The 57,671-nt window shown below is 54.0% G+C and carries 43 protein-coding genes and 1 tRNA gene (2 of these 44 only partly in view); 21 read left to right on the top strand and 23 right to left on the bottom strand.

The window, feature by feature from the left end; genetic code table 11:
- Together ACR3ZL_RS13620 and ACR3ZL_RS13615 are read right to left on the bottom strand one after the other, a co-directional pair.
- On the bottom strand, window positions 1–519 hold the 5' portion of the coding sequence (locus tag ACR3ZL_RS13620; RefSeq protein ID WP_473652589.1) for a tetratricopeptide repeat protein. 444 nt of this gene lie to the left of the window's left edge; only the first 519 of its 963 coding nucleotides appear in the window; its start codon is at window positions 517–519; the stop codon falls past the left edge of the window.
- 121 nt (window positions 520–640) lie between these two features.
- Window positions 641–2,572 (bottom strand): hypothetical protein, encoded by a 1,932-nt coding sequence (locus ACR3ZL_RS13615; protein WP_473652590.1) that lies wholly within the window; start codon window positions 2,570–2,572, stop codon window positions 641–643.
- A 981-nt stretch (window positions 2,573–3,553) separates the two neighbouring features.
- Here ACR3ZL_RS13615 and ACR3ZL_RS13610 point away from each other — a divergent pair.
- Entirely contained in the window at window positions 3,554–4,513 is a 960-nt protein-coding gene (locus tag ACR3ZL_RS13610; protein WP_473652591.1) for a hypothetical protein, read from the top strand.
- 453 nt (window positions 4,514–4,966) lie between these two features.
- Window positions 4,967–6,058 (top strand): WD40/YVTN/BNR-like repeat-containing protein, encoded by a 1,092-nt coding sequence (locus ACR3ZL_RS13605; RefSeq protein WP_473652592.1) that lies wholly within the window; start codon window positions 4,967–4,969, stop codon window positions 6,056–6,058.
- 1,721 nt (window positions 6,059–7,779) lie between these two features.
- On the opposite strand, the gene ACR3ZL_RS13600 is transcribed toward ACR3ZL_RS13605, so the two are convergent.
- Both ACR3ZL_RS13600 and gad read right to left on the bottom strand, forming a co-directional pair.
- Window positions 7,780–8,739 (bottom strand): hypothetical protein, encoded by a 960-nt coding sequence (locus tag ACR3ZL_RS13600; RefSeq protein ID WP_486173556.1) that lies wholly within the window; start codon window positions 8,737–8,739, stop codon window positions 7,780–7,782.
- Window positions 8,740–8,763: 24 nt separating this feature from the next.
- Window positions 8,764–10,161: a glutamate decarboxylase gene (gad, locus tag ACR3ZL_RS13595; protein ID WP_473652594.1), complete on the bottom strand. Its 1,398-nt coding sequence runs from the start codon at window positions 10,159–10,161 to the stop codon at window positions 8,764–8,766.
- Between the two features lie 446 nt (window positions 10,162–10,607).
- Between gad and ACR3ZL_RS13590 the strand changes: the two genes are divergently transcribed.
- The 5 genes from ACR3ZL_RS13590 to ACR3ZL_RS13570 all read left to right on the top strand — a co-directional run bounded on the left by ACR3ZL_RS13590 (window position 10,608) and on the right by ACR3ZL_RS13570 (window position 14,013).
- Window positions 10,608–10,928 (top strand): hypothetical protein, encoded by a 321-nt coding sequence (locus tag ACR3ZL_RS13590; RefSeq protein ID WP_473652595.1) that lies wholly within the window; start codon window positions 10,608–10,610, stop codon window positions 10,926–10,928.
- 263 nt (window positions 10,929–11,191) lie between these two features.
- Window positions 11,192–11,416 carry a hypothetical protein gene (locus ACR3ZL_RS13585; protein WP_473652596.1) on the top strand — a complete coding sequence of 75 codons (225 nt, stop codon included), beginning with the start codon at window positions 11,192–11,194 and terminating at the stop codon, window positions 11,414–11,416.
- Between the two features lie 157 nt (window positions 11,417–11,573).
- The gene (locus ACR3ZL_RS13580) at window positions 11,574–12,383 is read left to right on the top strand and encodes an aKG-HExxH-type peptide beta-hydroxylase (RefSeq protein ID WP_473652598.1); all 810 of its coding nucleotides are present in this window, start codon (window positions 11,574–11,576) and stop codon (window positions 12,381–12,383) included.
- Entirely contained in the window at window positions 12,380–13,495 is a 1,116-nt protein-coding gene (locus ACR3ZL_RS13575; protein WP_473652599.1) for a hypothetical protein, read from the top strand. The genes ACR3ZL_RS13580 and ACR3ZL_RS13575 overlap by 4 nt, the downstream gene beginning before the upstream one ends.
- Complete coding sequence (locus tag ACR3ZL_RS13570; RefSeq protein ID WP_486173555.1) at window positions 13,495–14,013, top strand: GrpB family protein; 519 nt, start codon at window positions 13,495–13,497, stop codon at window positions 14,011–14,013. The genes ACR3ZL_RS13575 and ACR3ZL_RS13570 overlap by 1 nt, the downstream gene beginning before the upstream one ends.
- On the opposite strand, the gene ACR3ZL_RS13565 is transcribed toward ACR3ZL_RS13570, so the two are convergent.
- The 6 genes from ACR3ZL_RS13565 to ACR3ZL_RS13540 form a co-directional block, all read right to left on the bottom strand.
- Window positions 13,967–14,107, bottom strand: a complete 141-nt coding sequence (locus tag ACR3ZL_RS13565) for a DUF3800 domain-containing protein (protein WP_473652600.1) — start codon at window positions 14,105–14,107, stop codon at window positions 13,967–13,969. The two genes, ACR3ZL_RS13570 and ACR3ZL_RS13565, sit on opposite strands and share 47 nt — an antisense overlap.
- 71 nt (window positions 14,108–14,178) lie before the next feature.
- Window positions 14,179–14,718 (bottom strand): hypothetical protein, encoded by a 540-nt coding sequence (locus ACR3ZL_RS13560; protein WP_473652601.1) that lies wholly within the window; start codon window positions 14,716–14,718, stop codon window positions 14,179–14,181.
- 129 nt (window positions 14,719–14,847) lie between these two features.
- Complete coding sequence (locus tag ACR3ZL_RS13555) at window positions 14,848–17,892, bottom strand: HsdM family class I SAM-dependent methyltransferase (protein ID WP_486173554.1); 3,045 nt, start codon at window positions 17,890–17,892, stop codon at window positions 14,848–14,850.
- Window positions 17,893–18,147: 255 nt separating this feature from the next.
- On the bottom strand, window positions 18,148–18,333 hold the full coding sequence (locus ACR3ZL_RS13550; protein ID WP_473652603.1) for a helix-turn-helix domain-containing protein: 186 nt from the start codon (window positions 18,331–18,333) through the stop codon (window positions 18,148–18,150).
- 151 nt (window positions 18,334–18,484) lie between these two features.
- Window positions 18,485–19,480 (bottom strand): tyrosine-type recombinase/integrase, encoded by a 996-nt coding sequence (locus ACR3ZL_RS13545; protein WP_473652604.1) that lies wholly within the window; start codon window positions 19,478–19,480, stop codon window positions 18,485–18,487.
- Between the two features lie 115 nt (window positions 19,481–19,595).
- Window positions 19,596–19,669 (bottom strand) — tRNA-Val (locus tag ACR3ZL_RS13540).
- Between the two features lie 495 nt (window positions 19,670–20,164).
- On the opposite strand from ACR3ZL_RS13540, the gene infC reads away from it, so the two are divergent.
- The 4 genes from infC to ACR3ZL_RS13520 all read left to right on the top strand — a co-directional run bounded on the left by infC (window position 20,165) and on the right by ACR3ZL_RS13520 (window position 23,987).
- The gene (gene infC, locus ACR3ZL_RS13535) at window positions 20,165–20,695 is read left to right on the top strand and encodes a translation initiation factor IF-3 (RefSeq protein WP_473652605.1); all 531 of its coding nucleotides are present in this window, start codon (window positions 20,165–20,167) and stop codon (window positions 20,693–20,695) included.
- A gap of 220 nt (window positions 20,696–20,915) precedes the next feature.
- Window positions 20,916–21,308 (top strand): hypothetical protein, encoded by a 393-nt coding sequence (locus ACR3ZL_RS13530; RefSeq protein ID WP_473652606.1) that lies wholly within the window; start codon window positions 20,916–20,918, stop codon window positions 21,306–21,308.
- 300 nt (window positions 21,309–21,608) lie between these two features.
- Window positions 21,609–22,826: an FAD-dependent oxidoreductase gene (locus ACR3ZL_RS13525; protein ID WP_473652607.1), complete on the top strand. Its 1,218-nt coding sequence runs from the start codon at window positions 21,609–21,611 to the stop codon at window positions 22,824–22,826.
- A gap of 630 nt (window positions 22,827–23,456) precedes the next feature.
- Window positions 23,457–23,987 carry an IS630 family transposase gene (locus ACR3ZL_RS13520; protein ID WP_486173585.1) on the top strand — a complete coding sequence of 177 codons (531 nt, stop codon included), beginning with the start codon at window positions 23,457–23,459 and terminating at the stop codon, window positions 23,985–23,987.
- Window positions 23,988–24,188: 201 nt separating this feature from the next.
- Here the strand turns inward: ACR3ZL_RS13520 and ACR3ZL_RS13515 are convergent, their stop codons facing one another.
- Window positions 24,189–27,023 (bottom strand): HAD family hydrolase, encoded by a 2,835-nt coding sequence (locus tag ACR3ZL_RS13515; RefSeq protein ID WP_473652608.1) that lies wholly within the window; start codon window positions 27,021–27,023, stop codon window positions 24,189–24,191.
- Window positions 27,024–27,213: 190 nt separating this feature from the next.
- Here ACR3ZL_RS13515 and ACR3ZL_RS13510 point away from each other — a divergent pair, with 190 nt between their 5' ends.
- The 3 genes from ACR3ZL_RS13510 (at window position 27,214) to ACR3ZL_RS13500 (ending at window position 32,803) form a co-directional block, all read left to right on the top strand.
- Window positions 27,214–28,407, top strand: a complete 1,194-nt coding sequence (locus ACR3ZL_RS13510) for a carbohydrate kinase family protein (protein WP_486173553.1) — start codon at window positions 27,214–27,216, stop codon at window positions 28,405–28,407.
- A 12-nt stretch (window positions 28,408–28,419) separates the two neighbouring features.
- The gene (locus ACR3ZL_RS13505; RefSeq protein WP_473652610.1) at window positions 28,420–30,645 is read left to right on the top strand and encodes an HAD-IIB family hydrolase; all 2,226 of its coding nucleotides are present in this window, start codon (window positions 28,420–28,422) and stop codon (window positions 30,643–30,645) included.
- 166 nt (window positions 30,646–30,811) lie between these two features.
- Window positions 30,812–32,803 (top strand): alpha-amylase family glycosyl hydrolase, encoded by a 1,992-nt coding sequence (locus ACR3ZL_RS13500; protein ID WP_486173552.1) that lies wholly within the window; start codon window positions 30,812–30,814, stop codon window positions 32,801–32,803.
- Window positions 32,804–32,889: 86 nt separating this feature from the next.
- Here the strand turns inward: ACR3ZL_RS13500 and ACR3ZL_RS13495 are convergent, their stop codons facing one another.
- Window positions 32,890–33,582, bottom strand: a complete 693-nt coding sequence (locus ACR3ZL_RS13495; RefSeq protein ID WP_473652612.1) for a DUF2293 domain-containing protein — start codon at window positions 33,580–33,582, stop codon at window positions 32,890–32,892.
- Between the two features lie 291 nt (window positions 33,583–33,873).
- On the opposite strand from ACR3ZL_RS13495, the gene ACR3ZL_RS13490 reads away from it, so the two are divergent.
- A complete protein-coding gene (locus ACR3ZL_RS13490) occupies window positions 33,874–35,352 on the top strand; it encodes an enolase C-terminal domain-like protein (RefSeq protein ID WP_486173551.1) in 1,479 nt (492 codons plus the stop codon).
- 232 nt (window positions 35,353–35,584) lie between these two features.
- Window positions 35,585–37,132, top strand: coding sequence for a sulfatase family protein (locus tag ACR3ZL_RS13485; protein WP_473652616.1), 1,548 nt, complete (start codon window positions 35,585–35,587; stop codon window positions 37,130–37,132).
- A gap of 143 nt (window positions 37,133–37,275) precedes the next feature.
- Here the strand turns inward: ACR3ZL_RS13485 and ACR3ZL_RS13480 are convergent, their stop codons facing one another.
- Together ACR3ZL_RS13480 and ACR3ZL_RS13475 are read right to left on the bottom strand one after the other, a co-directional pair.
- Window positions 37,276–38,205 carry an Fpg/Nei family DNA glycosylase gene (locus tag ACR3ZL_RS13480; protein WP_473652617.1) on the bottom strand — a complete coding sequence of 310 codons (930 nt, stop codon included), beginning with the start codon at window positions 38,203–38,205 and terminating at the stop codon, window positions 37,276–37,278.
- A 240-nt stretch (window positions 38,206–38,445) separates the two neighbouring features.
- Entirely contained in the window at window positions 38,446–39,597 is a 1,152-nt protein-coding gene (locus ACR3ZL_RS13475; protein WP_473652619.1) for a retropepsin-like aspartic protease family protein, read from the bottom strand.
- 164 nt (window positions 39,598–39,761) lie between these two features.
- Here ACR3ZL_RS13475 and ACR3ZL_RS13470 point away from each other — a divergent pair, with 164 nt between their 5' ends.
- From ACR3ZL_RS13470 to tal, 4 genes are all read left to right on the top strand, one after another.
- On the top strand, window positions 39,762–39,956 hold the full coding sequence (locus tag ACR3ZL_RS13470) for a DNA gyrase inhibitor YacG (RefSeq protein ID WP_473653561.1): 195 nt from the start codon (window positions 39,762–39,764) through the stop codon (window positions 39,954–39,956).
- A 347-nt stretch (window positions 39,957–40,303) separates the two neighbouring features.
- Window positions 40,304–40,783 carry a transcription elongation factor GreA gene (gene greA / locus ACR3ZL_RS13465; RefSeq protein WP_473652620.1) on the top strand — a complete coding sequence of 160 codons (480 nt, stop codon included), beginning with the start codon at window positions 40,304–40,306 and terminating at the stop codon, window positions 40,781–40,783.
- A 344-nt stretch (window positions 40,784–41,127) separates the two neighbouring features.
- On the top strand, window positions 41,128–42,021 hold the full coding sequence (asd, locus tag ACR3ZL_RS13460) for an archaetidylserine decarboxylase (protein WP_473652621.1): 894 nt from the start codon (window positions 41,128–41,130) through the stop codon (window positions 42,019–42,021).
- A 324-nt stretch (window positions 42,022–42,345) separates the two neighbouring features.
- Window positions 42,346–43,317: a transaldolase gene (gene tal, locus ACR3ZL_RS13455; RefSeq protein WP_473652622.1), complete on the top strand. Its 972-nt coding sequence runs from the start codon at window positions 42,346–42,348 to the stop codon at window positions 43,315–43,317.
- Between the two features lie 233 nt (window positions 43,318–43,550).
- On the opposite strand, the gene ACR3ZL_RS13450 is transcribed toward tal, so the two are convergent.
- The 7 genes from ACR3ZL_RS13450 to ACR3ZL_RS13420 all read right to left on the bottom strand — a co-directional run bounded on the left by ACR3ZL_RS13450 (window position 43,551) and on the right by ACR3ZL_RS13420 (window position 55,040).
- Window positions 43,551–44,726, bottom strand: a complete 1,176-nt coding sequence (locus ACR3ZL_RS13450; RefSeq protein ID WP_486173550.1) for a redoxin domain-containing protein — start codon at window positions 44,724–44,726, stop codon at window positions 43,551–43,553.
- Between the two features lie 195 nt (window positions 44,727–44,921).
- Window positions 44,922–46,409, bottom strand: a complete 1,488-nt coding sequence (locus ACR3ZL_RS13445) for a xylulokinase (protein ID WP_486173549.1) — start codon at window positions 46,407–46,409, stop codon at window positions 44,922–44,924.
- Window positions 46,410–46,782: 373 nt separating this feature from the next.
- Window positions 46,783–48,174: a diguanylate cyclase gene (locus ACR3ZL_RS13440; RefSeq protein WP_486173548.1), complete on the bottom strand. Its 1,392-nt coding sequence runs from the start codon at window positions 48,172–48,174 to the stop codon at window positions 46,783–46,785.
- A 38-nt stretch (window positions 48,175–48,212) separates the two neighbouring features.
- Window positions 48,213–49,406, bottom strand: a complete 1,194-nt coding sequence (locus ACR3ZL_RS13435) for an HD domain-containing phosphohydrolase (RefSeq protein ID WP_486173547.1) — start codon at window positions 49,404–49,406, stop codon at window positions 48,213–48,215.
- Between the two features lie 105 nt (window positions 49,407–49,511).
- A complete protein-coding gene (locus tag ACR3ZL_RS13430) occupies window positions 49,512–52,058 on the bottom strand; it encodes a response regulator (protein ID WP_486173546.1) in 2,547 nt (848 codons plus the stop codon).
- A 5-nt stretch (window positions 52,059–52,063) separates the two neighbouring features.
- Entirely contained in the window at window positions 52,064–52,654 is a 591-nt protein-coding gene (locus tag ACR3ZL_RS13425; protein WP_486173545.1) for a YfiR family protein, read from the bottom strand.
- A 175-nt stretch (window positions 52,655–52,829) separates the two neighbouring features.
- The gene (locus tag ACR3ZL_RS13420; RefSeq protein WP_473652630.1) at window positions 52,830–55,040 is read right to left on the bottom strand and encodes a TonB-dependent receptor plug domain-containing protein; all 2,211 of its coding nucleotides are present in this window, start codon (window positions 55,038–55,040) and stop codon (window positions 52,830–52,832) included.
- A gap of 440 nt (window positions 55,041–55,480) precedes the next feature.
- On the opposite strand from ACR3ZL_RS13420, the gene ACR3ZL_RS13415 reads away from it, so the two are divergent.
- Window positions 55,481–56,371 (top strand): DUF6655 family protein, encoded by an 891-nt coding sequence (locus ACR3ZL_RS13415; protein WP_473652631.1) that lies wholly within the window; start codon window positions 55,481–55,483, stop codon window positions 56,369–56,371.
- 588 nt (window positions 56,372–56,959) lie between these two features.
- On the opposite strand, the gene ACR3ZL_RS13410 is transcribed toward ACR3ZL_RS13415, so the two are convergent.
- Together ACR3ZL_RS13410 and ACR3ZL_RS13405 are read right to left on the bottom strand one after the other, a co-directional pair.
- Window positions 56,960–57,397: a flagellar export chaperone FlgN gene (locus tag ACR3ZL_RS13410; protein WP_473652632.1), complete on the bottom strand. Its 438-nt coding sequence runs from the start codon at window positions 57,395–57,397 to the stop codon at window positions 56,960–56,962.
- 151 nt (window positions 57,398–57,548) lie between these two features.
- Window positions 57,549–57,671: the 3' portion of an aldo/keto reductase gene (locus ACR3ZL_RS13405; protein WP_473652633.1), read on the bottom strand. Its footprint extends 915 nt past the window's final position; 123 of the gene's 1,038 nt are visible here — the last part of the coding sequence; the start codon falls outside the window, past its right edge; the stop codon is at window positions 57,549–57,551.

Here is a 57,671-nt window from a genome sequence, read left to right as displayed (position 1 = left end):
CACCATGAATGTACAGGTCAGTGTTGGCCTGACCTGAAGTGCCAATTGATAGGCATCGAGAGCGGCAGAGTCGTTCCCTTCTAAGAGATAAAAGGCCCCACGTTCGATATGTTTTTCTCGACTAGGGGATCGATCGGATGCGGCAAAGTATTTGCGAGCCAATTGTTGTGCCGGCTGGATGTCGCCACGTCCCGTGCGTGCACACCAGAAGTACCATTCGTACCCCGCGCTCGATGGATAGTTTTCGCTTCTCTGGCGTATGAATCGTTCGGAGTCTTCCCACTCAGCGAGCCCTTCGAGGACGTAACTCGCCACGTTAAGACTTGTCGAGGACCAGGACTCTGCGGCCTCCACCGCGTACGGTTTTGCCTCTGCCCATTCACCACGAACGACTAATTTCCAGGCCAGGTCTTCGCGAATTCGAGAATGCCCAAGTCCCAGATCCTCGGTTTGGAGGTAGTCTTCCAGGGTCTGTTTCCCTTTCGCAAAGTCGTCCTGGGAAATATAGAGATTTGCCAACCTTCTCGTTGCTGAGCGAGTCGGTAGCGATGCGAGCGACTTCTCGTAGCAGCGAGTCGCATTTTCGATGTCCTTAAGGCGTTCATAGTGTTTCCCTAGCTCACTGTAGGCAATCGGATCCTCATTGAGCCTTCGCTCCCATCTCTCCAATTGCTTGCGCAGGCTCCTCCGATTTGAGAATGTCCATCCGTCTCGCAACCTCGCTGCGAGGAGCAACCTTACCAAGTTCCCAGGAAAGCATGTCTGCTTTTTTCTTAGTCGTTGGCTTCCACTCGGTACCATTGAAAAATGCTTCCTCCAGCAGGCCCTGAAATGTGAAATTGCGATACGAGTGTTGCCAAGCGACTTTGCCAATGTCTTTGCCTGAGCCGTCAACTACCCCCACCGACGTAAGAATCATTCGTGACATGTTCTTGCGTGGGTCCTCGATATCGAGCTGCTTGAGTGCATTCCGCATCTCGGTTAACTCAAAACGCTTGCCGTATCGAAACGATTCGATATAAGCGCGGTAGCGGTGATCACCGATGATCGGCAATAGGCTGTCCACCAATTCCGAGTGCGACGATTCAACAGCATCCATCGAAGCGTCGAGAAGGTTCGCCGTCTGTACGAATTGCTCTTCTTCCAGCAGATAGGCCAACGTGGACCAAGAGACCTCGGGACTTGATACGCTTCGCGAGAACTCTCGCAACACCTTCGCAACCCGACTCGCAGGGCTGGTCGCAGTGTTGTCTGCATTCACGACGTTGGCAGGCTGCTTGATTACTTCCCTGGCGACATCGGGAAAACCCGAAAGGTTGTTGAGGCTAATCGGCAGTGACTGAGCAAACGCATACGGCGCCATTGACGCTCCCGTTCGTTCAGCCCCCAAGCTACCCCCGTGGGTCACCAATTCTGCGTAAACGCCGAAGCAAGTTGGGGCCTGCTGAGCAAGATCTCTGGCGGCGTGATACATCCACGGTGAATACCGATAGGAGCTGGCGAGCTGAAACGCCAGTCGAAGTGCCCAAGCTCGCTGCTCTTTGTCTGCATCAGCAAACTGAGACATCGCGGCACGATCACACTTGAGATAGACGTCGATCAGCTTCCCCCATGCAGGCTCGTTCGTTTCGGCGTCGCCCGTTTCGGTCACTGCTTTGCGGATTTGTCTGATATCCGCAAGTGCGTGTTGGTGAGCACCAACGATTGCCCACACATACGCCCTATGCCAGAGTGCCGATGCGTTTTGATCGGTTTCGGTAACCATTCGCTGCGCGTAGAGAATTGCACGCGAGGCGAACACTTCGCTAACGGCGTTCCACTGATGCTGAGTCAACATGGAAAGATTGGCATACCCCCGAGCCAATACTCCGAGTATCGCTGCACGATCATCCTTGGAACGCATTGCTTCATGTGCGGACTGAACGACGCCGTACTGGGCGACGAAGTCAACTTTGGCAAGTTCCTCGTTCCAAGCATCAAACGTCGGCTCAGGTGCTTCGTCTTTTGGCTCGTCGCTGGTCGACTTCTTGAGACCTGCGGCCAGGAGCGCGTCGACAAATTCCTGGCGACTGGCTTGCTCGAGCATGGACGAAGTCTCTGCATACATCGTGTTTTGGACTAAAGCGTAATCGAACGTTCTTTCCCATAATGGGGACTCGATCCAAAGTCCGCGTGTTGCTCGTCGTTGCTTGCCTTCGTTCAGAGCGAATAGTTTGAGATGCCACTTGCCATCGGTGCCGAGGCGTTCCAACAGCGCCAGGTGCACCCCACTTTCATCGCCTGGCTCGCTATCGCGAAGGGTTCCGTCGCGTGTCGGAATACCAAGCTCCTCGCGTGCGGCGATTAAGAATGCCTGCCTCGCAAATTCACGCATCAGTCGAAGCTGAAGAACACGATCTGCCTCGTGTTGATAGGGAATAAATTCAGTGTGAAGGTAGAGCACCTGAGAAGTGCCCTTATTGGATCTTTTGTCAGGCAGTTCGTCCGCAGCGCCAACGATGTGAAAGCTAAGCAAGATTAGAACGGCAAACACTCGTTTTAACGCTAGCACGGTGAACTCCAGTTGGTGCATAGGCTACGATTGAGGGGGGATACCGATCCTATCTCTGGCACGGAAACGACACAACTATTGGTCGTCTATGCAGTATGGGTAGAAAAACGGTGCGGCAGATACGCCACCGATAAACCGATAAAGGGCGGTGAACGGTGCCACCCAGGATGCGTTGGTATTGGCCCGAAGAATGCGACGGCGGATGGCATCTTCACATGGCATGATTCAGCCATGCTTGCTCATTAGGACACGTTCAATCGCGGTCCCAGGTGGAAACGAAAGACGGCATTTTGAAACAACGTCTTGCCTACAGAATTGCTGTTCCCAAGATGAATTGGATGGGATCGAGGTGCGCCGTCTCTCTTTGCACGCTTGCAAGCCTCCTCGACATCACGACGGCCCTCGTCATTCGTCTCGGAAACGAGGTGAAAAGGTGGCACGAAACACCCTCGGGGGTTAACGGCATACCTCACGTTGCGCATCACGGCGAAATCGCTCAGAATGAGCGTTCTGTGGGCAGGGTTTCCAGTGACTACTGAGAGCACGTTGCTTATTCCCACTGGCGAACCAGGGCAAACAGCCGAGCGAGTTTTGAAATTTGACGTATGCGATTCTCCGTAGGAGTGTCGCCAGAGTTCCGACCGACGACGTCTGGCGACACCATCCTGCAAGACAGTCTGAGCCCGCTTGGTCAGACCGGTTGAAGTGCTGAAAACCAGTTCGGTCACAAGGGATACTGTTCGATGAGGCTCAGGACTACGCGGTTTCCTGTTTGCCTTCATCAGCGGAGCGTTCTCGGCCATTTCATTCCTGCAGATCAACCTTACTGACAATCAACAGAAGAGCACCACGGGATAGATCGAGCAAGACAAACTTGGAAAGCAGAAACCGTCCTGCGCCACCGCTCAGGCGCTCAAGGAGCGTGACAGTTTTCGCGTCGTGTTGACCGTTTTCGGATAGAGAATTGCAAATTGCCGTCCACCTCACCCAGAGAGAGTTCAAATGCGACAACTCGTTATGTTCTTGTTCGTGTTCGCTGGTGCGATCCCATTCGCCGAGGCCGACGAAACTGAAAATGTCGATGAACTTCGAGCCGCGGTTATGGCGGAAATCGAGGCGGAGAAACTGGCTTTTGATGACGCGATGAAGGGAATCCGTGCGGACGTTGTCGTGTTACTTGAGAAGAAAGTGAAACAGGCGATCTCTCGCGGGGATATCCAGGCCACCGACGCGGCCAACGAAGAACTACGGAACTTTCGTCTTCACGATCAAAAGCCCACGCTGGTTTCAACTCGAGTTTTCGAGCGTGCTCGCGAGCGGGGATACCTCCGTTTAATTCGCATGCATGAAGAGGCGAGCCGGCGTTTTGTTAAAGCCGGACTGTTGGAAGACGCGAGGATCTTGGAGGATCAAACCGAAGAGCTGAGGATGCAAAAACGGGAACCACCGTTGAAAGGGATGCTCGGTGATCAGTTGTTGGCGAATCCAGGGTGCGAAGAGCCGATGACGAAACAAGGAGTCCCCGGTTGGACCGCCATCGATGGCCAATGGAAACGATCGGTTGATAACCCCAAACCCAAAACGGGAGGAGGGTGTTTTTCTTCGGTGAGGCGTTCTAACAAATTAATCCAAGATGTCGACGTCGATGACTTTGGCATTTACATCGATTCCTCGTCGATCCAATTCGTACTCAAAGGTGAGCTGTTTCGTGGCCAGTGGGAAGATTCGGGCGTTCTCTCGGTGGGGTTTCTTGATGATCGCGGTCAACTCATCGACACCGCTACTTCAGGTGGTTCAAGCAAGTACCCAAGATGGCAGTCTCTATCGGTCCAGGTTCCTGTACCAGCCAAGACCAGGACAATGAGGGTCATGATCCATAGCTTCGTTGTTAGAGGGGGAAAAGGCGGAATGGCAAACGTCTATTTTGACGATCTCGATCTGCGGTTGAGCTTAAACCAATAGCTCGCTACTTGTTCGAGAATGAACAATTGGGTTAGCCGGAATGGCACATTGTTGACCGGTAGGAGCATCAAATCTGCGACCCTTTCAGGGGCGGTGGTTCGTTTTTTCGTCCCCGGGGGGGTGCTGGTGCGCAGCACCCTCGGGCTGATCGCTTCCATCCCTCCGGGATAGCTTTCCCAATTGCTGAACAAGAACCGGAATTGTGAAAACGTGCCGGACGGACCTTTTAGCGTCCATGCCAGCGCCACGGCAGGCAATACAATGGAAGACTCCTGCTGACACGCTTGATACCTGCTGCTGAACTTCTATCGGCGTAACACGTTTGCTGAAAAACGAGTTTCGAAGCGAAGCGGTTGCGTGTTTGGGGTTGCTCCGGTGGCTGGGTTTGGGTCGCATGGTGGGGATCGTTATCTGGGGCGATCGACGACGCATCTTTGCCGAGGACTCTCTTGTATGCTTTCTAAATCTTCCGCCGATGTGAGGCCGTTGCTGGTTTTCTTTCTTTCGGCGATGGCGCTGTCCGTCGCCGGTGGCGCTGAGCCGGTTTCGTTGGATTGGGACGTGACGGCGACGGGGACTGACGCGAGTCTTCGTGGTCTGTCCGCGGTCGATGATCGAGTCGTGTGGGCCAGTGGATCGAACTCGACGGTGATTCGCACCCGCGATGGCGGCAAGACTTGGACGCCGTGTGGTCCGAAAGGTTTTGGTGATCTCGAATTTCGCTGCGTGCACGCGTTCGGTGCGAACGTTGCCTGCATCGCCAGTGCGGGTTCACCAGCGGTGCTGCTCCGGACCGACGACGGCGGAGTGTCATGGCGAGAAACCTACCGCGCATCGTCTCCGTCGGCTTTCTTTGATGCCATGCGGTTCTGGGATTCCAAACGAGGCATCGCAGTCAGTGATCCCGTCGATGGGAAGTTGTTGGTCGTCGAAACGAGCGACGGCGGACAAACCTGGAAGCGATTGACGAATGAACTCCCGCAGTCTCGGCCTAGTGAAGCGGCGTTTGCTGCCAGTAATTCGTCGCTGCACGTTGGCGAGCAGGGGCAACTGTGGTTTGGAACCGGCGGGAGCGAATCCGAGACGAGCCGCCTCTATCTTCGTTCCACTTGGGATGCCAAATGGACAACCGTCTCGGTGCCAATCGGCAGTTCGCAAGCGTCTGGGATCTTCTCGGTTGGCGATGTTCCAACGTCGACGGCAGGAGAAGAAAGCAAAACTTTGGTGCTCGTCGGCGGAGACTATCGGGCTTCTGAAACGTCGGACATCACCGCGTGCATCAGCCACGACCACGGAGCCACGTGGCGTACCGTGAAGGCGCAGCCTGCTGCGTTCCGGAGTGCGGTCGTCGCGACTTCGCGGGGCGGTTCGTTGCCATCGGGCCTGATCACCGTCGGTCCGTTCGGCACCGACTTTTCTCGTGACGCAGACGAATGGGAACTGGTATCCCAGACGGGCTTTCACGCCTTGGCGGTTGGCCAGACGCAGGTCTTCGCATCCGGCTCGGAAGGACGCTTCGGTCGACTGATCGTTGTCGGCGATTGAGAATTGTAGGCAGAGATCGAAGCGACCTGCCGGCACTGCCTCTAGGAATCAGTACTCGGCCGCCTGGCTTGCGAACCGCGGTTTTAGTTCGCGACGAATCCTTCACTTGGGCGTCTCTTTCTCTCGGACATCGCTTTGGCCTGCGCGTTTTGGCCTGCGTGCTCTGTCTTCACGTGATGGTTGCCTGAGGAAATAGCAATCGATGTTTTGGTTCGTTTCGGTGGATACCGATGTTCTTGCCTTATGGTACCGACGCTCCTATCTACCGCTATCCGGTCACCGGCTACGTGGCACTCGCCGAGTGGCACCGACGATTTGGTGCCCCCACCAAATCTTGACTCTTCCGATACGCCGGGCAACGAGGTGATATAGCAGGATTCGCTCGCGAGGGACGCGTCTACGAATACGGAAATTTCTTGACACCGCAGAAGCCATCGAGCCATGTTCGATGTTCTGCGATTCTTCGGCTGGAGGACATCAAAGGTGTCAACCATCCGATTTCTCTTGGGTACCAACCAAACCAGACATCTCGATCTGTTTCGCGGGAGTGAAGGTTGGAACTGGCGTTCGCCGTCCGAAACAATTGCAACCAAGCGCCTGTTGTAAACAGGATCGCCCCCACAAAGTAGATCGTGTTGAGACACTGTTCGAGCTAGATGCCTTTCACCAACCACGGAAACAAACTGCCACAACTGGCAAACACGAAGCAGGCCACCCCGACCGCGAAAATGAGTCCGATCCACGTGTTCATTGAGAGCGCCGAGAGCATTCCTCGGGCGCGCGTGAAATCGGACGGACTCAGCCCCTTTCGATGCCGGCGGGAATCCCAAACGTGTCGTCTGCCATGAACGAGACTCTCGTGATAGAAGACGAACGGGAAGGCTCCCAACGCGGCAATTGGTCGAGCAGTGCTTTCTTGAAGTTGGCTTTTTGGTTCGTTGCCGATCAGAGGAAATGCCTCATCCAGCAACCGAGAGAAAAGGATACAACCTGTCATCGTTTGGGAATGGACGCAGAAAATCGGGCGGGGGTGAATGACTCGAACTTAGTATCCCCGCAGTAAAACAATCCCGCAGTGAAACAATGTTGCCGCACGCCCCCTTTTGCGTTGCCCATCTCCGGTTTTGTCCCGATCCGATTTCGGGCCATCGGCGTTACCCAAACCGCGCAAAGATTAGGAGCGATGGCCTCTGCCGCGATGCTCACGCACAACCGATCCAAATGCCCCAACGGCTCACATAATTGTCTAATCATTGCTGCCAAATGTCGGACCGAGGATGAGGGCCGGAATTTGAAGTGGCATAGGCTTCCAGCCTGTGATTGCGCTGAACACAGACTGAAAGCCCATGCCACTTGTTTTTATCTCAGTCCTTCAGCGGATCGGTAGAAGTTTTCGGGCAGATGAGTCCTTACACACAACCAGGGACAACGCCCAAACGGCTCGTATGATTATGGCAAAGCTCGAAGTCAGGATCGCAGAAGTTTGCTCGCCGGTGGCGGTTGGGTGAGGCCAACGTTCGAGTAGGTGCTGGAGTTGCATGAGTCCCGCGGTAGAACACGATCAGGACCGACGGCAGGAACGCTTCGGCAGGGACGGTGTCCGCGCGGAGGTGAGCCTCGGTGTAGCCGGATTGGTGGTTTCCCGCCGTGCGAGCAAAAAGTGAAGTGATTCACTTCTAAGCTTCGCTTTTGCCCCCGCCTACTTATAATTTCTCATTCGCTCACGACGACATATTGTCTTTACTCAATGTGGGAGCCTCAAAAGGCATCAGCAAAGCCCCAATCAAGAAGCACAGCGCCCCCAGCAGGGTCCAAGCGATTGAGACGGTGATCGCTAGCGGATTGGCGGGGCCCGGTGTGACGAATGCGAACAAGGCCGAAATTATAAAACCGATGCAGCCAATCAGATTGACCAACGCGATCCACCACGCGAGGCTGCGTGGATGAAAGCCCCAGTGGGCATGGCATGTTTCAGCGAATGCCAAGTATCCCGACGCCAAGAATAGAATCGAACCCACCAAGTCGGGAACCCAAACGACCAAGTCCTGCTGCATCCAACTCAGCGAAGAAGACATTGCGTCGAAGGTGTTGATGTTGAACAGTAGCGTGCCACCAAATTGCAACGCGCAACTCAGCCATCCGATTTCGCTTGGGTACCAACCAATCCAGACATCCTGATCCGTTTCGCGGGAGTGAAGGTTGGAGCTGGCGTTGGCTGCCTGGAACAATTGCAACCAAGCGGCGGTTGTGAACGGGATCGAACCCAAAAAGTAGATCGTGTTGAGATGCTGTTCGAGCCAGGTGCCTTTCACCAACCACGGAAACAAACTGACACAACTGGCAAGCACGAAGCAGGACGCCCCGACCGCGAAAATGAGTCCAATCCACGTGTTCATTGAGAGCGCCGAGAGCATTCCTCGGGCGCACGTGAAATCGGACGGACTCAGTTCCTTTCGATGCCGGCGGGAATCCCAAACGTGTCGTCTGCCATGAATGAGACTCTCGCGATAGGAGACGAACGGCCAGGCTCCCGTCGCGGCAATCGGTCGAGAAATGTTTTCGGGAGGTTGGCCGATTGGTTCGTTGTTGGTCAGACGCATTGACTCATCCAAAAATCGGGAGACAAGTTTCGAGCTTGTCGTCATTTGGGCATGGTCGTGATTCCGCAGTCGCGCGACCATGAACGAATTTTCCGTTGACCGATATCAATGCTTGAATCCAGAGGCTTCTTCCGACGTCATTGGATTGTCCACGGGATGCTTCTTGAAATGTTCAATGGCGCGTTTCATGTCGTCGATCAAGATCGAACTTAAATCGCGACTGACTCCGTGCCGAACCAAAATCCGCTGGATGACAAGGTCCCCGCGATTCGCGGGAAGAGCGTAGGCAGGAACCTGCCATCCTCGCGTTCGCAATCGGTCAGCGAAATCGTACAGAGTGAAACCGGGCTGGACTCCGTCTTTCATTTTCCAGCACATCGCTGGGATTCCGCAGGCCATGTCGCCGTCGTAGATGACCTCAAAAGGCCCCAGTTTCGCGATCTCGCCCGCCAAGTATTTCGCCGTGTCGTAGCAAGCGGTATGAGTGCGTCGATAGCCTTCATGTCCGAGCCGCAAAAAGTTGTAGTATTGGCAAACCACTTGGCCACCGGGGCGAGAGAAGTTGAGGGCGATGTCACGCATGTTTCCACCCAAGTAGTTGACCCAAAAGATCTCCTCTTCGGGCAAGTCCGATTCTTCTCGCCAGATCACCCACCCGACCCCTAGCGGTGACAAACCGAATTTGTGACCGGAGGTGTTGATCGATTTGACTCGTGGGAGTCGAAAGTCCCATACCAAGTCTGGTGCACAAAATGGCGCCAGGAATCCGCCGCTGGCGGCGTCGACGTGGATGCGAATGTCGATGCCCGTTTCTGTTTCGAACTGGTCCAGTGCTTCTGAGACTGCTTGAACGGGTTCGTACTGGCACGTGAATGTGACGCCCAGTGTCGGCACCACGCCAATCGTATTCTCATCGCAACGCTTGATCAGTTCTTCTGGTGTCATGATCAGACGATCGTTCTCCATCGGGATTTCGCGAAGTTCGATATCCCAGTAGCGAGCGAACTTATGCCAGCAGACTTGGACGGGACCTGTCACCAGATTGGGGCGATCGATCGGCTTGCCCGCCTCTTTCCGGCGTTTCTCCCAGGACCGTTTCATCGCCATCCCGCCCAACATCGCGGCTTCGCTCGAACCCGTCGTGGAGCAACCGATCGTGTTGGCTGACTCGGGCGAGTTCCACAGATCCGCCAGCATGTGGACGCAACGAGCTTCAATCTCGGCCGTCTGGGGATACTCGTCCTTGTCGACCATGTTTTTGTCCATGCAGTCGTCCATCAACTGCCGGACTTCCGGTTCCGCAAACGTCTGACAGAACGTTGCTAGATTTTGACGGGAGTTACCGTCGAGCATCAACTCGTCTCGAACGGCCGAGTAGACGTGTTGCGCAGCATGTTCTTGTTGCGGGAATTTGAACTTTGGCATCGAAGTTGACAAATCCGACGATGCGTAGACTTCGTCGTCGATGAAATGACGGATGTCATCTTTGCTGTGCAAAGGCATGTGATTCCCTTCGGTGGTGGTTGGAGCGATCGCGTCGATGCGTCAAACGCATCGATCTCGCGACGTGAACGGAGGTTATAGCTGACCACTACGCGCTGCGCAGATCCTACCTTCTCCGCCACCCGGCGAAGAAAAGGGAATGGTGCGAAAAGGGATCCTTTTCGAGTTCACACTTTGCGACTACCCCGTCGCCTTTGATATTTCCTAAACAGCCATGCAGGAATCTTCCAGCATGCATTCTTTGATGCCGGCGTTTTTGAGTACCAGCTGGGTTTCAGGAGATCGTGTTGGTGATTCCGAGACTGCGTGTGCGCATTTCCAATTTGAATTGCGTGGCATTTCTCAGGGTTGCTGCCAACAAAATCGGGCGTCAACGCAGACAGGTTGCTCCCAATCGGCTCTGAGGCTGCGGCGGCATGAGAGATGGGTATAGGTGAAGTAGGCATATGCGAACGCTCGCAGCAGTACTACCCGAAAGCGAAACGGCAGAGATAGCAATCGACACTGGCAAAGCACAGGAAACGGACACCGAAGTCGCCCTGCGAATGATTGCACCACTGCTTGCACCAAATTCAGTCCAGGACAGCAAATCAAGCCCTTCTGAGTCGCTTTCGGACCAAACCGACGACGACGCTGGCAACCGCACGGACACGAAAAAACCCCGCAAAACGCTAGGCTTTACGGGGTTTTCAGTGATGGGCGATACAGAACTCGAATCTGTGACCTCCACGATGTCAACGCGGCTTTGCAGCATCACGGATCCATGAAACACCGTAAATCGCGGTGTTTTATGATTCCATGCTTTCCACCTTTCGCCTCAGATCGCCCTGTTTTTGTGCTGAAAAGGGAAGGAAAAAGGGAAGACTAACTATCGAGCCTGGGCTCCATCGCTATTCGAAATCGCCGCGTCCAGCAGGCAAGGCACACGAAACTTGACAGGGGGTTTCCGAACCACTCTAATGCCCGGCCAGAAGAATGAATTGATGGTAATTCATTTATCGCCAAGAAGCGTTTCTAAAGGAGCTTTAAGATGAGCGAAAAACGACCGGTCGAATTGAGCGATGCGGAGAAGAAAGAGATTGAAAAGAGTGTTGCCGCCATTCGAAAGGTGTTCAGATCCCATGGCGCGGATATTAAGTCGCTCATTGGCACCGTAACGGATCAAGAGATCAAGGATACCGAGGCAGCTATTGAGGTGCGATTCTCTGAAGAATCAGTCCTTAACGTTCAGATGAACATGGTCGCATTTGACTAGCCGATGCCCCGTATCCGGCGATAAGCCCGGATTAATTTACGTTACGTTGCGACGACTTTGATTACGAACTAGTCAGGAGTTTCTAGTGCTTACGTTGTTTGGTCGGGATCAAGCTGTTACGAATCTTTGCAGGATCGTTAGAGCACACAATCCCAGCATGAAGTTTGATGACGTGATAGGTCTTCGTAGTGGCTATTTTGAGTTTTTGCGAGATCGGCAAGGCTTGCCAATTCAAGACGACGCGATCGGCGATGTGTTCGTCGATGATGACAGTGCGGAGTCTTTGCTTAGTTCAGCATTCAAGGAAGGCGCACTAAACGATCTAAATCAAGCGGACGTTCTAGGTGACGCATATTCGATTGGTAAACGTGATGAAAAAGTGTCTATTGCAAGAGATGCACTAAATCACTTGCTATCGCTTGATGAAGATTTTTGCTTTGTATTCGGGCTAGTTGTTCACTCTGTCTTTGTGAGACCAAGCAAACCTGCCCCGGGCATTAGAGGCTCGCATGGTGGCTCGTCAAGTGCAGCAATTGGCTCAATTTGGCTGACGGTGTCCGATGAAATAGCCCCGGTTGATTTGATGGAGATGTTTGTGCATGAGCTGGCCCATCACCTGCTCTTCATTGATGAGCTCAGCCATCCACAATTCAACTACGACAGTATTGTCAGAAAAGAAAATTTCGCTCTTTCTGCTATTTTAAAGAAAAGCCGCCCCCTAGATAAAGTCATTCACAGCATAGTTGTCGCCTCTGAAATTTTGGCAGCGAGAAATTCTTTCCTGCATGTTCATGCAGAGACCGCGATACATCCTGCAACCGACGAGCTGGTTCACGATACCGTTGCATCCATCGACAGCGTAGAAGGCCTGGAAAACATAGATAGCTTAATAACGCCCCACCTTAAAAACATATTGGTTCGATGCCGTGATATGTGCAGCAAATGCCAACGGTCAATCGCGTTATGAATCCAAAAGAGTGGCTGCAGCAGCTAAACGCTGTCTGCACTGAAATCGAGAAAAAATGGGCAGCCAAGGATAACTCGCTCGAGTCTTTCGTCGATATCGTCTGGGATAAAACGGAGGATATATCTTTCACCGAGATCGGTGATTTAGAGTTTGCGCTCTCGCTTCTACGTGAACCAACGGTATCTAAACAGCAGCAACTTTCTTCATTCTCAGATCTGTATCTCAAATTGTTTGACAATGGTCGTTTTTGGGTTGAGGTGTTGAATTGGTATGAAAGCGACATTAACATTCACGACCATGATTTTGCTGCAGTGCAGTTTCAAGCTCGCGGGCGATCACTAAATGTTGGTTACCAGCTAGAAAAGAAATTTGAGTTCGAGGGACTCCAAATTGGTGAACTTGAAGTTGCACATGCTGAAACATGGCGAGAAGGTGAGCGAAGTGTCGTTGTTCCAGGTAGATGCGCGGCTCACAATGTTTGCCACCTTGACTCCCCAACAGTTAGCGTTCTGATTCGAACCCATCCACAGCACAATATTGGTGAGCAGTGGAACTATTTTCCTCCAGGAATTGCCGCTAGCTACAACATTGCGAACGCGACGTTCCGCAAAAAAGTGAAAGCACTAAGACTCTTGGCGCGTACGGAGACACATTCCTTTGAACGCGCGATTCGACGATTCCTGGCGGACGCAAGGGCGGATGAGGCGTTGTTTGCGTTGGTGAAAATGTCCGACATCATTTTCGCTCATCAGCATAGGCATTTGTTACTTGAATACGCTGAGTCTTCTCGACATGTTGGCGAGGAGATTGTTCGAGCAGTTAGTGTGCATCGGGCAATGGAGATTTGCAAACATCTCAAGAACAGCAGGCCTTTTTCATTTGAAGGACGGAAGTGCCTAGCTGTGCTCGGCGCTTCATTCAATTCAAAAAGTGCTGATATGATCGCAAACTCTGTTTTTGACACGATGCATGAGTTCGACGACGCGATGGAATATATTCTTGAGTTCTCAAGTCGCGAGCAGGGGGCAAGGATTCGTGGTGTTTTTCAGCAATATGGATATCCCGCAACTTATCCCGCCAATCAGACGAGCCATAATACAGCCGATATGTAATGGAAGACGTCTTTAGAATTCGACTTGAGGAAGCTGACGTGATGAGAAGGGAACGAGAACGCGTGTTCCGATTGCTTCTTAAGTTACTCCCTCTAGCAGAAGTATCCGAGGTCGGGAGCACTGTAGTGCCCGGCGCAATCGGAAAGCAGGACATTGATATTGTCGTTTTGGTAGCGAAGAGTGACTTCGGATCAGCAAAAGAATCAGTCGGTAGTGTTTTCGATCGGGACGTCGGTCAGATGAGTTCCGATATTTACCAGGGTTTTCGAGCGTCGTTAGTGTGGGACGTCGCGATTCAATTGACAGTAAAGGGTGGCCCGCATGATACATTCCATGCATTCGCCCATGCCCTTCGCACGCAGCCCAAGTTGCTAGAAGAATATAATCAGCTGAAGCGAGATTGGGATGGTAAATCGATGCAACTGTATAGGCACGCAAAATCGCTGTTCATTTGTAACGTCTTGAATATCGTTAGCAATGAGCCTCCTTTACCAAGTCAGCAGCATCGTTTTCGGTGATGTCGACGGCTGAGTACACGAAGTGAGGTTGATCGGGGTGCCAAAGGTTATTCCCGTCGAAGCCAGACTCGTCGCAAAATACAGTTTTTGTCATCGTGTTCGATTTTTCTTGAAGTGTGTCGGAAATTGAGCTGAGACCTTCGACACAGCTACTGACAAACTGGTTCACAACAGCAACAAGAACGAATGGACCAAGCAAATACGGTGAGCAGACCCGTTTTGCGTATGATTTGATTCGTACAGGGTTTCGCCCGGAACCCAGGTATTGTCCACATCGTTGAATCCAAAATCGGAATCATAACCAGTTGTTGAAGCAGATTCCTTTTCTAGTTGTTTTTCTACTCTATCGATGCATTGATCGCGGTCGCCGCAGATAACGTAGCCGACCATGCCGCCTAAGGCGTGCCCGGCGCTGTATTTGCCAGTGACGAAGCGGTTCACACCATCCCGCACGTACTTTCGGGCCAGCGCATTTTTGTCCGTACTACTAATGCGTTTGCATTCGATTGCGAGATACAAGATTTCATCGAACTTGTAGCCGATCTGGATGTCGATTAGTCCGAGCGGCGTACCGTCGTCGACGATGTCGGACTGGGATTCACGTTCAATACGGAATCGAGGCTGCGGTTTCAACGACTTTTTAACGTCCACCATTTCCCGGCGGAGTACATTCGTGATGTCGTCTTCGTGTGCCGTGACTGTCACGCGCGAATCACGGACGGCTCTGGGCCATGCCGTATGAAGAATCCGAAGAGCCGACCGCATGTGGCCTCGCTGCACTCTCAGTTGTAGCTGTGGATTCGGAATCCCAAATGAACTTGTACGCACCGATTCCTACCCCACTGGCTGCAACAGTCGATCAAAAATGCTGTCCGCGTCATCCTGCGCGCGGGCACGCGACCAGAACCGACGCTGGGCATGCTTGACCACCACGCACTGTTCATCATCGAACATCAGCAACGAACGTCGACTTTGAACACTCGATGAAATTGGCGCGTGCAACAAATTGGCCAGTCGACGTCCATCGACGAATGAACCCTCACGCAAAATTTTGACTCTGCGGTTCCTTTGGCCGTCAAACTTGATGACAACCGCTCGAACGTCCTTTAATTCGGCTACCACTTCCACATTGGCAACTACATCGGAATCGACTAGGTTCGCGCGAATCGCCTCGCACAGTGACTCCGCGTATTGCAGCATGATTTCATCGCTTGCCGGCAAAACCGCATCCGACTTCGCTCCACTGCGTGCGAAGTCCAGGTCGAACTTAACTACATCTGTGATGTACTCGCGGTCCCAATCGTCAATCTCGAAGTAGTCAAATACGGCTTCGTCAAGCGAATCGAATCCCTTGGTGTCTCCAGTCTTCACACGACGATCGAATTCACGGATTAGACTTTCACAGTCACTGCGTTTTCTTGGCCCCCGAAACGGTAAACGAGAAAAGTCGTTTTGTTCGACGATTTGCTTATCGATCCCAAATCGCGTTGAGGTCAGAAAGTAGCAATAAGCAGCCAGTGAAGAATTTATGTAGGCAGTGATGGTTTTCGCATGGAACTCAGCCATGTCGACTAACGGTATGCCAAAATATGTGCGGGAGTAGCACAAATTGTTATTGGAGACTGACGCGACCAAACGATTTTCCTGAAGACTCTGTTTCAAAAGACAAACCGGAGCTCGATAGATGTCTTCCGATCGAGGCCACTGAGCGTGAGTGTGTTCCATCTTCGGAAGTCCAACTGTGCGTTGCACCCATCGATCTAACACACGATTCTCAAGCATTGACATGCGTTGGACCGAAGGCGGAAATCGCCGAGACTGCGTTCCAAGAATGAAACCTTGCTTCATTCCGGTGCTGAGCTCTTCAAGATACTCTGAAAGCGTTCCAAACTCAGATTCCAGTCCTGTAACGATCGCCAAGTCACGAGCAGTTCCAAACGACGCGATCTTCAAGAGGTGCGAACATTCCGCAAGCTTTTTCATCGGAAGCCGATGGGCGCGCTCTGAATTCAATTCAATCACGCCGTGCTGCCGGAATGTCTCGCTGCGTTCCGCCGACACAAATAGCATTGTGTTGGAGGATGCAGGTGTTGCGTTCTCAGCGACGAGCACGACCGCTGGTTGCTCTGCTGTAGGAAATAGTCCCTTGTTGTGAAGCGCTGCGAGATTGATTATCTCCCTTGTCGCGAAAGCGCGATAGAGATTCCTCTGAGCCAGCAACGACTGCTCTTCCTGGCTGAAAAAATTCTTCCCGTCGATAATCATACCGAAGCGCGCATTTTTCTTTGCAAAATCACTGCCTCGCCAAACGAACGCCTGATCGACAGGTGAACGGAACGGCAATTCGATTGGCGGTTCTTGGCTCGCGCAATAGTCAATGTGAGAACGCAGGCTTTGCTGCCGTGTCGAACGCGCTCCCAGCGGCCTGTTCCATGGCGGATTGCCGACCACGATCGAGAATTGTTTGCTCTTGAATTCTGTGCTCTCGGCAAATGTTCCGTCTTCAAATGCGTCCGCAGCAAACAGGTTGCGGCCTTTCAAACTACGACGAAACCGAAGTTGATTCACAGAGGATGGCGACGGGTCCAACTCAAAAGCCGTCAGGCAGAGCGAGAAGGCCGCTATCTCAATCGCCGTCTCTTCCAAGTCGACCCCGAACAATTGGTTTTCGAGAACATCGCGGACCAAGGTCCGGTTCAGCTTCTCCCCGTCAGTCACTCGCCGCGCGACAAGGCGACGATAGGCTTCAACAAGAAACACGCCCGATCCGCATGCCAAGTCCAAGACTTTCGGTTTGGTCGGGAGTTTCGACTCAAACAAAGCGTCGTCGAATACTTGGGAGAATACCAAATCGACCAGATTGACTGGTGTGTAATGCGTACCGCGTTTCTTGGCCAGTTCCTCATCATCCGCATAGATAAATCGCTCGTAAATCGAACTAATTAACTCAATCGGAATGACTTCAAAGTCGTACCTCCAAAAATCGAACGACTGCTGGCGACTCTTGAGGTCCTCTCGCTCTACAATTCGGCGAGCTACATCCAAATGTTTCTTTGCAAATGTATACGTGTCTCGATCAACTTTGTTTTTTGGTGGCGGCGGGAAAAGGTCGCCATTGAATGTGTCGCGCATCCGCTCGAAGAACAGCTTTGTTTTCTTGGTGCTCTTCAAAACGTCGCAAAATTCCGTCACGTCCATATCGTCAAATAGAGATGGCGGAAGAACTCCGCGTGACTCCAGATATGCGGTGAACATGGTCCGTAGCATCAAACGATGCGCGGCCAAGGCGTCACAACCCTGGTCAACAAGAATTTCGCCTGCTTTCGAGAGGTCTTGCGCCAGTTTGGTGTCGATACGCTCCGACTTCTTGATCCGTCGTCCGCGAGCGGTGTCCCAAAACTGACCAGTTTCCAAGCTGATTCGGTCAAGCTCGAATTCACGAAGCCGCTCTAAATCGTCTGTTGCAACTCGCAGCAGTTCAGCGGGATGCTTCGCTTCACCAACCACATCTTCCGGCGGCTTGTAGGCGTTTAGCACTTGAATCGAACCGGGCGTCACGATCCATAACATTCGTCCCAGGCCGTGATTCCATGCAGTCCGATGCCACGCGCTCACTTCGTCAGGAGACGGGTCAGCGGCAAGACTCTTAAAGTAGATACAGGGTGCCCCATTGAGCTCAAAGATGCCCGTCACGCCAAGCTTGTCTGCGTTCAGTACGGCATCGTAACGGAACCGCCGATCTACGAGGTTGGCTTCACGCTCTATATCACTGGCGCTGAAAAACCCACTCGCGCCTTCAAGCCCAACTTGATTGCTCAAGTCATAACCCAACTCCTCGACGACACGTCGGTATTCGGTCGTGACGTGGTTGGTTGGCACGGATGCTTTCGATTTTGATTGAGGTGTAGGTCGGCGGGGTAACGGAATCAAGCTGCGGAGTCGCTGCTAGTCTTCTTTGATGACAGACGGGTGTTCCGTGAGAGTCGATTCGCTAAGAACCGTTGAAGAGCGTTCCAGTCTTCAGCGCCGAGGTCTTGTTCTGCTGCGGCGCGCACAAACTCGAGTGACTGATCGCACGAAAGCAAGTCACCAAGCGGAGCTGGCAACAGGCCGCTCAACCGGAAGTACTCGACTTCATCCGCGCCGAGCGACGACGCGAGAGAACGAACCACATTCGAGTGATAGTCTAGTCTTCGCCGCCCCGGTTTCGATCTTTGAAACGTAGGTAAAATCAATGGAAGCTGCCGTAGCAAGTTGTCGAATCGTCAAGTCAGCCGCCAAGCGGTCCTTACGTAGTCGTTTTCCGAATGATGCAGGCATGATAGTAGTCGGCGGTGAGAGTTAGGTAGCTTAGCGTACCGGCATGTTGACTGTGATTCAACACTATGCCCAATTCAACTATTGGCTGGCGTTTTGAGACGTCTGGTCAACTCGATGTCTCAGCCTTAGCTTGCTACTGAACTTCGAGAGCCTATTTCTCGGCTAACGGCGTGCCGCCAGCTGCGTTTCTGGCTTGAGCCCTCAGGTGATCCATGTTCTGCGACAAGTGAGCGTAGTTTGAGACCATCCTCGTCGACCTATGGCCCATCAGGTGCGAGAGGGAAACGGTGTCGACCGAACGGATCAGTGCGTTTGTGGCGTAGCTGTGGCGAGCTCCATACGCGATGCAGCGAAAGCCGACTTGATCGCTGATTCTTTGCATTGCTTGGACGAGAGCGTCTTTAGTCCAAGGGAGGCCGCGGGTGTTTTTGAATAACGGTCCCTCCAGGTCAAGGCGAGGCTCAATGATTGCCTTCACTTCCGGCGTCAGGAAAATAACTCTTGAGTCCGTTTCGCCCTTACTTTCGTCCGGCGGGAAAATGACCAGGTCATCATGGATGTGACGTGCTTCGACCGTCCTTCCCTCCTTAGGGCGACATCCAGTTGACCAAAGGAAGTCGATCAAGGCGGCTAGCGATGGATTGGCATGTGATTTGATATCGGCCCATTGCTCCGGCGTGTAGACGATCTCCCGTCGCTTTCGTTTTGGCTTGGCGACTTTCGGGATCGGCGATGCATCCAGGTACTCGTGTTCGATTGCCCAATTGAACATCCGTTGAACGATCGAGATCGCGTCATTCTGGCTGGTCGTGGTGCCGACGTCTTTCGACCAATTCAGGACGTGGTGCTTCCGCAAGGCGGAGATCTTCAGCGTCTTACCGATTGAGGTGACGAAGCCCTTGAGGTACCGCCTTTGATTGTCGTAGGTGCCAACGCTACGGTTCTCTTTGCACCAATCCAAATAGGACTGGGACAGCTGGTAAACGGTCGAGATTTCTGCCGAGACCGCTTTGCGGTTCAGCATCAGTTTGTGGAACTTCTCGAAGGCAGCTTTCTTTTCTACACCGAGTGTGATTCGGCTGCCGTCGATGGTGCAGACCCATCGTTGCTGCTGCTTTTTCCAGTAAGGCTTTGGCTCGCGTGGCATAGATTCACTCCCTATTGCCCTCGTTAAGGGAAGGCATAAAGGGAAGTATATGCTGGCAGTGCCTGAGAAGTACCGTCGAGGCAAGAAAAAAGCCCGCTTTCGCAGGCTTTTTCCATGGGCGATACAGAACTCGAATCTGTGACCTCCACGATGTCAACGTGGCGCTCTAACCAACTGAGCTAATCGCCCGATTAGGATTTTTGTCCTGGGTTCTGGCTTGGTTGGGCCAGAAATCGGGGTGGCATGGGACTGGTTTGACTGACCCAATGCCTTGACCGGAAGAGTATCGGCACGATCGTCTCGCGGTTCCAATAAATCTCGTTTCCGATTTGTTTGCGTAGTTTGCGTTGGCGATCGCAGTTCGTCAAGCCGCCCTTACGATCCTGAAAACCATTAATTTCTGAGGAATCGCTGTTGACGGCCCCCACCACTAGCCGGGATACTTTAGGCAAATTGGGGTTGACTGCGATTGGTCGGGCTAACGTCCAGCGTTTTGTCGTCTCCGTTGGGTTCGCATCACTGAATCCAAACAGTGGAATACCGCCGTAAAGGCGAAATCATTGTGCTGGGTCAGTGACAACAACCTATCCTGATAGGGGACAATGCCGTTTTTTCGGCTGGCATCCTAAAGTTCTTTCAAACATTTTGCGCCGAATCGCCCTTCGGCCGGAGAAGATTGCTTTCGTGGCCTTGGCTCGACGTAACGTTCAACCTGAAACACGCGATGCGACACGCATCAACCAACAAATTCGCATCACACCTATTCGCGTTGTGAGCGAAACCGGTGAACAGTTGGGAATCATTCCCACTGAGCAAGCTCTCGAGCGAGCACGAGATGCGGGTCTCGACCTAGTCGAAGTCGCCCCGGGCGAACGCCCGCCGGTTTGTCGAATCATGGATTACGGCAAGTTCAAGTACGACAAGAACAAGAAGAAGAACAGTGGTTCTTCTCACACGAAGACGAAAGAAATTCGTTTGCGGCCCAAGACCGGTGACGAAGACATTCGCACCAAGATCCGCCAAGCCGAAAAATTCTTGGAGCACAAAGACAAGGTCCAAGTCAGTGTCCTCTTCCGTGGCCGCGAAATGGCTCACATCGAAGAAGGCCGTAAGGTCATGGAACAGGTGATCGAGATTCTGAGCGAACATGGCAAGCTGGAAACGAAGCCGCAACAGCACGGCCGTCGTATGATTTGCATGATCGCACCTCGATAAAGGTGTTCCGTTAGGATAAACCTGACCCGCTGGGATAAACGCCGGTCCGTCAGCTACTGCTAACGCTTCAAGCCGGCCTGTTTTATGAACCGGCGCCTTGATTGATCCTCTCAATTGCTACAATAACCGTGGTGTCTCCCGACATCACGGTTTTTTAGTGTTTCAACCGTTCGGTCGCTGATGCGATCCGGACTCCAAGTACCCGCTGAGAGGGGATACGATGTTTGGTTTCAAGTTGCGATCGATGCTGATTGCTGGAGCAGTGACTTTGGCTTTAGCCGCTACCATGCCTGAAAAAGCTGACGCAGCTTGGGGCTATGGTTATGGATACGGCTACCGAGCTCCAGTCGCGCGAGCATATCGTCCGGCTTACGTGCCACGACCGGCCTACAGCTATCGAGCTCCCGTTGTTGCCTATCGCGCACCAGTGCGAGCCTACCGGCCAGCGGTCACCTACGTCGCGCCCGTACCGCGCCGTGTTTATCGCCCCGTGGTGCCAGTGGCTCCTGTTGCCGTCACGCCTTATTACTCCGGGTATCGCGGCTACGGTTACAGCGGTGTTAGCGTCAACATCGGCTATGGCGTCGCTCCAGTTGGTTACATCGGTTACTAAGATTGCATAGCCGGTCGGTTTGGCAGCTTCCAACCAGGTGAATTGAAGACGGGCAGACTGCCTGTTTTCGGCTTCGGCGTCTTTTTGCCCGGATTCCGAGCGGACTGGGCGAGCTAACCGGCAGGACGGCAAAAGCTGAACCTGCTGTGTTAGCCATATGCTTCTCAAGCTTCATCGTCGATCACGCATGAGCCTGGACCTGCGGCTTCGGCTGACTCGCAAAATGGCCCCGTTGCCGCATCCACTATCTCCAATGTGCGTGTTGATGTTCCTGTTAAACAATCTCATCAAGCTCAACACATGAACTCAACGGGTCCCGATTTTGATACTCTTGTGATTGGCGGCGGGCCGATCGGAATCGAAACCGCCATCGAATTACGGCGACGTGGCTTGAGCGTGTCTGTGATCGAATCAGGGGCAATCGGGCATACGATTTCATGGTGGGCGCCACAAACTCGCTGGTTCAGCAGCAACGATCGCATCGCCATCGCTGGCGTTCCGTTGCATACCGTCGATCAATCCAAAGCAAGTCGCGAAGAGTATCTAAATTACCTACGCAGTGTCGTCGATCAATTCGACGTTCCCATCCAAACCTTTCGACGTGTTGTTCAAATCGAGCCGATCGACGACCACAAAACGCTTGGCCGTTGGCGTGTGGGTACGGTAGTCAATCATCCGAACGCGGATCCCGTGGGCGGCGCTGCGTCGGACAACAAAGGGGATCCTGAACCAGGGAACGCGAAACACACTGCACCTGGTGACACAGCGACTTTGAAGTGGACGACGACGAACTCGATCGTGCTGGCTACCGGAGGTACCGACTTTCCCAATCGTTTGAACGTCCCCGGTGAATCATTACCACACGTGGACGGATACTTGCGAGAAGTCCATCAGTATCACGGTCGCAAAGTGCTGATCATCGGCGGCCGAAACAGCGCTGTAGAAGCGGCGATTCGTCTGCATCGTGGCGGCGCACACGTTAACCTTTGCTACCACCGCAGTAGCTTGCCTGAAGATGGGATCAAGTATTGGTTGCGCCCCGAGATCGAAGGGCTGATTCGCAGCGGATCGATCCAAGCGTTCTTCGACTCTCGAGTGGTCTCGATCAGCGAGACCTCGGTCAGGTTGGCTACCACGCTGGACGGTAACGAGGAGACGGTCGATGAGATCGCGGTTGACGACGTCTTGAGTTTGATTGGATATCGACAAGACCAAACGTTGTTTAGCCAACTTGGAATCCTATCCACGGGCGACGCACCCAAGCCTGCCTTTGACGAGACAACTATGGAGAGCCCTCGCAAGGGGATTTATGTTGCTGGCACGGCGGTCGGCGGAACCCAGAGCAGCCGGTACCAAGTTTTCCTTGAAAATTGCCACCAACATGTTGGCAAGATTGCTGATCACATCGCGGGCTGCAGCGATAACGGCGATTCAACGACCAATGCGAACCAACCGGATTCACCTAAGTCGGCATCGAAGCATCTCGACTTCCGAATCCGATTACAGCCTGAAAGCTGATCGTCGCGAGACGAAGCACTAGCTGAACCCATGATCGGTGAAGCTGATTCGGCACTGTCCAACCGACTTGCACAAGCGATTCGCTCACATCTAACGCAGTGGGACACGGCTTCGCGGTCACGCTAGAGCAGTTTGAGATATGATGTGCCCGATCCCGGTAGCTGGGTTCGCCAAAATTCAGTTTGTGGTTCGTAGGCCGGACCAAACGCAGCGACGTTCCGCCATTCACGCGACTGCCGGATGGGCGTCGCAGAGCCTCCTTCATCCGGCCTACTTTCGGGTCGTTACGTGAATGGTCTTTGTAGCTGGATTCGACAGAATTCAGAGCACCGGAGTCTGGCGACACCGCCTACATCCTTTTCCAAAACGCCCGAGACTCACAAGGTCGGTCGAAAGCGGTCTCTATCGGAAAAACGAAGCAAGCGTCTGGACAAGCTGATTCGCGGCGATGCAAGTTTGACGATTGAACAACTTCGAGCGAAACTCCGCGTTACTTGCTGCCTGTCGACCATCCGGAACGAGGCCCATCGCCTCGGACATACGCTTTAAAAAAATGCGGTTCATGCCAGTAAGCCAGAGCGGAGCAACGCCAAGCAAAAGCGGAAACTTTAGAAGAGGAGCCACCGCCGACTGGAAATTGAAAGACTTGTGTTTCTGGACGAAACCGACGCTAAAACGAACATGACACATCGCTACGGTTGGGGACCGAGCGATAAACGCGTATTAGACGTGGTTCCTCATGGCCACTTGGAAACAACAACGCTCATTCACGCGATCGACTGTCGCGGAACCCGAGCTTCGATGACTACTAACGGCCCAACCAATTCATGGGCATTTGAAGCCTACGTTGACTGGTTACTTGTTCCTGCATTACGCCCCGGGGATATCCTTGTGATGGACAATCTCTCAAGCCACAAGAATCCGGCAGTCCTTGCGAAGATTGAGGCAACCGGTGCTGAAGTTCGTTTCCTTCCGCCCAACTCACCGGACCTCAATCCGATCGACCAAATATTTTCCAATATCAGAGCTTATCTCCACCGACTTGCTGTTCGTACCGAACGAAAGTTCTACAACGCTATTGGCAAACCGATTGAAGCGGCTGCTCCGGACGACTGCCTAAACTGTTTTTTCAACTCGGGGTACAACGCACATCAAAATTGAAAATGTTCTAGTGGCGGATGGTATTGGATGTGATGCTTATCCGATACAAAACTCGCTGAAATGAGTCACGACGACGACATTCGAAATGAACGTACAGCCACCACCCGCATGGTCGTGCGGGTTATTCCGTTGGGTACGATTCCGCCGCGTGGACTGATTCTCCGCTTCTCAGGTGCATGGTGTTGCACCGGAGTATCCGGTCTAGCTCGACCAAATCAACGTCTGATTAGGAGCGATCTGTGTCTGCGATGATGAATGCCCTATTGCTTGAAGGCTGTTCAACAGTGGGTGCGCCGAGAGCGTGTTCTGAAGTTCCGCTTCCATGGATTGCTCAAGTCCTGACGGTTGGGCGAATAACAAGTCGCTAATCTTTGAAAATGGAATTGCGTCAGCAGCCTGGCCAGCAGCAGTGAGTCTGCTTAACACCGTGAGTGAATGCGATTCGTTTTGATAATGCATCAGATAGATTCCGCTGGCGGTGTTCGTGCGCACTTGCACCCGATCGCTATGCAGCGTGCCAATGGCGACAGATTGCTTCCGCAGCGAGATGAGTTGTTGATACCACTCTCGCATCGACGCGTTCCCCTGGTCTGCCGGTCCAATCTTTGCGGACTTAAAAGCTTGCTCGTCGATCGGAAGAACGCCGTCGGACCAGTCGTGTTGCGGGTATTCGCGTTTGCGTCCTGCCACGACAGCTTCCCGGAGCTCGTTATCACCGAAGTCTACAAAGAAAGCGAACGGGTTTTCGCACGCAAACTCTTCTCCCATGAATAGCATCGGGATCGCGGGTGACAGGATCAGCGTCGCCGCGGCGGCCGCCTGGGCAGGCAACGATGTTAGTTGGTGAAAGCGTTTGCCGGTTGGATGATTGCCGATGAAGTCGTGGTTTTGAATGCAATAGATCATTCCGGACGTGTCCACCCGCGTGATCTCCGCCGCACTATCGCTTAGACCATCGCTAGATCCTTCGACTCTTTCTTCACGACCACGATAACCACGCACGTCGCCCTGGAAGATGAATCCACGGCGTAGCGTTTGAGCGAAATCGGTCCCCGGTTCGTACGTTCGCACGGTCAGCCGCTCACCGGGCCTTACCACGGCAAACAGGGAATGAGCGAAGTCGTCGCACCACTGGGCATCGAAGCCAGTTCCACCGTGGTCAACACTTTGCGTCATTGCTTGGTCGTATACGTTCGATTCGGCGATCAGCCAAACGCGTCGGTTCGCCTTCGCAGCCCAGGCGTTGATCTCACGTCCGAATTGTTGCGTAATATGGTCTTCCGAATCATCGGCCATGCAGTGAATCGCGTCCACCCGCAAGCCATCCAGATGAAACGAATCGAGCCACTCGATCGCGTTGTCGATCACAAACCGCCGGACCCAAGTGCTCTCATCACCGACATCAAAATTGGGGGCAGCTCCCCAAGGTGTGTGGTGCTTATCGGATAGGTACTTACCCAGTTGAGACCAGTAGTTGCCTTCCGGTCCAAAGTGGTTGTAGACCACATCAGCGAACACCAAGATTCCTCTGGCGTGCGCCGCATCGACGAACCGTCGCAGATCATCCGGCGATCCGTATCGGTGCATCGGTGCAAACCAATGCGTCGCGTCGTATCCCCAGTTCCAACGACCGGGACATTCCGCAATCGGCATCAGCTCGATCGCAGTGACGCCGAGTTGCTTCAGCTCATCGAGTCGGTCGATCGCGCCGACGTAGTTTCCTTCATCGGTAAACGCCCCCACATGCAACTCATAGATGATCAACTCTTCACGTCGCTTAACGCAAACGTTGTCGTCATGTTGCCACGGGAAACGGTCGCTTACTACTTGGGATGGACCATGGACGCCCTCGGGCTGAAACCTAGACGCTGGATCAGGCAGCACCGCTGGCGGATGTCCGACCGAACTGGTTGGTAATTGACCAAGCTCGTAATAGTAACGCGTTCCGACCGGGCAATCGTCCACGATCAAGTTGTGTTGGCCGCATTCGGCCCGAGTCATTTCCAGTCTTCGTGGATGAAGATTGGGATCGCTGGGGTTAAGCACAACGCAAACATGATCATGTGCGGGGGCATACAACGAAAAGCGAGTCCGCTGGTGGCCCAACGGCATTGCGCCCCAGTGCTTCGGTTCGGCAACGCTGGGTTGCATCCCGAACCACTTCATGCCCTCCAAGACGCCGCCCGTGCTAGATGCGGACGCCAGAAACAGACGGTCGGTCCAACCATGTCGTTGATGTGCGGCATGGATCTCGCTGGCCAAAGACCGCTTTGCGTTCCCGACGACGACGGATCGATAGCCCGCGATCAAAGCTGCCGTGTCGTTTCCTGAATCACCGCAGAATACAACCTCTTGTTGGTCGTAACCTCCGGATCGACACCACCAATCCAGCGCAAAGGCTTTTGACACCCCCAAGGGCAACAGATCGATCAAGCCATCGTTGTTAAATGGATCGACACTCGCGATGACGCTGTAAGGCAGCTGTTCACTGTCAAGATATTGCTGCACATGATCGCGGCACGCGTCGAGTTGTTCGGCCGGCACGTAGTAGCTGAGCTTATGAGGCCCCTGTTTGAATGGTTCCTGGATTTGAAAATGTTCGAAATTTCCAACTTTCGTTCGCAGAGCTTCGACGTCCGTTTCATCGACGATCTGATCGAGTTGTTCGTCATAAGCGGCCACTCTTTGATACTCCGCCGCCAAAGCATCTGCACCGGAAACATCGCTCGGCTTTGTGGCGTCTTGTGCAGTTCCAGACGGCTGTTTCCGTTCATAAATGCTGGTGCCAACATCGCACAGAATCCATCCGGGCTTGGGCAGTCCGTCGTCAGCAATCGCATCGAAGACCGACTCGAGGTGTCGGCCGGTTACAAAAACTAGTGGGATTGCCGACAGGCCATTTTGGCCTGCCATTTGCTCAGCGATCTCAGCAAGTGCCTCCCGAGCGACGGTGTCACCCTCCAGCGGAATGAATGTTCCGTCGAGGTCAGTGGCGAGCACGCGAGATTGAAAAGATTTCGTTTCAAGAGCAGGCATAGGTAGGGCGTCGGCTGGAATTTGACTGTTAAACGGTTAGGTTATATCGCGTCCGAGTCAAAGTGTTGACCGGGATGATGACTGATCTTTTCGATTGTTCAGTGCTGACGTGGTACGCTTTGGTGTGAACGCACTCATTCAATCAGCGATCCATCGTCCAGTTCGAAAATTGGAAGGACAACAAACAACGATGCCTAACACCGACGCCACGCCGCCTAGTTCGTCCCAGCAGCATCCTCAGCCAACGCGAGATTCTAACGTCGAATCAACCCATTGCACCGAATCCGATTCCCAAGCGAAGACAGCCGAGTCGCCGGCGAGCGGTTTGGTCGTTGTCATCGGAGAAGTGCTCTGGGATTGCTTTGACAGTCAATGCACGTTGGGCGGCGCTCCGTTGAACGTTGCTTGGAACCTCGCCGGCTTTGGGCTGAATCCATTGTTCGTCAGCGCAGTTGGCGATGACGAGTTGGGGAAAGAGATCCTTCAGCGAATGAATGACTTCGGCATGTCGACCGAGGGCATCGCTGTGTTACCGGGCGTCGCGACGGGTACCGTGCAGGTAACCCTGGAAGACGGCGAGCCTCACTATGACATTGTCTCCGATGTGGCCTGGGACAATATCCCGTTGGCTTCAAGACGGATGGTGGAAAGCGAAAACGGGTCCAAAGAAACGCTACGCGACGTGATACTTCGCCGGGCTCAGGAAGCAAAAGATGCAGGCATGCCGGTTGTTTTCTATCACGGGTCGCTGGCACTTCGTGACGCGCGGTCTCGACAATCGATCCAAGAACTGCGGGATGACTTGATCGACGAATCCATTGGCGCGAAGGTGTTCTTCGATGTGAACCTAAGAGCTCCGCACTACGACCAAGAGTCGCTGGACTCTTTTCGTCGCTATGCATCGTTCATCAAGTTGAACCTAGACGAACTCAGCGAGTTATCTGGCAAGGTTCGTGGTGCTAAAGACAGCGGTGCGGATGGAAGCGGTCACAAAGATCACGAACAAACACCGGCCCAACAATCCATTTCGGCAGGCGACTCGCTCGACGCGACAAGTGTCGCTGCCCTGGACACATTGCTTGTGACGTTGGGAGCGGATGGTGCGATGGCGTACCGCCCCAACACCGCCAAACCTTTGCGAGTCAAATCGCCCACGCCCGAAAAGATGACCGATCCGGTCGGCGCTGGTGATGCGTTCGCTGCCGTGATAATCCACGGGATTTCCACGAAACGTCCCATGGTTGATGTGATGCCTGACGCGGTGGCGTTCGCCAGTCGCGTGTGTGGATTGCCTGGTGCAACCTGCATGGACCATGACTTTTATTTCTTGTCGTCTAGTTCCACGAAGGCCTCGGCAATGAGTCCTTCTAAACGTACTTCCTAAATATCGAGTGTTATGAGTTTACCCGATCGCCCTGCAAACTCCGGTGACGGCCTACGAATTACCCTACTAAGCCTTCACGGCTTGATCCGCGGACACGACGTGGAACTAGGTCGCGACGCCGATACCGGCGGCCAAATCAAGTACGTTCTCGAACTCGCCCACGAGCTTTCTCAACGCGACGAAGTTTCGTCGGTGGAACTGGTCACTCGCCAAATTTTCGATGACCGCGTGGGCCCTGATTACGCACAGGTCACCGAGCAACTTAGCGAAAAGGCGAAGATCATTCGGGTGCCTTTCGGACCCAAGCGATATCTTCGGAAAGAAGGCCTGTGGCCATACCTGGAATCGTTCATTGACCAAATGCTCGGTCATTATCGTCGGACCGGTTTACCGGATTTGATCCACGGTCACTATGCCGACGCGGGTTACGCCGGCGCCCAGCTAGCTCGACTGCTGCACGTTCCTTACGCCTTCACCGGACACTCGCTGGGACGGGTCAAACGAGAACGAATGATCGCATCGGCGGCGAATTCCAAGAACCCCAAGTCGATTGATGACCTCGAACGGAAGTTCAAGTTCTCGATCCGTGAAGAGGGCGAAGAGACGGCCTTGGAAACTGCCGCGATGGTGATCACCTCCACCGCCCAGGAAGTTGAACAACAGTATTCGATTTATCACCACTACCAGCCCGATCGGATGGAGGTGATCCCGCCAGGCGTCGACTTAACCAACTTCTATGCCGATGATCCGAGCGAGCCGCTTCCGCCAATCTATGACGGTTTGACACCGTTCTTGCGAGAACCGGATAAGCCGATCGTATTGGCGATGGCGCGACCGGACGAGCGTAAAAATCTGGAAATGTTGGTGCGGGTTTACGGTGAAAACCCCAAAATGCAAGAAGCCGCTAACCTCGTTCTCGTAATGGGTTCGCGTGAAGACATCCGGCAATTGGCGCCGTCGCAGCGTAAGGTGATTACCAACGTCTTGCACCTGATTGATTACTACAATTTGTATGGCAAGGTGGCGTACCCCAAGACGCACCGCCCCAACGACGTTCCCGACCTGTACCGCTTGGTGGCCCGAGGCCGCGGTGTCTTCGTCAATCCCGCGATGACAGAACCGTTCGGTTTGACGCTGTTGGAAGCGGCGGCGAGCGGCGTGCCGATTGTAGCGACGAACGATGGCGGTCCTCGTGACATCATCGCGAATTGTCAAAACGGCTTACTCATCGATCCATTCGCACCGGAAGACATCGACCACGCGATCATGCGTTGTCTGAGTGAACCGGAACAGTGGAAAGAGTGGTCGGACAACGGCATCACTGGCACGCGACAACACTACAGTTGGAAGACGCACGTGGATCGTTATCTACGTGATGTGCGAGAGATCACTCAGCAATCCGCGCCGCCGGCGTTGTCGCTGACTCGATCATCCAAGCGTCTGCCGGAGTTCGATCGGATCATCATGACCGATCTGGATAACACCCTGACCGGTGACGACGCTGCACTGAACGATTTCGTCGAACTGATGAAGACGAAGGGGCAAGATGTCGGTTTCGGTATCGATACTGGACGGTCCCTCGCCGAGGCGATGAAGCTGATCGAAGAACTGGGACTTCCACGTCCCGATGTTCTATCCGCCGCTGTTGGCACCGAGCTCTACTATGGTGCTGATCTAACGCTGGACCGATCGTGGCGTCAACAGATTGCTCACCATTGGAACCTCGCGGCGGTGCATGAGGTTCTGGACGACTTGCCAGGCTTGTATCTGCAAAAGGACAAGGACCAGACCGAATTCAAAATCAGTTATCGCATTGATCCGGAGGTAATTCCATCGGTCAACGACATTCGCAAACGGTTGCGTGAAGCGGGTTTGCGAGTGAAGGTCATTCTTTCGCTTGGCTCGTTCTTAGACGTCATCCCACTACGAGGGGGAAGCGAGCTGTCGCTCCGCCATCTAACCTATCGCTGGGGTTTCGACGCCGATCACATGCTGGTCGCCGGCGATTGTGGAAACGACGAAGGTATGTTGAAGGGAGCCACCCTCGGTGTCGTCGTCGGGAACTACAGCCCGGAGCTGGAAAAGCTGCGACGGCTTCCGCGGATCTATTTCGCCGAGGGTTGTCATGCTCGGGGAATCCTGGAAGGCATTGAGTACTATGATTTCCTTGGGCATATCCGGATCCCCAACGATCGCGTCGAGGCCGACTCGTCCAAGGACGACACCAACGCGGAATAGATTGGCCCGACAGGCCAAAATAACTGAAACGGCTATCGAGTAGGCGGACTCGTTACAACCAGCAAGATCGTGCTGATTTGAAGATCACCCCTTGCTGTTTTGCTTTGACAACTTTGAATCCCACCTTTGTATCGAATTGCCCCAAGGATGAGCACACACTATTGATATGATCGCACTGAAACCAGACGCCTTCACCGCTGCTCATCCGAACGTCTCGCAATCCAGCGAAGATGAAAAGGCTTTCGTTGCGCTGCGGCGCATGCTGCCTACCCTCGAAGCGTTCTGGGAAGCGGAAGACGTTGAACAGGACGAGATCGACGAGGTGGTTGGTCGGTTGCAGAAACACTGGCCCCGTCTGTTCCGATTGCTGCTTGGATTGTACGGCACCCAGTGGGACTTCTTTTATCATCTGGAACAGATCTTGATGACGATGGTTCGCGGCTGGCGATTGCGAGATGAGTCGCTGCGTATCCACGACCGACAACGAATCAACAACCCAAACTGGTACCAAAGTGAAAAACTGGTCGGCGGCGCGTTGTACGTTGACTTGTTCAGTGAAAACCTGGGCCAGCTACGCGAGCAGATTCCGTATTTCCAAAAACTAGGTTTGACCTATCTGCACCTAATGCCGTTGTTCGCTGTTCGTCCCGGTAACAACGACGGTGGTTATGCGATTAGCAACTACCGTAGCGTCGATCCTCGCGTGGGAACGATCGAGGACCTACGACAGCTCGCCGATGATTTGCGAGAGGCCAACATTTTGCTGGTGCTGGATTTCGTATTCAACCACACCGCCGACGATCACTACTGGGCTCAACAAGCACAATCCGGCAGCCGTGAACATGAAGACTATTATTTCTTGTTCAAAGACCGCTCGATGCCGGACCAATACGAACGAACGCTGCGTGAGATCTTCCCGACAGTTCGTCGAGGAAGTTTTACTTGGCACGACGGGATGCAGCGTTGGGTTTGGACGACCTTCAATAGTTTCCAGTGGGACCTGAACTACCGCAATCCGGATGTGTTCAATTCCATGCTCTCGGAGATGCTGTTTATCGCCAATACTGGCGTCGATCTGCTACGCCTGGACGCGGTTGCGTTCATTTGGAAACAGATGGGAACGATGTGCGAAAACCTGCCTGAAGCCCATCAAATCATCCAAGCCTTCAATGCCTGTGCACGAATCGCTGCACCTGGGTTGGTATTCAAGAGCGAAGCGATCGTCCACCCCGACGAAGTGGTGCGGTACATCAGCCGCGACGAATGCCAGACGTCTTACAACCCAACCTTGATGGCGTTGCTATGGGAGTCCTTGGCAACTCGCGACACCAAGCTGTTGCGACGCTCGCTTGCTCGCCGACACAAGCTTCCCGAGCAAACCACGTGGGTGAACTACCTGCGTTGCCATGACGACATCGGCTGGACGTTCGACGATGAAGACGCAGCGGCGGTTGGCATCAGTGCCTACCATCACCGTCAGTTCCTGAACGAATTTTACACCGGCCAATTCGATGGCTCGTTCGCGCGCGGCGTTCCGTTTCAACACAACCTGGAAACAGGTGACATGCGAATTAGCGGCACACTAGCGTCGCTCGCTGGATTGGAACAGGCAATCGAGGCAGACCGAGAAGACTGGAAAGAGCTCGCGATTCGCCGCATCTTGTTGCTTAACGCATCCATGCTCAGTATCGGCGGCATACCGCTGATTTACCTGGGCGAAGAATGGGGTGCGTTGAACGACTATGACTTCGTCAAAGATCCCGCGAAGGCGGGCGACACTCGCTGGGTCCACCGCCCAAAGATGCAGTGGAAGTTCTTGGAAGAACTCGGCGACGACGGTTCGATTCGAGGCCGCATCTTCCGGTCGCTTCAAAAGCTGATTGAGATCCGTAAAACGACGCCTGCGTTCGCGGGTTTGGATATGGAATTGATGGAAACACAAAGCCCGTCTCTGCTTTCGTATGTTCGGGCGAATGCTTCCAACCGCGTCATCGTGGTATCCAATTTCAGTGAACATCCGCAAACGGTGGACGCCAATCGGCTACGCACCGCTGGAATGGGCCGTTTCTTCGAAGACCTCTATACCGGACAAACTCTCACCACGGCCGAAGATTTGCAGTTGGAACCTTATCAGTTTTTATGGCTGCATCGGGTTTAGAGGGCCACAGCGATGCAGGGCCACAGGGCCACAGGGCCACAGGACGGTGGGTAGTTTTTGTGCGGCGGAAGATTCCAGTTAGGTTTTTAGCCTCGCAGGGCTTTGGCTAGGGGGCACAGCTTCATTGCTTCGGGAGCACCGCTGCGATATTTGTGTAGCAGCTTGCGAGATTGCTCGGCGAGTTGACGCCGCACTTCGCGACGTTCACCTTTGACTCGGGCGATCTTCATGTCGTCATACCCCGTTGTCTGGTGCCGCATCCAAGCGATCACCGCCGACTCAGCTCTTCGCTGGATCGGGATCCGCTCGGTTCTTGCAACCGTGCCGCTGCCCACCGGAGTAGCATGCTGCGTCACCGCGGTGGCAAATCGCCGTGCCATGGCGGCATATTGCTCGTCGAAACGCAAGAACTCCACAACCGCACCATGGAAGTCTTCTACGTAGGCTTCCTGTTTTTCATCTCGCCGTTTTTTGGCCGCCTGCTTGGCCTTCGCGTAGCCCGCCGTCGAGCGAGTCGCTTCCATTGATTCACGTGCTTTGGCGATCTGTTCAGCGTTCGCCCACAACCCTTTGGAAAACATCCGCCGCCCCTTCTTTTCCTTCATCGTCCAGGTCGGCCCGGCGGCCTTGACTCGCCGGGTCACGCCAGCATCTCCAGGAGGCAACAACTCCCAACCGGCCGGGACGGCAACGACTTCACCGCTTTCCAGCCGGACCGTCTTGTCGTTCTTCCCAGGAGCGACCACAAGAGTTTGTTGTTCAATGGGAAGCGATGTCATTGCGTTCTTGGAAAATGATCGGGAAAGAAACTGGCAATCGATGCCACGAGGCGACAATCCGTCGCGAGCCGCGGATATTACAAGAAACCAGCACAAGCCATAAAGAGCAAGTCGAATCGATCAAGAAACCGCGGTCGGTCCGTTCCTTGCCGGGGCCCGGGCATCGATTGCACACGCCCACGGATGATCTTCCATGGATGATTTTCATTGGGTACACCCGGCGTGTCCGGGAATGCTATACCTTGATGGGCAGTGACAACATGATATTGAAAGTAGTTCGAGCGAGTAATCATGCCCCAACCAAAATCTGACTCAGCGAGCAACGTTGCGAAACAGGAACGTGACACGGATGTTCGCGTTGTGAAGTCGCAAATGTATCTGCTGCCCGTCAAAACGCGGGTGCCGCTGAAGTTCGGAGCCGAAACGCTTACCCATGTAACGTGCTTGCGAGTTCGAATGACGGTCCAGGATCGTGCCGGGCGGACGGCCGAAGGTTGGGGCGAAACACCGTTGTCGGTGCAATGGGCGTGGCCCAGCTCGCTCAGTCACGATGCCCGCTTGGCATCCATGATCAAGTTCGCCAAAGACTGCAACGAAGTATGGCCCCAAATCAACCAATTCGGTCATGCGATGGAAATTGGCTATGATTTCATCCAAGACCGCCTGCCTCAATTGCTTGCCGCCCATCGGTCGATCGATGCCGCTCAAACGGACGCCGTTAAGCCGGACGCAACTGCAGCACACGGCGAGCCTATGCCGTTTCTGGCAGCGTTGATCTGCGCCAGCGCCTTCGACATCGCACTACACGATGCGTACGGCAATTCCTGCGGTCGAGACATCTATCAGACGTACAACCAAGATTTCATGAGTCGCGATCTAGGGAAGTTCCTTAGCCCCGACGATCCCGCCGTTCATTTCGAGGGCAAATATCCCCAAGATTTCTTCGTAGCTGAAGCCCCCACGACGCTACCGGCATGGCACTTGGTCGGCGGGCTGGACCCGATTGAACCGGATGAATTAGTTGGTGACGAACCCAATGACGACGTGCCGGTTTTGCTGGACGATTGGATTCAACGTGACGGTTTGAAATACCTCAAGATCAAACTGCGTGGCAACGACTCGCAGTGGGATTACCAACGATTGGTACAAGTCGGAAACGTCGCTGCCCGACATGATGTCACTGCGTTAACCGCCGACTTCAATTGCCAAGTCCACGAGCCCGAATACGTCAACGCGATCTTGGATCGACTGAAGCGAGAACACGGGTCCATCTTTGATGCTTTGCTGTATGTGGAACAGCCCTTTCCCTACGACTTGGATCAACATCGGATCGACGTGCACTCGGTATCGGACCGCAAGCCACTGTTCCTGGACGAGAGTGCGCACGACTGGCAACACGTTCGCCTCGGTCGACAACTGGGATGGACCGGAGTCGCACTGAAGACCTGCAAAACCCAAACCGGTGCATTGTTGAGCCATTGTTGGGCGAGAGCACATGGTATGCAAATCATGGTGCAAGACTTAACCAACCCGATGCTGGCGGCTATTCCCCATGTTCGACTGGCCGCGCATGTCGGCACGATCGGCGGAGTGGAAACCAACGCGATGCAGTTCTATCCGGCCGCGTCCAACGCCGAGGCTGAGATTCATCCTGGAATCTATCGGCGACGTGAGGGACAGGTGGACTTATCAACGCTATCCGGGTCAGGATTTGGCTACCGGAGTGACGAGATCACACGGTCGCTGCCTGAACCAGCCGCAGAGAATTAGCGTCGGTTCGATGCTAGGTTAAACCTTGCTCGCTGAGCGGAGGCAACGCCTGTTGGTGTATAGCCTTCGGGCTGCCAAGCATGAACTCGACCGCCAGGATGGGACGCGGAGACAGTCTACAGCCTGAACTTCAACTGTCCCCCGGACAGCGACGAAGTGTTTATCATGGGCACACCCATACAACATCCCCTCCGCAAATCCCCACCCCATCATTCCAACTGGCCTCACCTTTATGTCGCGTATCGCACAATCAATCGTTCTGGCTTGCCTTTGCTTTGCACTGGAAGGTCCTGCATTCGCCGCCGAGAAAGCGGGGACGGATCAGTCTCATCCGAATATTCTGGTCATCTATGCGGACGACCTCGGTTTCGGCGATCTGGGTTGCTACACCGCAAACTCGAAAATCCCTACGCCCAATCTGGATCGGCTTGCATCGCAAGGGATGCGATTCACCGACGGGCATTCATCGTCGGGGATCTGCACGCCGAGCCGCTACGCCCTGCTGACCGGTCGTCACCATTGGCGAGATTTTCATGGGATCGTCAACGCATTCGGGAAGTCTGTCTTCAAGGCGGAACGACTGACGATGCCAGAGATGCTACGCGAGTCGGGCTATCAAACGGCCGCGATTGGCAAGTGGCACCTCGGCTGGGATTGGGACGCGATCAGAAAACCAGACGCTAAGCCAATTCGAACGGGCAAACGAACCGAATGGGGACCGGAAGCTTTCGATTGGTCCAAGGCGATTCCGGACGGTCCACTGGCACACGGTTTCGACCACTATTTCGGCGACACCGTCATCAACTTTCCGCCGTACTGTTGGATCGAGGACGATCACGTCACCGAAGTGCCCACCGAACGAATGGACGCTTCCAAGTGGAAGGAGATCAAAGAAGGCAACTGGGAATGCCGTCCCGGACCGATGGTATCAGGTTGGGATCCGTATCAGAACATCCCCACCATCACCCAACGCGGTGTCGACTACATCCAATCACAAGCCAAGTCGGACAAGCCGTTCTTCCTGTACTTTGCCTTTCCGTCGCCGCACGCGCCGATCATTCCCAACGACGAATTTGACGGCAAGTCGCAAGCTGGACCGTATGGCGATTTTGTGGTGGAGACCGATGCCAGTTGCGGCCAATTATTGCAAGCTCTCGAAGAAAGCGGACAGGCTGACAACACGCTGGTCGTCTTCACCGCCGACAATGGACCCGAAAAATACGCCTATCAGCGAGATCTCAAGACAGGGCACTGGTCCGCATTCCCTCTGCGTGGATTGAAACGAGATTTATACGAGGGCGGTCACCATGTTCCATACATCATCAAATGGCCTGGCGAGGTGAAGCCAGGGACGGTTTGCAACGAGCTGGTCAGTCAAATTGACCTGATGGCGACATTCGCGTCGGTCGTTAATGCGGACCTTCCAAAGTCGGCCGCCGAGGATTCTCATGATATCCTGCCGTTGCTTAAGGGCAGTAACGAATCGATCCGTTCGACTCATATCCACAACACCTACCAAGATCGCTATGCGATCCGGCACGGCGATTGGCTACTGATCGACAGCAAAGATGGATATGGAACCCAACGCAATCGCGACTGGGAAACCCGCCACGACTATCCGGCCGATGACAAGCAAGCGGTTGAACTCTACAACCTAAAATCGGATATCGGACAGCGTGACAACTTGGCGGCCGAAAATCCGGAACGAATTACGGACTTGAAGAACCGGCTGAAGAAAATTCGCGACCAAGGTTATTCCGCACCAAGGTTGGCAAACTAGCAACGGCGTTCTTTGAATATGAACGAAGTATTTGTTCTTTTCAACGAGAGCGAATAGGCACGGACTGGTTACCTCGTCCGCTACGGTCGGCGTATGATTCGCGGGCGAGTCGCGGGCGGTATCGATCGGCGATCCGGCACTCTTTAGGCTAGAACGCTGGCGTGTTTACCGGATCGTTTTTGGCACGATGGACAAAAAAACGTGGATCGCTGTGCCTGGACGATTCGGTTGATCACGCCCTTGGTGCATCGCTGGCAATACTCGCCTTTGCGATCGTAGACACGGTGCATGTTCTGGTAACCGCCTGGATCGTTCAGCACATTTCGGTACGTCCCGTCACTGAGCGTGCTACCTTCGTGAACAATCGCGTCGTCCAAAACGAGCGAGATTGCGGCATGCAAGCGAATCCATTGCGGCCTGGTCAAACGCTGGCAAGGCAAGCGAGGGTCGATACCGGCGACAAACAAGATTTCGGCGGCGTACAGATTACCGATGCCAGCGACCACGGTTTGGTCTAGCAAGGCGACCTTGATCGCCCGAGAGCTACTTAACAGTTTTCCCCGCAAACCGGCGACGTCAATCTGCAAGGCGTCGACACCCAACCTCGAATCAATCTGCTCGGCAAACTCCGCACCCGACAGCAATCGGATGGTGCCCAAGCCACGTCGATCCCACACCAACAGTTCGATTTCGTCACCGTTTGGCTTGTTTGTCGATCCCCGCCCCTTCGTCTTAGACGCCTCTTTGACAGCGGACTTGTCGCTTTTCCCAGCAAAACGGATACGCAATCGCAAATGATCGACCGACGGCGGATCGGCCAACAGAACCAGCCCGCTCATTCGCGGTTCGATGACCAATCGCTCATCGCCATCGAAACGCAACATCACTCGTTTTCCGCGGCGTTCAATCGCTTGCACACTGCGACCGACCAACCGCCGTTGCATCTCACTGATATCCGGCTCGATCGTACAAGGGCGACATGCACACGGTGGCGTCTCAACCGCCTGGATCGTTCGTCCCACAACGTCCGCAATGCCGCGGCACATCGTTTCGACTTCGGGTAATTCAGGCATCGCTTCTTGTTTTGATCAGGCTGGTCTTGAGCTGGGCTGCTGTATTCTACGCTCGTCGACAACCGCGACTTGCGGTCCTAAGTCGTGAACGAAGTAATGAGTCCATTCTATTCGAGTTGACTGGAGAGATTCGTTGCCTCATCCACTTCGGCCAAGCTTTGAAACGTATCAGTTACAAGCACCATCACCGAAGCGAGAACGGTTGCGAATAATGCTCGCGACGCAAATCGAGACTTCGCTCTACGGTGCTTTTGCGTCCGAATCGGTAACTTCCAATAGGCTCAATGTCTTGGCGTTGGAGTCGAGTTCAAACCGATATCGATCAAGGAAACTCAAGCCCAGCAACGGCTGAACTCCGCCAGCGATCGGCTCGAGCACCACGGCCTCGACTTGCTTGGCCTCGAACTGGCCGACTCTCAGCGAATCCAGGAAAACTCGCTTGCCTTGGATCCTGGCACCGTTGGCAAGGGCTAACGTCACCGGTGCCGCATCGCCTGGAATATTGATCTTCAACCGAGTTGCCGTATCAGCCGGAAGCGTCACCACGGTCGCACCGCTGTCAACGACCATCGAAAGGGGCTGGTTGTTCAGACTAGCCATCACCGCCAATGAACCACTGGATCCAACTTCTAGCGGGATCGATTCCTGGAAAACGTCTGCTTCAAAGGAAGCCAACCGACTGGAGATCGACCTGAACACTTCGCCGACGCCCACGTCTTTGGGAACATCAAAATTTCGATGCATGACTTCGATAGCGATATTCACGTCGCCCAACTTCAGTTGAGCTTCCAACTTGTCGCTGGCCGCATCGACTTGTTTGCGAACCTGAAAAACCTGTTCGGCGTAAGCCGCTTCGGCTGAATTCACCACCGCGCGAGTTTTGCGTAAAAGCTCCACCTTCTCTGCTCGGACTCGTCGTGCCTCCGCGATTTTGCTGCGGGTCGCATTGATCATTGCCACAATCCGATTACTGGCAATGACATCGTCGCCGGCAATCTGGGTAAGCTGCAAATTCAAATCACCGTCACTGCGATTCAGACCGACCAGCAGATTATCCATCTGTTCGATCGATGCCTGCACCGCCGTCAATTCGTTCTGTTGAAGACGCAACTCCCGCCGACTACGACTGAGCGAAGAAAGCGTGCGGGCGAGATCCGCCGCGTCGGTGGACTGCAAACGAGTTCCACTGCGCCGCAGCCCCGCTTCCTTAAGAATTCTTTCGGCCTTTTTGACCACCGCATCGGAATACGGTTGGGCGGGTTCGGTCGCCGATACCAATCCGACATTGCCAGCGTTGAAACCGACCGCAAGGATGTTTAGGCTACAGATTACAGCGACGACGATGGCGTACCGGAAACCCTGACTTGCCCTTGGTTGTTGTGTTCGTATCATCGAAATACCTGCTGGGGATGGGGCGATCGGCCCACTTGATGATAGTCGAACCCAAATCGATATCGCCTCATCTTGCGGCATTGTAACGTGCCCACCCGATCGGACCAGAAAACAAGACCGTTAAACCGGCCGCCAAAGCCATGAATAACAAGCCTCCGAGTACGATGAAAACGACTGCGATGACTTGCCCTACGTGCACCCGCAAGTTTTTGTCCGATGAATCACCGACGCCGCCATTCTGCTCGACGCGTTGCCAGATGATTGACCTGGGTCGATGGTTTAAGGAGGAGATCGGGGTTCCGTTTGAGGGTGAACCTGGTGATAGCCCGGTCGAATACCTTGACGAGCCTGAAGATTGATCGCCCCTAACCCAACGCTGGATTTTCCGCTCGTTTAAAGTTCAAGACGTTACGCATTGGACAAATCGCTCAGGTTAGCCAAGCGAGGGTGTCACGATCGGCCGGCAAAAGTCCGGCAAAGGCGTGGTCACTCAAATGTCCCTGGTGAACCCTTGCCGAAACACCCTGTCTGGTCCACAATGGGGGGCGGTTATTTAAGCGGACGCTTGAATGGCAACACAACGAACGCGAACCTGCGGGTTCGCCAATCGGTCACCATTTTGAGACGACGGCCTTTTCCGGTCTGCAACCTTGTCGGGTTGAATAGCGGGAAAGGTTTCTTTTTTGTTAATCGTAGGAAGCACGACATGGTCGAATCAGTCCCAATGACCCGCGACGGCTATAACCGTATCAAAGCCGAGATTCATCGTCTTGAACACGTCGAGATGCCGCTAATCACCGATAAGATTGCCGAAGCTCGCGAAGAAGGCGACCTGAAGGAGAACGCCGAATACCATGCCCAACGTGAAAACCAAGGCATGATGATGGCGAAGATCAACGAGCTGAAAGACAAGATCGCTCGCGCTTCGATCATTGACGTTTCCAAGTTGCCCAAAGACGTGGTTGTCTTCGGTTGCACCGTAACCGTGGAAGACGTTGCCTATGGCGACGAAGAACAGTTCACGCTGGTCGGTGCCGGTGACGAAGACTACGACGCAGGCAAAATTCTCGTAACCAGCCCGTTCGGCCAAGGTTTGATCGGCAAGAAAGTCGGCGAGGTCGCGGAGGTCGACGTCCCCGCGGGCAAGATGAAATTCAAGATCCTGAAGATCGACTTCGATATCTAAATCGCGGTTCGCTCTGGATTTCCCAAGTGCCACGTCCATTGCTGGATCGTGGCATTTTGCGTTTGTAAGGTCGAACTGCTGAGTCGTAAGGATTCCTTAGCGGCTTTTTGGAATCGGACAAGAAAGCTGTTGTTTCGACTTTGCATGGTCCAGGCACGCCGCTTGTCGTTATGGCCGTGGCGGTTACGCCAACACGCTCGTTCGGTCACAATGCCCGGATATTTTCGCCTGTACATTTTCGCCTGTACATTTTCGCCCAGTCATTTTCGCCCGGACATTTTGTCCGAACGTCTTCGTGAAGGACTCTAACCAGGTGACGCGGCCAGAACCGCTTGAATACCGACATGGATGAAATCGTTTACTACGACCGCTACTCCGGCCAAACCGAAGTCGAAAAGGTCTATGGCGACAAAGCTTTGCGTTGGACGTACGGGACTTTGGCTGGCCGGGTTTCGCTGAACGCGTTGGTCAAGCGAGCGATTTTTTCCCACTGGTATGGTTGGAAGATGGATCGCCCAAGCACTCGCGAGCGAATCAAGCCGTTCATTGACGATTACGGACTTGATGCATCGGAATTCGTCAGAGACGTAAACGAATTCGCCAACTTCAATGAGTTCTTCTTTCGTGAATTGAAGCCAGAAGCTCGCCCGATCGATCCGTCGTCCGATTCGATTGTCTTTCCGGCTGACGGACGCCATTTGTGCGTTCCCGATCTTTCCAAATGCGAAGGGCTATTCGTCAAGGGCGAGATGTTCAGTCTCCGTACTTTGCTTCGGGATTCACGCTTGGCGGATCAGTACGCTGACGGCAGCTTGCTTCTGTCGCGTTTGTGCCCGGTCGATTATCACCGCTTTCACTTTCCCGTTGCAGGCGTTCCGTCGGCAGCAAAATTGATCGACGGCCCGCTCTATTCCGTCAATCCAATCGCACTGCGGCAAAACATCCAGATTTTGGCAACCAACAAACGTTGCATCACCGAGGTCCAAACCGAATCGATGGGGAAAGTGCTGGTGCTGGAGATCGGTGCGACGTGCGTTGGCAGCATTTGCCAAACATTCACCGCGGGGAAACCGGTCGCTAAAGGCAGCGAGAAGGGATATTTCCGATTTGGCGGATCGTCGACCATCACGATCTTCCCACCGGGGCAAATCAGGTTCGATGACGATCTAGTCGAAAACTCAAGTCAGCATCGTGAACTGTACGCTCGTGTTGGCGACCACTTGGGCACACGAATCTAGCCGTCAGGCTCGCCAGTCAAGGCACTTGCCAAACGAAACCGGCCCAACCGCACTCACAATTCGAGCCTCCTAAGCTACGACATGACTGCAATCCTGGAATAGAATTTGCAAAGCTGCTCGTCGAAGTGAAGCCGCACTCGATTCGTCTTGCTGCATTGGCAAATTTCACGCTAGAGATTGCCGCTCAGGCATACTCCGCCTGGCAAATAGCGGTATGATCGTTAGACACCCGATGATGAGGGTCGATTTGCGTTTTCCATGCCGAATTGGCCTGTTTGCATCGCTGACCGAATACTACTGCCCACAACTACGAGTTGGAAAAAGATGACTGCGTTAGACCAAGTAAAAAAGCACACGATCGTTGTTGCAGACACTGGTGACATTGATGCAATCGCCGAACACAAGCCTCATGACGCAACGACCAACCCTTCGTTGCTCTACAAAGCGGCTCAAATGCCCCAGTATCAATCGCTTGTTGACGAAGCGATTGCTTACGCCCAGGGCAAGTCAGGCGACGAACAGCAATTGATCGACGCGATCATCGACAAGCTTTCCGTCGCGTTCGGTTGCCGCATTTTGGAATTGATTCCGGGTCGCGTTTCGACCGAAGTCGATGCTCGCTTGAGCTTTGACACCGAAGCGACCGTCAAGAAAGCCTACGAGCTAATCGAGCTTTACAAGGAAGCCGGCGTCGATTCCGATCGGATTCTGATCAAGATCGCCAGCACCTGGGAAGGCATCCGTGCCGCCGAACAGCTCGAAAAAGAAGGCATCCACTGCAACCTGACGTTGCTATTCGGATTCGGCCAAGCGGTCGCCTGTGCCGAAGCCAAGGTCACCTTGATCAGTCCGTTCGTGGGCCGGATCTATGACTGGTACAAAGCCGAAAAGGGTGTCGATCACATCGCGATCGAAGAAGACCCAGGTGTCGAGTCGGTGACCACCATTTACAACTACTACAAAAAGCACGGCCACAAGACCGAAGTGATGGGAGCCAGCTTCCGCACCAAAGAACAAGTGATGGCACTGTGCGGGTGCGACCTGCTAACGATCTCGCCGGACCTCTTGGGTCAGCTCAGCGACAGCGATGCGGATGTTCCTCAAAAGCTGGACGCCGACGCGGCAGCGAAAATGGACATCGAGAAAGTTTCGATGGACGAAGCGACTTTCCGCTGGATGTTGAACGAAGACGCCATGGCCACCGAGAAGCTCGCCCATGGTATCCGTGGCTTCGCCGCTGACCTTGATAAGTTGCGAACTTTCCTGGCTCAGCGAATGGAAACCGCCACTTCCTGAGCGAAGATTTCTTGGGATCGAAACGACAGCTTTCGATTGCAAGCTCGGCCGATGAAGATCGGCCGTGCCGCTATCGCCAAGTCGCCCGGCTACGAAGTCGCCCGGCTAGAAAGTCCTCCAGCGTTCGCCGACGATCATTCTGACAATCGGTCGTTTTTACAGGCGACCGTCTTTACAGTCGCTTGTTTTTTCCGGCGATCGGCTTGCTGGGGAATCGTGCGACTCAAAGGCGACTACTCTTCGTCTGATTCGGGCGATTCTTCTTCGCTCGGATTCAACTTTGCCTTCTGCCCCTTGATGAAGGCTTCGACATAGGCCGCCGCTCGGCTACTTCGTTGCTTGGCCAAATCGCGTGCCACTTCAGCAGTTTCAATACACTGCTCCAGATCGCCGTTTTCGCTTTGCCACTGCGCCAAGGTTAAGCGACACTCGAAGCTTTTGGGACTCAGTTCAACCGCTTTTTCAGCCGCCTGGAACGCCATCTGGTAAACCGCCTCGGGCAACTCGGCTCCGTCCTGCTTCGCGGCCAGCACGTCTCTTGAAATGGAGAGCATCGATCCGATTTCGTCGCCATGTTCTTGCATGTACGCTGTCATCATCTCTTCAGCATCGTCGCTTCCGGAGGTGATCGCGATACCGGCTCGCAGTTGAGTTAAACGAAGCAGGTTCTCGTCAAAGTTTCCTGACTCGATCAACTCATCGAGAATCTTGATCGCCTTGTCGTTTTCACCCTTCTTCGCCAGGGTGACGGCCGCCCGGTACTGTCGAGCAAACTCAGCTCGTAGCATGATTTTTCGTTGCACTTCGGCAAACTCGACAGCAAAGGCCTCGCGGTCCCACTTGTCAGCGATAATATCCGCGAGCGGTTCTTCCATTCGCATCGGATGCCCGATCCATTCGATCACTCCGGACTTGCCGACGATGAACGAACGCGGGATCCCGGTTTGACCGGCCGCTTGAAAGTAATCTTCGTAGACTGACTTGTCTGGATCACAGGTCAGGCAATAGGTGCTAGTTAATTCTTGGTAGGTCATTTCTTCGTCCGACCCTACCTTTCGTTCCAGAAAGCCTTCCACCGTTTCCAGTGGCTCGCGAGTCACGCTAATGACCTGAACGTTTTGGTCGGCCAACTTTTGCTGCACTTCGCTGATGTGTGGCATCGATGCGATGCAGGGACCACACCAGGTTGCCCAAAACTCGATCACATAAATCTTGTCTTCCTCGAGTTCGGTCGTGTGCGGGAACTTACCGTCCCCGTCACTAATCCAGTGTTCGATATCGATCGCCGGTGCTTCGGAGCCGATCGTCAATGTCGGTTCATCGGCCGCGAACAGCCTTCCGGTAAACGGAGTCGCGCAAGCGAGGCACGCGACTAGAACAGCATTCAGTGGCGTCAGGAATCTAGACATCAACGGTCTCCGAAATTCAGTTGGACTTGAGTAACGATCGTGTGAACGGCAGGTCGCGAACACTTCTATTTCGCAACCTAAAAGTCAGTAAACCGAGGACGATTCACCGGCAAGTTGGCCGGTGACGTTCATCCGCCATCGGCCCTTCTTCGTGAGACATCCAGTTTCGCGACCGCCAAGCACGCAACCGTCTGATCAGGTACTAGTTTGATTCATCGCTTGATTCAGGTGCTTTTTCCAAGCGGCATAGGCGGCCTGATAGACGCCTTCGCCGGGTTCAATGACTTTACGTTTTTGGAGACTTTGGAAGGCCTCGTCCAGCGAAGTGAAAATGCCGGCACCATAGCCAGCTCCACGGGCCGCGCCTAACGATCCGTCGGTGTCGCAAAGCTCGATCGTCGCTCCGCTGACGCCGGCCAGAGTCTCACCGAAGACTTTGCTCAAGAACATGTTCGCGTATCCGGCATGAATCTTCTTGATCTCGATCCCGGTCTCTTGCATGACTTCCATGCCGTACATGAACGAGAAAACAATCCCTTCCTGGACAGCGCGGCTGAGATGCGATCGATCGTGCCGGTTAAAATCCAGTCCTGCGACTTGAGCACCGATGTTCTTATTGCCGAGTACGCGTTCGGCCCCGTTTCCAAACGGCAACACCGTGACGCCGCCACTTCCGATCGGAGCCGATTCCGCCAATTCGTTCATCTCTTCGTACGAAACATCCCCAAGCAATCGCTTGGTCCATGCGTTCAGAATTCCGGTTCCGTTGATGCACAACAGGACGCCCAATCGAGGACTGTCCGCCGCATGGTTAACGTGCGCAAACGTGTTCACTCGCGATTGCGGATCGAACTGCTTCGCATCGGTCACACCGTAGACCACACCCGATGTTCCACCGGTCGCCGCGATATCGCCCGGGTTCAACACGTTTAGCGACAACGCATTGTTGGGTTGATCGCCCGCTCGATAGGAAACCGGAATCCCCGCCACCAAACCAAACTCAGCAGCCGCTGTCGGTGTGACGTGGCCTTGCGTTCCAAACGTGGGGACGATCTTAGCCAGCACGTTGCGATCGAAACCAAAATGATCCAACAGGAACCCAGCGGGTTCTTCCGCATCGAAGTCCCACATCATTCCTTCCGAAAGCCCCGACATCGTCGTGCAGGCTTCGCCGGTCAGCTTCATCGCCAGCCAATCGCCCGGCAGCATGATCTTGTCAACCTTGGCGAACAACTCCGGTTCGTTCTCTTTGACCCACGCCAACTTAGACGCGGTGAAGTTCCCCGGCGAATTCATCAGATGGCTCAAGCACTTCTCTTTGCCGATTGCTTCAAACGCAGCCTCGCCATAAGGCACTGCTCGGGAATCGCACCAGATGATCGACGGCCGCAACACGTTTTGGTCTTTGTCGACACAGACGAGACCGTGCATTTGATAAGCGATGCCGATCGCCTTGACTTCCTCCGGATGCGCGCCGGCTTCTTTCATCGCATCGGCGACCGCATCTTTGGCGCAGCTATACCACAATTCAGGATCTTGTTCGGCAAAGCCAGGCTGAGGTGAGTCGATCTTTTGTTCCGATTTGGGATAGAACGCACTTCCCGAACAAGTCCCGGTTTCCGCGTCAAGCAATGATGCCTTCACGGACGAGCTACCGACATCAATCCCCAACAAATATTTCATTCAACAACCCTATCCAATTCGATGATGCAATTAACCGGCCACTAACCGTGATCTTGTGGGGCTCAGGTTGTTCCTGGAACCGCCACGAAAACTACGTTTTGATGCAGATTGCGTGCGGACGCAAGTCGGCTCAAAAGGCCACAGCATAGCAAACTGGAGACGTCTCGACGTCGGCGGTATCGAAAACGAAAACGCGAGCCTCGGCTAGAAGAGCGTTGGTCCTGCAAAGGCTGCGAAAGGTGATGCGGCAACACCATTAGAGGGGCAAGTCAGGCTACCGACGCTAACGTCTTAGCACAGAGCATCCTGCAACGAAGCGTCGTTGCGGTGAGCGATCTCACAGAGAGAGAACGTTTTCCAAAGGAAACGTTGCTTAGAGATCGAATCGTACGTCTTCCGACTTCATTAGCCGGTGCGCGGTTTCCAATACCGCACGACGAGGAACCAACCCGACGGGGAAGCCGTTCGTATTCACAATCACGGCTCGCAACATCGGGTTGCGTTGCAGCGAATCCCAGACGACCGCGACGGATGTTTTTAACGGGAATCGAGTGAGGTTGTTGTTCATGACACTCGATAGCGGCCGATCACTGATTTCCTGAGTCGTCAGTGTGCTCATGAAATCTCGTTCGCTGACCATGCCTACCAATTCCGACATCGAATTCACCACACAGGCACAATCGACACCGGATTGGATGAACTTGCCCCGCGCATCGCCCAAACACTGAGTGTCTCGAAAGACGGCGATCGAGGTCGTCATCACTTCATCCGCATGTATCTCTCGCAAGCGGTCAACCAGCGAATTGCAGCCGTTGAGTTGACTTTGTTGTCGCCGATTTAGATCACTAGTCGACAGTGCACGATCGCGACCTTCGCTTTTTGCGGCAAGCAAAGCGGAGTCAGCTTGCTTGATCAAATCATTGATCTCCACGCCGGAAGCGAAATCCAACTCACCCGTAGTCGCCACGCCCAGTGTGGTTCGCACGCAAAGAGCATCATTGACGCCGTTGGACGATCGAGCTGCGATTTCTTCACGAATGCGATTGGCAAAAGCGACCGCGTCTTGTTCGTTTGCGTTGGGTAGCAAAACACAAAATTCGTCGCCGCCTAAACGGCCAACCAAATCCGTCGTTCGGATGTGCTCGGTCAGAACATCAGCCACGACACGCAATACTTCGTCGCCCGTCGCGTGACCGAATTGATCATTGAATTGCTTGAACAAATCAATGTCCAACAAGATGCACGAAACCGGTTGTCCCGCCGCAAGAGCAGGCTCGATCGCTCGTTCGCACCGCTCTCGGAATGAACGCTGGTTCAAGATGCCCGTCAACGGATCCGTTTCCGCAAGCACCGTCTTTTCTTGCAGACGGCTCAACGCGATTTCCGCACTGCGAATACGCGCCAAGAATTCTTCTTCGCGAATCGGCTTCGATAGAAAATCGTTTGCTCCCGCTTCCATGGCGGCGGAAAGATCATCGCCGGTGTCACGCGCCGTGGCGATTAACACGTACACATCGTCCAGCCCATGCCGTTCACGAATCGATCGGCAAAGCTCCAGCCCTGACATGTTGGGCATGTTCCAATCCGTGACAACGATCGGAGGGCAATTCGACTTGGCGCTATCCCACGCGCCACCACCGTCTTCCGCCTGCACGACGGTGTAGCCAGACATTTCCAGCCATGCTGACATCAGCTTTCGGGTCGTGAAGTGATCGTCGGCGACAAGCACGCGGGGTCGTTGGATAGGTTCAGCGATGATCGACATGATGGGGCGAGCTAAGATTTCGTTCGGTAAAGAAGGGTTCAGGCGACTTCAGCGTGCTGGATCTGCACGGCAACAATGTCTGGAACCCGGTTCAGGAACGCTTTGGTAACTTGTGGGTCGAACTGAGTCCCGCCGCCTTGTTCAATAATGGCTAGCGACTCATCCAACGAAAACGGTTTCTTGTAACTACGGCGACTGCTTAAAGCATCAAATACGTCCGCCACGGCTGTGATCCTTCCTTCCAAAGGAATGGATTCACCGGACAAGCCCAGCGGGTAGCCCGTGCCATCGAACCGCTCGTGATGCGTCAAAGCGATCGATCGGGCCATCTGCATCGTTGGCGAACTACATGCATGCATGATTTGCTCACCGTATGTCGTATGTTCAGGTACGAAGAACTCTTCAAATCCGGGCATCCGGTCCAACATCGACCTACCAATTCCGCAGTGTCGTTGCATGTCGGCGAATTCTTCGTCTGTCAACTTGCCAGGCTTTTGTAGGATCTCGTCGGAGATCCCGATTTTGCCGACGTCGTGAAGGGTCGCGGCGTGCATTAAACGTGTGACTTCAGCGGATTCCATCCCCAATTCGTCACCGATGATCCCGGCGTACTTACCAACACGAATCACGTGTGCACCGGTGTCGGTATCGCGAGACTCGGCCGCACGGGCCAAACAATGAATGAGCTCGAGTTGGGACTGTTCCAATTCTGCGGTTCGCTGTTGAACTTGCAGCTTCAGATCGTCTTCATAGCTTTTGATCATCAAACTGTTGCGAACCCGCGGCAGCAACTCTTCGATATCAATCGGTTTGGTCAGAAAGTCAGTCGCCCCTAATTGCAACGCTTCATGTTTCAATTCCCGACTCTCGGCACCCGTCAAAATCAAGACGGGCAAACGTTCGGTGCGTTGATCGCTCCGCAATGCCTTCAGAATTTCCAAGCCGCTGACGACTGGCATCATAATGTCCAGCAAGATGACGTCCGGCGACTCGCTTTCGATGCGTGCTAACGCTTCCGTTGAATCATTCAGCGTGACAAATTCGGTGTATCCGGCGGACTCCAGATGCGCTCGAGCTACCCGCACATTCACCGCAATGTCATCCACGATCATGATCTTGGATGACTTGATTCCGATCGGCGGCACATCACAAGATGTCTTCCCGCTTCCATGGGGTTGATTCCTGCCCTGATCGGATCTGGCGTTGAATATTGTTTCCGATACAGCGAGCATAGTCAGAAAATTCAATACGATCGGGGGCAATAGAACAGGGGAACATGGAAAACATACGTCAGCTTTGGTAGATAATTGAGCATCTTCTTTAAGAAACCCAATTTTCTATACTCGCTGCGGTGTATCGCGGATTCGGCGAGTCAAATCGGACAGCTCCGCAAGGCTGCTCTCGACTTCTTCGACAGACAATTCCTTTGTGGATTGCTGTAACTTGGCCGCCGGTTGGGTCAAGACATCGAACCCGGCCGTGCCCCCGGCTCCCTTCAACGCGTGAGCCAGTTGAGCCAAGGTTTCGAATTGCTTGTCGGCATAGGCCGATTGCATATCGGCAACATGCTGTTGCAGAAAGTCAACAAACTCTTCGACGATCTCTTGATAGACAGGAATGTCCAGCGGCAGCGTCGACTTCAATGCTTCACCATCCGCGTTTCCGCCTTCGATCGATTCGGCGGCCCTATTTAGCTTCGAATCCGCTTCGTTGGCATATTCGGCCGCAAGCGTTGAAATCGAGGGTCGGTTCTGAGTTGGATCATTAACGGGATGTGCAGCCGTATTGGTTGAAACTGGTTCAAGCGACCGGATACCACTCGAATTTTCCGCGTCTTGTGGAAGATGTTTTAGAACCGCTCCTAACAACACCGATTGCTGAATCGGCTTGGTGAGGTAGGCAGTGCACCCGGCATCCAAACACTTTTCTTCATCGCCTTTCATCGCGTGCGCGGTCAAGGCGATGATCGGCGTCGTCAATCCTTCCTCTCGCATCGTCTTCGCAGCGGTGTAACCGTCCATGACCGGCATCTGCATGTCCATCAGGATCAGGTCGTATGTCGCCTTGGAAGTTGCGTTTACAGCCGCCCATCCATTTTCCGCCGTCACGACCGTCGCGCCAGCCTCCTCGAGCATGATGCGAACCAACTTGCGATTGATTTCGCCGTCCTCCACCAACAAAATTTTGGCCGGCGGCAGACTGATTTCGTCGGAATTGTATTCGATCACCGTCCCCATCAAAGCATCCGCCGGAGGTGCGTCCAGCAGTGCAACTGAACTCAGCGAGCCTGTTTTCACATTCAGCGTAAAGACGCTGCCTTCGCCCGCAATGCTCTCCACCTTCAAATCGCCGCCGAGCGCAGACGACAGACGTTCCGATATCGCTAGCCCCAACCCGGTTCCGCCGTATCGCCGCGTGACCGACGTATCGGCTTGGACGAAGGGGCAAAAGATGTCGGCTTGCTTGTCGAGAGGAATCCCAATCCCGGTATCAACGACGCGTACCGTCAACATTTCGCTGAAGTGATCCAGCTCCGCATCGATGGTGACTGAACCTTCTTTGGTGAACTTGATCGCGTTGCCGACCAGATTCATCAACAGTTGTCGCAAGCGTCCGCCGTCCGTAACAATCGACTCAGGAACACGGCTGGACCAAGCGCACTTCAGCGTCAAGCCCTTGTTCTGTGCTCGGACGCGTAGGACGCTAACAACTTGGTTGATCACATCGTGTGGCGAGCACGGCGAAAGCTCCACTTCGAGCTGACCGGCTTCGATTTTCGACAGATCCAAAATGTCGTTGATCAGTTCCAGCAGGTGACTACCACTTGCCGAAATCGTTTGCAGGTATTCCTTGCGAACCGAGGAATCTTCACCGTCGGAGTTGTTCATCAACAGCTCTGTGAAGCCCAGAATTCCGTTCAGTGGCGTCCGAATTTCATGGCTCATGTTGGCTAAGAATTCGCTCTTTGCTCGGTTGGCCGCTTCGGCTTCGTCACGAGCCGTTTCCAACGCTTCCTGCACGGATTGACGTTGCGTGATCTCGTCAGTCAATTCTCGCGTTCGCTGCTCAACGCGATCTTCCAAATCGTCGTTGGCTGCCTGCAGTGCAGCCTTGGACGATTGAATTTCGTCTAACATCGCATTGAACGCGCCGCCGAGTTGGCCGAGCTCGTCCAGCGATGCGGGCTGGACTCGGATCGTGAAGTCACGTTCACGTTTTACCTTGTCCGTTGCATCGGCCAGTTCGCGAATCGGCGTCGAAATCGAACGTTGCATTAGGTACGCAAACATCCCGGCGGACGCTAGAGATCCGATCATCAAGACAACACAGAGCGACAAGTACCGCTGAACATGCGATTGCAAGTCGGACATATTGGCAAATAGATACACCGCTCCGATCGGTTCACCAGCGTCCATGACCGACTGGCAAACCGCAACACCGGAGTCGTCCAGCAAACGTTGGTTCATACCGATCTTGCGGGCTCGCTTCTTTTTGACGCCCTTGCCGTAGTATTCAGAAAAGACCGCGCCACTTTCGTCGTAAAGGCATGCGTATTCGACTGCGGGATACATTGCCATCGATCGAAGCAGTTCCTGAGCTCCCTGTTCGTCTTGGAAGGTCAGCACACCAGCACAGTTGAACGCCAACATCTTCGCTTGCGACTCAAGTTGGTCGACCTTGGACGTGCGGATAAAGCGAATATCGTTGATCGCCATCCCGCTAAACGCCATCAGTAGCGCAACAGCAACCGACGCGGTCGCCAAAAACAGCAGCTTGGTTCGGATTGACGCATCGTGCAGTCTGCGTTTCTTGGGATTCAGCGAATCGGCGGATGCCATTGATGACGCTGATTCAGCGGATGCTACAGAAAATGAATTGCTCATGGTTTCTAAAATCCCTGAGGGGAATGATTACGAATCATGCGTTTGCCTTGACGCAACAACCGAGCATCCAACGCGAGTTGCTTACGTTTGGCTTCTTCGAGATCAATTTCAAACTGAATGCCGTTACCTTCATGCGTGAAGTTAACCACCGTGCCCTGAGGTCGATCCAACGTCTCAGTCACAATCAAGATTGGGCTGTCAGCAAGTTCGGCGATCAACGCCGTGGCATCTGGAGATAACACCGAGCCGGTGAAGTACAAGATTTGGCACTGCTGGACAGCGATGTCGTTGGCCGAATTAAAAAACTTGGTCTCGATCGACATGTCTTGAATCGTGCGTTTGGACGCAATTTTGTTCAAGCTTGTTTGCACGCCAGTCGACCCGACGACACCGATCGTAAAACGCTGTTCCGGCCGAGACGGTTTCGTGGGCCAGGTCGTGAATCGACCAAAGCTATAAAGATAAACGGCCTTGATGTTGCTTTCCTTGGCCGTTTGTACGGTTGAGGATCCTTGCGTCTTTCCAGCCGTCACGTTTGCTGAGACATAGTCTTGCGCGAACATTGGTTTCGCCACCACAGCGATCAACGCCATCATCCCTATGACCCGACACCACTTTGGGAGAGGACAACGAACGTTTCTTCTCCTCGGCATGTGTTGGAACCAGTAAATGTTTGCGATATGAGCCGAAATGGCAAGAAACCATGCGTAAAGCTAGGTCAGGAATCAGACAAAGGGATGCAAAATGAGCTATCGAATTCGCTCGGCGTGACTAAAACCGCAAACTCGCCATGCCGTACACTTCCCGCTGCACGAAGGTCGCAACATTACCGGTAAAACCGTCATCACCGAACTCCTTGTGTTCGGGTTGCAACAGATTGCGCCCGACCAACGCTAGTTCCCAATGGCGATTGGCTCGCCATGCGTATCGCACGTCCATGGTGTTGTAGTTCGACACACCCAATGCGGCGAGACTGTCGACGTACCGCCAAATCACGTCTAGGTTGGTATTGCGAGTTAGATCGAATGACGATTGCATGTAGAGCTGATTGCGCGGGCTGCCGCCGGTATTGGTGCCACCTTCGGCCAGTTCTTCGAACAACAACGTATAGGCACTGTAAAGGCGCCAGTCTTCAGTCAGGGTGAAGTTCGTGGCCAGTTCAAATCCGTAACTTCGGCCTTCACCGGAGTTACCAATCGTTAAAGGAACAAACGCGTTCCCGCCGTCAACAAACGGTGCTCCCTGGGTCACGGATTGCAAATCGTCATAATCAAAATAGAACGCTGCAGCATCCCATGAAAAATCTTGCGAAGGCTGGGCTCGCATGCCAACTTCCCAAGCGTCCAGGTTTTCCGCCACAAACCCTCGGTCGCCCATGAACAAGGGGAAGGCTCCGCCCGATGCCGCCGTAGGCTTCAGTGTCACAGTAACGTCATCGCCGACGCGAGTGGGCGATCGCACCGCTCGGGAATAGGACGCCCACAACGATTTTCGTTCGTCCGGCGTCCATAGCATCCGAACGGTGGGCTGCACTTCAAAGGGCGTGTAATCGCTGTGGGTGAACTTGGAACCCAGCGTCAAATAGAGCCTGTCTTCCCACAGCGTGATCTCGTCCTGGACAAAGTAACTAAACAGATCCACCGCTCGGCTATCGGGGTCGAATTCGAGAAAACCTGGCGAGTTATCAATCTTGTCTTTCGAGTTCCGGTACCCGGCTCCCCAAACGAACGAATGCGTCTCGCCGACCTTGAATTGATGCTGGAAGTCCAAATCGACAGTGTCTCGCTTCTCGGCGAATCCGAGCTGTTCAAATTCACGGTCGGTTTGATCGAAATAAGCTTGGATGGACCATTGATTATCGTCGCTCAAAGTTTGCGAGTATCGCAGCAATCCGTTCCAGCCTTCGGTGTTGTTATCTTCAAACACAGAACGGGATGGCGGGGCGGCCAAGGACGGGACCACGTTTTCGCTGCCGGAGCTACCACCATAGATATCGCCCTGAACGGTCAGGTGCGATGTACGATCAGGTTGATAATCGGCTCGAAATCCGCTGCGTTGCATCCGCCAATCATCGTGAGCCCGGCTACCAGGCAACGAAGCTTCATCGCGTTCGAACCACTTCCCGAACACCCGCATGTCGACGCCACCATCGGTTTGCCAACCATGCCGTGCACTGGTAAACCCGCGTTCTTCCGTCCCGGTGCCGGCCTCAACAAACGTCCCGTGAGTCGCCTTCGCGTCTTTGGTGATAACATTGATCACACCGTTCATCGCATTGGCGCCCCAAACCGTTGCACCGGGGCCACGCACGACTTCGATACGTTCAACGTCTTCAAACAAGACATCTTGCACGTCCCAAAACGTCCCGCCGAACAATGGCGTGTAGACCGTCCGGCCATCGATTTGCACAAGCAGCTTGTTGGCGAATCGACCATTGGATCCACGAATGCTGACCGCCCACTTACTGGCGTCAATGCGTGACACCTGGACGCCAGGAGCCATTCGCAGGACTTCCGGAATCGTCCGTGCCCCCGATCGCTGGATCATCTCGTTGGAAATTACGAAGACGGCGGCGGGCGATCGACCGATCGTGCTCTTTTGACGGTTCACCGTGGTGACTTCGGTGTTCAGCGCCGGCGCGATCGATGCCTGGCGACTCACATTGACGCTTGATAACTTGCCGACATCGTTGTCCGCCATGTCCAGCAGCGAATCGAGCTCGTCGTCCTCGCTGTCGTTATCGCCTACGCCGCCTGCCTCTCCAGTGGCATCGTCTTCGATCATCTGCTCAGCATTCGAACCGACGCTATCCTCACCTTGGGCAGCATCCCGACCGACTTCACTTAAATCCACCATCCGTATCGGCGACAAATCTTGGGCGGCTGCCGCACCTATGTCCGTGATTCCCCCGCACGACAAAGAGGCTCCGCACGATGCTGCGATGAGCAAACGAATCGCCCACCTACCTTTCAGAATATTCAAGCTGGCCTCCTAGCCGCTTCGCCGATCAATCATGAATGCTCATCTTGTTTCACCCGGCTAGCAACCAGCAGAATGTCTCCATGATTTCCTATCGGACCAGCAATCTTCGCAAATCATGCGGAGCCAGGATGTTGGAAATGGGCCTATTGTACGATTTGGCTGGGTCGTTCCGAAAACCGGAGCAACGCGTCGATACGAAACCCACCATCGTTTCAATCGTTTGCGAGGAATCGTGATCTCCGTCCGGCCCGACAATCGGATTCGCTGTTCCTCATAAGCGATTCAGTCCCGCAATTCAGGGACAAATGCGACGAATGAACAGCTGATGTTGCCTTGCAAGACCATGATTTGCTAAACGGGAGGCATCGAACAGCGGTCACGATCCGCGTTCGTTCCTCGCCAAATTGCCCGCCTCGTTTGATTATCCATCTGCTTGCACCGTGAATCGTTCACATGGGTCGCTATCGTTCTGCCTCTTCGGGATTGGCGTTTTCACGCTCATCTTGGTGGGTTGTGGCACGACGCGAGAGTACCAAGCTACCGAACAACTTTTGCTGTCCGACGCCGTCGACCGCAGCGTTTCCACGATCGACTTCCGTCCTCTCAGCGGCGAAAAGGTCTATCTGGACACCGCCTACCTGCGGTCGGTGAAGAGCGACTCGTTCGTGAATGCCGATTACGTCACCAGCGCCCTTCGTCAACAAATCATGGCAGCGGGTTGCTTGCTACAAGAACTCAGCAAAGATGCCGATATCGTTATCGAACCGCGAATCGGTACGCTGGGTGCCGACGACCACCGGGTGACCTTCGGAGTCCCCGAAAACAACGCCATCGGATCCACGGCGACGTTGTTGTCCAATGCTCCGGCAATCCCCAATGTTCCGGAAATTGCGTTTGCGCGACGTGACGCTCGCGAGGGCGCGGCCAAGATTGCCGCCTTCGCCTACGACCGCGAAACTCGCTTAGCGGTTTGGCAATCCGGAGTCAGTCAATCCCGGTCCACTGCCAAGGATACTTGGGTGATGGGCATTGGTCCCTTTCAAGGCGGATCGATCCGCGACGAAACACGTTTAGCGGGCACGAAGTATCTCAAATTCGGACACCACCACACCGGATCGCCGCCCAAGTCGTATGACCGTCCGCAGGTCGATTACACCGCCGAAACACGCTTCAATTCCGGCTGGCCGATCCTCAATCCAAACGAGCCTTCGATCAACGACAGCCTGCTGCCAGAAACTGGGCTGGTTCCGGGCGACAACGTTCCGACGATGATCGCCACGCAACCCGAAACAGGCAGCGGTCTAGAAGAAAGCGGCACCATCGTTCGGTAACGCAGTTCGGTAGATCAGCCCGGCAACCTAGTGCTTCATCTACATTTCATTTTGGGGTTGATCGTAGTGGATGAGACGACGAATCCTATTCATTCACCGACCAGACGGGCTCGTCGCCTCGCCCACTACACCCAACTTGAATCTGGATGAAGCACTCGTGCTTCGGCTACATATCATTTTGAGGTTGATCGTAGTGGATGTGGCAACGAATCCCATCCACTCATCAACCAGACGGGCTCGTCGCCTCGCCCACTACACCCAAACTTGAATATGGATGAAGCGCTAGCGTTTCGGCTACATATCATTTTGGGGTTGATCGTAGTGGATGAGGCGACGAATCCCATCCACTCACCGACCAGACGGGCTCGTCGCCTCGCCCACTACCCCAAACTTGAATCTGGATGAAGCGCTAGCGTTTCGGCTACATATCATTTTGAGGTTGATCGTAGTGGATGAGGCGACGAATCCCATCCACTCATCAACCAGACGGGCTCGGCGCCTCGCCCACTACACCCAACTTGAATATGGATGAAGCACTAGTTCGGTAACCTAATTCACCAAAGCGGTTCGAACACACAGATTGACCGCCTATTGAGAAAGGTCCAGCCCGCCACCCTTGGTTGGCGATGTGTTGCCGGATTGACCATAACCGGCCGCCGCCCGCTTGGCACCGTCACCCCGCACTAGTTCCGACGCAATGTCATCGCGTGACGTTTCCAGCGAAGACTGGCAAGCCGCTTCACGCTGCATCAATTCAGCGTGCATCGTATTGCATTGTTCGTTCTTTTGCCGATGGGCGGCCGAAACATCCGGGCGGCCAGGGAACGCCTCTCGGTCGGCTTTGAATTGATTCGATGCCTGCACGAACGCCTCGATCAGTCGCTGCTTCGTGCTGAGCAATCGCATCAGCTCGTTCATGTGCCCGTCCGCGATCGCGGTTTCCTGTTGCCCGGTAAGCTGCAACAACACCGTAAGCTGCTCGTGACGCAGATCGATGTTGGATTCGAGGTCTTCAATCGTCGGCATCGGTCGACTCCGGTGAATCAAAGGCGTTTAACAGTCAGTAAACTTCCGCCGCAATCGGCTAGCGTTTCCGCATTGTCTCACGTAACGCCAGACTCCGCGACAGCGAATATTTCGCGACGAAACCAACCTCAAGCCGGCCAACGACACGCGACTACAAACGCCGCAACCCGTCTTCGGTCATCGGCGTAGGAATCTCTACATCCACCTGATCGATCCTTGCCAGCGTTTCACTGTCCAGGATCAAGTCGTCCGCCGCCAACGATTCTTGCAATTG

It is taken from the genome of Rhodopirellula sp. J20-39 (assembly GCF_057365095.1).
The sequence above is the reverse complement of the archived record's forward strand: the minus strand, read 5'-3'. Positions and strand labels throughout refer to the sequence as shown.

Bases quoted from the DNA above. Each gene is read 5' to 3' on its own strand.
- ACR3ZL_RS13605 (WP_473652592.1), top strand. From the start codon at position 4,967: ATGCTTTCTAAATCTTCCGCCGATGTGAGGCCGTTGCTGGTTTTCTTT.
- ACR3ZL_RS13590 (WP_473652595.1), top strand. From the start codon at position 10,608: ATGCGAACGCTCGCAGCAGTACTACCCGAAAGCGAAACGGCAGAGATA.
- ACR3ZL_RS13410 (WP_473652632.1), bottom strand. From the start codon at position 57,397: ATGCCGACGATTGAAGACCTCGAATCCAACATCGATCTGCGTCACGAG.
- ACR3ZL_RS13425 (WP_486173545.1), bottom strand. From the start codon at position 52,654: ATGATGGCGTTGATCGCTGTGGTGGCGAAACCAATGTTCGCGCAAGAC.
- ACR3ZL_RS13530 (WP_473652606.1), top strand. From the start codon at position 20,916: ATGTTTGGTTTCAAGTTGCGATCGATGCTGATTGCTGGAGCAGTGACT.
- tal (WP_473652622.1), top strand. From the start codon at position 42,346: ATGACTGCGTTAGACCAAGTAAAAAAGCACACGATCGTTGTTGCAGAC.
- ACR3ZL_RS13570 (WP_486173555.1), top strand. From the start codon at position 13,495: ATGGAAGACGTCTTTAGAATTCGACTTGAGGAAGCTGACGTGATGAGA.
- ACR3ZL_RS13525 (WP_473652607.1), top strand. From the start codon at position 21,609: ATGAACTCAACGGGTCCCGATTTTGATACTCTTGTGATTGGCGGCGGG.
- ACR3ZL_RS13450 (WP_486173550.1), bottom strand. From the start codon at position 44,726: ATGTCTAGATTCCTGACGCCACTGAATGCTGTTCTAGTCGCGTGCCTC.
- ACR3ZL_RS13510 (WP_486173553.1), top strand. From the start codon at position 27,214: ATGCCTAACACCGACGCCACGCCGCCTAGTTCGTCCCAGCAGCATCCT.
- ACR3ZL_RS13550 (WP_473652603.1), bottom strand. From the start codon at position 18,333: ATGCCTGCATCATTCGGAAAACGACTACGTAAGGACCGCTTGGCGGCT.
- ACR3ZL_RS13585 (WP_473652596.1), top strand. From the start codon at position 11,192: ATGAGCGAAAAACGACCGGTCGAATTGAGCGATGCGGAGAAGAAAGAG.
- ACR3ZL_RS13475 (WP_473652619.1), bottom strand. From the start codon at position 39,597: ATGATACGAACACAACAACCAAGGGCAAGTCAGGGTTTCCGGTACGCC.
- ACR3ZL_RS13545 (WP_473652604.1), bottom strand. From the start codon at position 19,480: ATGCCACGCGAGCCAAAGCCTTACTGGAAAAAGCAGCAGCAACGATGG.
- ACR3ZL_RS13565 (WP_473652600.1), bottom strand. From the start codon at position 14,107: ATGACAAAAACTGTATTTTGCGACGAGTCTGGCTTCGACGGGAATAAC.
- ACR3ZL_RS13505 (WP_473652610.1), top strand. From the start codon at position 28,420: ATGAGTTTACCCGATCGCCCTGCAAACTCCGGTGACGGCCTACGAATT.
- ACR3ZL_RS13495 (WP_473652612.1), bottom strand. From the start codon at position 33,582: ATGACATCGCTTCCCATTGAACAACAAACTCTTGTGGTCGCTCCTGGG.
- ACR3ZL_RS13480 (WP_473652617.1), bottom strand. From the start codon at position 38,205: ATGCCTGAATTACCCGAAGTCGAAACGATGTGCCGCGGCATTGCGGAC.
- gad (WP_473652594.1), bottom strand. From the start codon at position 10,161: ATGCCTTTGCACAGCAAAGATGACATCCGTCATTTCATCGACGACGAA.
- ACR3ZL_RS13430 (WP_486173546.1), bottom strand. From the start codon at position 52,058: ATGAGCAATTCATTTTCTGTAGCATCCGCTGAATCAGCGTCATCAATG.
- ACR3ZL_RS13600 (WP_486173556.1), bottom strand. From the start codon at position 8,739: ATGGTCGCGCGACTGCGGAATCACGACCATGCCCAAATGACGACAAGC.
- ACR3ZL_RS13575 (WP_473652599.1), top strand. From the start codon at position 12,380: ATGAATCCAAAAGAGTGGCTGCAGCAGCTAAACGCTGTCTGCACTGAA.
- ACR3ZL_RS13615 (WP_473652590.1), bottom strand. From the start codon at position 2,572: ATGCACCAACTGGAGTTCACCGTGCTAGCGTTAAAACGAGTGTTTGCC.
- ACR3ZL_RS13435 (WP_486173547.1), bottom strand. From the start codon at position 49,406: ATGCTCGCTGTATCGGAAACAATATTCAACGCCAGATCCGATCAGGGC.
- greA (WP_473652620.1), top strand. From the start codon at position 40,304: ATGGTCGAATCAGTCCCAATGACCCGCGACGGCTATAACCGTATCAAA.
- ACR3ZL_RS13490 (WP_486173551.1), top strand. From the start codon at position 33,874: ATGCCCCAACCAAAATCTGACTCAGCGAGCAACGTTGCGAAACAGGAA.
- ACR3ZL_RS13610 (WP_473652591.1), top strand. From the start codon at position 3,554: ATGCGACAACTCGTTATGTTCTTGTTCGTGTTCGCTGGTGCGATCCCA.
- ACR3ZL_RS13580 (WP_473652598.1), top strand. From the start codon at position 11,574: ATGAAGTTTGATGACGTGATAGGTCTTCGTAGTGGCTATTTTGAGTTT.
- ACR3ZL_RS13500 (WP_486173552.1), top strand. From the start codon at position 30,812: ATGATCGCACTGAAACCAGACGCCTTCACCGCTGCTCATCCGAACGTC.
- ACR3ZL_RS13440 (WP_486173548.1), bottom strand. From the start codon at position 48,174: ATGTCGATCATCGCTGAACCTATCCAACGACCCCGCGTGCTTGTCGCC.
- ACR3ZL_RS13445 (WP_486173549.1), bottom strand. From the start codon at position 46,409: ATGAAATATTTGTTGGGGATTGATGTCGGTAGCTCGTCCGTGAAGGCA.
- ACR3ZL_RS13470 (WP_473653561.1), top strand. From the start codon at position 39,762: ATGAAAACGACTGCGATGACTTGCCCTACGTGCACCCGCAAGTTTTTG.
- ACR3ZL_RS13485 (WP_473652616.1), top strand. From the start codon at position 35,585: ATGTCGCGTATCGCACAATCAATCGTTCTGGCTTGCCTTTGCTTTGCA.
- asd (WP_473652621.1), top strand. From the start codon at position 41,128: ATGGATGAAATCGTTTACTACGACCGCTACTCCGGCCAAACCGAAGTC.
- ACR3ZL_RS13515 (WP_473652608.1), bottom strand. From the start codon at position 27,023: ATGCCTGCTCTTGAAACGAAATCTTTTCAATCTCGCGTGCTCGCCACT.